Annotated in this window: 52 protein-coding genes, 1 pseudogene and 1 riboswitch (2 of these 54 running past the window's edge); of the genes and pseudogenes, 22 read left to right on the forward strand and 31 right to left on the reverse strand. The window is 70.5% G+C overall.

The annotated features are described in order from the left end of the window. The 4 genes from OG303_RS14635 to OG303_RS14650 form a co-directional block, all read left to right on the forward strand. A protein-coding gene (locus OG303_RS14635) for a CopD family protein (RefSeq protein WP_405868621.1) crosses the window boundary here: on the forward strand, positions 1–919 show its 3' portion. It extends 419 nt beyond the left edge of the window; 919 of the gene's 1,338 nt are visible here — the last part of the coding sequence; its start codon lies beyond the left edge, outside the window; it ends in the stop codon at positions 917–919. A gap of 58 nt (positions 920–977) precedes the next feature. Continuing rightward, positions 978–1,985, forward strand: coding sequence for a plastocyanin/azurin family copper-binding protein (locus tag OG303_RS14640; RefSeq protein WP_405868623.1), 1,008 nt, complete (start codon positions 978–980; stop codon positions 1,983–1,985). Positions 1,986–2,091: 106 nt separating this feature from the next. Continuing rightward, complete coding sequence (locus tag OG303_RS14645) at positions 2,092–2,607, forward strand: hypothetical protein (RefSeq protein WP_405868625.1); 516 nt, start codon at positions 2,092–2,094, stop codon at positions 2,605–2,607. Beyond that, the gene (locus OG303_RS14650) at positions 2,595–3,302 is read left to right on the forward strand and encodes a plastocyanin/azurin family copper-binding protein (RefSeq protein ID WP_405868627.1); all 708 of its coding nucleotides are present in this window, start codon (positions 2,595–2,597) and stop codon (positions 3,300–3,302) included. Before OG303_RS14645 ends, OG303_RS14650 begins: the two co-directional genes overlap by 13 nt. Positions 3,303–3,409: 107 nt before the next feature. Here the strand turns inward: OG303_RS14650 and OG303_RS14655 are convergent, their stop codons facing one another. Further along, positions 3,410–3,595, reverse strand: coding sequence for a hypothetical protein (locus OG303_RS14655; protein ID WP_405868629.1), 186 nt, complete (start codon positions 3,593–3,595; stop codon positions 3,410–3,412). A gap of 360 nt (positions 3,596–3,955) precedes the next feature. On the opposite strand from OG303_RS14655, the gene OG303_RS14660 reads away from it, so the two are divergent. Both OG303_RS14660 and katG read left to right on the forward strand, forming a co-directional pair. Then, complete coding sequence (locus OG303_RS14660) at positions 3,956–4,402, forward strand: Fur family transcriptional regulator (RefSeq protein WP_405868631.1); 447 nt, start codon at positions 3,956–3,958, stop codon at positions 4,400–4,402. Positions 4,403–4,426: 24 nt separating this feature from the next. Continuing rightward, the gene (gene katG, locus OG303_RS14665; protein ID WP_405868633.1) at positions 4,427–6,640 is read left to right on the forward strand and encodes a catalase/peroxidase HPI; all 2,214 of its coding nucleotides are present in this window, start codon (positions 4,427–4,429) and stop codon (positions 6,638–6,640) included. A 110-nt stretch (positions 6,641–6,750) separates the two neighbouring features. Here the strand turns inward: katG and OG303_RS14670 are convergent. The 3 genes and pseudogenes from OG303_RS14670 to OG303_RS14680 all read right to left on the reverse strand — a co-directional run. Continuing rightward, a pseudogene (locus tag OG303_RS14670) lies at positions 6,751–7,080 on the reverse strand (hypothetical protein); the annotation flags it as partial. A gap of 129 nt (positions 7,081–7,209) precedes the next feature. Beyond that, positions 7,210–8,538, reverse strand: coding sequence for a class I SAM-dependent RNA methyltransferase (locus OG303_RS14675; protein ID WP_405868635.1), 1,329 nt, complete (start codon positions 8,536–8,538; stop codon positions 7,210–7,212). A gap of 91 nt (positions 8,539–8,629) precedes the next feature. Beyond that, positions 8,630–10,699 (reverse strand): APC family permease, encoded by a 2,070-nt coding sequence (locus OG303_RS14680; protein WP_405868637.1) that lies wholly within the window; start codon positions 10,697–10,699, stop codon positions 8,630–8,632. Between the two features lie 403 nt (positions 10,700–11,102). Between OG303_RS14680 and OG303_RS14685 the strand changes: the two genes are divergently transcribed. Further along, on the forward strand, positions 11,103–11,774 hold the full coding sequence (locus OG303_RS14685) for a potassium channel family protein (protein ID WP_405868639.1): 672 nt from the start codon (positions 11,103–11,105) through the stop codon (positions 11,772–11,774). Next, on the forward strand, positions 11,774–12,451 hold the full coding sequence (locus tag OG303_RS14690; protein WP_405868641.1) for a potassium channel family protein: 678 nt from the start codon (positions 11,774–11,776) through the stop codon (positions 12,449–12,451). The genes OG303_RS14685 and OG303_RS14690 overlap by 1 nt, the downstream gene beginning before the upstream one ends. A gap of 192 nt (positions 12,452–12,643) precedes the next feature. Here OG303_RS14690 and OG303_RS14695 read toward each other — a convergent pair whose 3' ends face one another. The 9 genes from OG303_RS14695 to OG303_RS14735 form a co-directional block, all read right to left on the reverse strand. Further along, entirely contained in the window at positions 12,644–13,402 is a 759-nt protein-coding gene (locus OG303_RS14695) for a DUF3159 domain-containing protein (protein WP_405868642.1), read from the reverse strand. 3 nt (positions 13,403–13,405) lie between these two features. Beyond that, complete coding sequence (locus tag OG303_RS14700) at positions 13,406–13,804, reverse strand: OB-fold nucleic acid binding domain-containing protein (RefSeq protein ID WP_405868644.1); 399 nt, start codon at positions 13,802–13,804, stop codon at positions 13,406–13,408. A 69-nt stretch (positions 13,805–13,873) separates the two neighbouring features. Next, on the reverse strand, positions 13,874–14,560 hold the full coding sequence (locus OG303_RS14705) for a response regulator (protein WP_405868646.1): 687 nt from the start codon (positions 14,558–14,560) through the stop codon (positions 13,874–13,876). Beyond that, positions 14,557–17,103 (reverse strand): ATP-binding protein, encoded by a 2,547-nt coding sequence (locus OG303_RS14710; protein WP_405868648.1) that lies wholly within the window; start codon positions 17,101–17,103, stop codon positions 14,557–14,559. The genes OG303_RS14705 and OG303_RS14710 overlap by 4 nt, the downstream gene beginning before the upstream one ends. 123 nt (positions 17,104–17,226) lie before the next feature. After that, positions 17,227–17,919, reverse strand: coding sequence for an ABC transporter ATP-binding protein (locus tag OG303_RS14715; RefSeq protein WP_405868650.1), 693 nt, complete (start codon positions 17,917–17,919; stop codon positions 17,227–17,229). Between the two features lie 67 nt (positions 17,920–17,986). After that, positions 17,987–19,165: an alginate lyase family protein gene (locus tag OG303_RS14720; protein ID WP_405868652.1), complete on the reverse strand. Its 1,179-nt coding sequence runs from the start codon at positions 19,163–19,165 to the stop codon at positions 17,987–17,989. 156 nt (positions 19,166–19,321) lie between these two features. Then, a complete protein-coding gene (locus OG303_RS14725) occupies positions 19,322–20,077 on the reverse strand; it encodes a DUF3710 domain-containing protein (RefSeq protein ID WP_405868654.1) in 756 nt (251 codons plus the stop codon). Between the two features lies 1 nt (position 20,078). Beyond that, positions 20,079–20,639, reverse strand: a complete 561-nt coding sequence (gene dut / locus OG303_RS14730; protein ID WP_405868656.1) for a dUTP diphosphatase — start codon at positions 20,637–20,639, stop codon at positions 20,079–20,081. Beyond that, positions 20,636–21,220, reverse strand: coding sequence for a PaaI family thioesterase (locus tag OG303_RS14735; RefSeq protein WP_405868658.1), 585 nt, complete (start codon positions 21,218–21,220; stop codon positions 20,636–20,638). Before OG303_RS14735 ends, dut begins: the two co-directional genes overlap by 4 nt. A 58-nt stretch (positions 21,221–21,278) precedes the next feature. On the opposite strand from OG303_RS14735, the gene OG303_RS14740 reads away from it, so the two are divergent. Further along, entirely contained in the window at positions 21,279–21,743 is a 465-nt protein-coding gene (locus OG303_RS14740; protein WP_405868659.1) for a DUF3093 domain-containing protein, read from the forward strand. Between the two features lie 24 nt (positions 21,744–21,767). On the opposite strand, the gene OG303_RS14745 is transcribed toward OG303_RS14740, so the two are convergent. The 4 genes from OG303_RS14745 to OG303_RS14760 form a co-directional block, all read right to left on the reverse strand. Continuing rightward, the gene (locus OG303_RS14745) at positions 21,768–22,700 is read right to left on the reverse strand and encodes a hypothetical protein (RefSeq protein WP_405868661.1); all 933 of its coding nucleotides are present in this window, start codon (positions 22,698–22,700) and stop codon (positions 21,768–21,770) included. 13 nt (positions 22,701–22,713) lie between these two features. After that, positions 22,714–23,010: a DUF4193 domain-containing protein gene (locus OG303_RS14750; RefSeq protein ID WP_005481602.1), complete on the reverse strand. Its 297-nt coding sequence runs from the start codon at positions 23,008–23,010 to the stop codon at positions 22,714–22,716. A gap of 396 nt (positions 23,011–23,406) precedes the next feature. After that, positions 23,407–24,645 carry a sensor histidine kinase gene (locus tag OG303_RS14755; RefSeq protein ID WP_405868663.1) on the reverse strand — a complete coding sequence of 413 codons (1,239 nt, stop codon included), beginning with the start codon at positions 24,643–24,645 and terminating at the stop codon, positions 23,407–23,409. 6 nt (positions 24,646–24,651) lie between these two features. Beyond that, complete coding sequence (locus OG303_RS14760) at positions 24,652–25,305, reverse strand: response regulator transcription factor (protein WP_016432179.1); 654 nt, start codon at positions 25,303–25,305, stop codon at positions 24,652–24,654. Between the two features lie 425 nt (positions 25,306–25,730). Here OG303_RS14760 and OG303_RS14765 point away from each other — a divergent pair, with 425 nt between their 5' ends. Beyond that, a complete protein-coding gene (locus OG303_RS14765) occupies positions 25,731–25,895 on the forward strand; it encodes a hypothetical protein (protein ID WP_405868665.1) in 165 nt (54 codons plus the stop codon). Between the two features lie 123 nt (positions 25,896–26,018). Here the strand turns inward: OG303_RS14765 and OG303_RS14770 are convergent, their stop codons facing one another. Beyond that, the gene (locus tag OG303_RS14770; protein ID WP_405868667.1) at positions 26,019–26,834 is read right to left on the reverse strand and encodes an inositol monophosphatase family protein; all 816 of its coding nucleotides are present in this window, start codon (positions 26,832–26,834) and stop codon (positions 26,019–26,021) included. 8 nt (positions 26,835–26,842) lie between these two features. After that, a complete protein-coding gene (locus OG303_RS14775; protein WP_405868669.1) occupies positions 26,843–27,970 on the reverse strand; it encodes a ferrochelatase in 1,128 nt (375 codons plus the stop codon). 174 nt (positions 27,971–28,144) lie between these two features. Here OG303_RS14775 and OG303_RS14780 point away from each other — a divergent pair, with 174 nt between their 5' ends. The 3 genes from OG303_RS14780 to sepH all read left to right on the forward strand — a co-directional run bounded on the left by OG303_RS14780 (position 28,145) and on the right by sepH (position 32,116). Continuing rightward, a complete protein-coding gene (locus OG303_RS14780; RefSeq protein WP_405868671.1) occupies positions 28,145–29,383 on the forward strand; it encodes an MFS transporter in 1,239 nt (412 codons plus the stop codon). Continuing rightward, entirely contained in the window at positions 29,343–30,662 is a 1,320-nt protein-coding gene (locus OG303_RS14785; RefSeq protein ID WP_405868673.1) for a D-arabinono-1,4-lactone oxidase, read from the forward strand. The genes OG303_RS14780 and OG303_RS14785 overlap by 41 nt, the downstream gene beginning before the upstream one ends. 401 nt (positions 30,663–31,063) lie before the next feature. Then, positions 31,064–32,116: a septation protein SepH gene (gene sepH / locus OG303_RS14790; RefSeq protein WP_405868675.1), complete on the forward strand. Its 1,053-nt coding sequence runs from the start codon at positions 31,064–31,066 to the stop codon at positions 32,114–32,116. A 98-nt stretch (positions 32,117–32,214) separates the two neighbouring features. On the opposite strand, the gene OG303_RS14795 is transcribed toward sepH, so the two are convergent. After that, positions 32,215–33,066, reverse strand: coding sequence for a sulfurtransferase (locus OG303_RS14795; RefSeq protein ID WP_405868677.1), 852 nt, complete (start codon positions 33,064–33,066; stop codon positions 32,215–32,217). Between the two features lie 285 nt (positions 33,067–33,351). On the opposite strand from OG303_RS14795, the gene OG303_RS14800 reads away from it, so the two are divergent. Both OG303_RS14800 and OG303_RS14805 read left to right on the forward strand, forming a co-directional pair. Next, a complete protein-coding gene (locus tag OG303_RS14800) occupies positions 33,352–34,155 on the forward strand; it encodes a VOC family protein (protein WP_405868679.1) in 804 nt (267 codons plus the stop codon). 299 nt (positions 34,156–34,454) lie between these two features. After that, positions 34,455–35,351 carry a LysR family transcriptional regulator gene (locus OG303_RS14805; protein WP_405868681.1) on the forward strand — a complete coding sequence of 299 codons (897 nt, stop codon included), beginning with the start codon at positions 34,455–34,457 and terminating at the stop codon, positions 35,349–35,351. A 70-nt stretch (positions 35,352–35,421) separates the two neighbouring features. On the opposite strand, the gene OG303_RS14810 is transcribed toward OG303_RS14805, so the two are convergent. The 5 genes from OG303_RS14810 to OG303_RS14830 form a co-directional block, all read right to left on the reverse strand. After that, positions 35,422–36,198: an oxidoreductase gene (locus tag OG303_RS14810; RefSeq protein ID WP_405868683.1), complete on the reverse strand. Its 777-nt coding sequence runs from the start codon at positions 36,196–36,198 to the stop codon at positions 35,422–35,424. 280 nt (positions 36,199–36,478) lie between these two features. Then, positions 36,479–37,129, reverse strand: coding sequence for a thymidine kinase (locus OG303_RS14815; RefSeq protein ID WP_405868685.1), 651 nt, complete (start codon positions 37,127–37,129; stop codon positions 36,479–36,481). A 45-nt stretch (positions 37,130–37,174) separates the two neighbouring features. Continuing rightward, the gene (locus OG303_RS14820) at positions 37,175–38,368 is read right to left on the reverse strand and encodes an alkaline phosphatase family protein (protein WP_405868687.1); all 1,194 of its coding nucleotides are present in this window, start codon (positions 38,366–38,368) and stop codon (positions 37,175–37,177) included. Beyond that, complete coding sequence (locus OG303_RS14825) at positions 38,368–38,964, reverse strand: DUF5998 family protein (RefSeq protein WP_405868688.1); 597 nt, start codon at positions 38,962–38,964, stop codon at positions 38,368–38,370. Before OG303_RS14825 ends, OG303_RS14820 begins: the two co-directional genes overlap by 1 nt. 55 nt (positions 38,965–39,019) lie before the next feature. Beyond that, positions 39,020–41,845 (reverse strand): GNAT family N-acetyltransferase, encoded by a 2,826-nt coding sequence (locus tag OG303_RS14830; protein ID WP_405868690.1) that lies wholly within the window; start codon positions 41,843–41,845, stop codon positions 39,020–39,022. Positions 41,846–42,055: 210 nt separating this feature from the next. Between OG303_RS14830 and OG303_RS14835 the strand changes: the two genes are divergently transcribed. After that, positions 42,056–42,337: an HPr family phosphocarrier protein gene (locus tag OG303_RS14835; protein ID WP_405868692.1), complete on the forward strand. Its 282-nt coding sequence runs from the start codon at positions 42,056–42,058 to the stop codon at positions 42,335–42,337. A gap of 140 nt (positions 42,338–42,477) precedes the next feature. Here OG303_RS14835 and OG303_RS14840 read toward each other — a convergent pair whose 3' ends face one another. The 4 genes from OG303_RS14840 to OG303_RS14855 all read right to left on the reverse strand — a co-directional run bounded on the left by OG303_RS14840 (position 42,478) and on the right by OG303_RS14855 (position 47,284). Continuing rightward, positions 42,478–43,173 carry a GntR family transcriptional regulator gene (locus OG303_RS14840; protein WP_405868694.1) on the reverse strand — a complete coding sequence of 232 codons (696 nt, stop codon included), beginning with the start codon at positions 43,171–43,173 and terminating at the stop codon, positions 42,478–42,480. Between the two features lie 187 nt (positions 43,174–43,360). Next, the gene (locus tag OG303_RS14845; protein WP_405868696.1) at positions 43,361–44,125 is read right to left on the reverse strand and encodes a M23 family metallopeptidase; all 765 of its coding nucleotides are present in this window, start codon (positions 44,123–44,125) and stop codon (positions 43,361–43,363) included. Between the two features lie 13 nt (positions 44,126–44,138). After that, positions 44,139–44,301: riboswitch (cyclic di-AMP (ydaO/yuaA leader) on the reverse strand. A 203-nt stretch (positions 44,302–44,504) separates the two neighbouring features. Further along, positions 44,505–45,893, reverse strand: a complete 1,389-nt coding sequence (locus tag OG303_RS14850; RefSeq protein WP_405868698.1) for a M16 family metallopeptidase — start codon at positions 45,891–45,893, stop codon at positions 44,505–44,507. After that, positions 45,890–47,284 carry a M16 family metallopeptidase gene (locus OG303_RS14855; RefSeq protein ID WP_405868700.1) on the reverse strand — a complete coding sequence of 465 codons (1,395 nt, stop codon included), beginning with the start codon at positions 47,282–47,284 and terminating at the stop codon, positions 45,890–45,892. Before OG303_RS14855 ends, OG303_RS14850 begins: the two co-directional genes overlap by 4 nt. A 269-nt stretch (positions 47,285–47,553) precedes the next feature. Here OG303_RS14855 and OG303_RS14860 point away from each other — a divergent pair, with 269 nt between their 5' ends. Next, a complete protein-coding gene (locus OG303_RS14860) occupies positions 47,554–50,010 on the forward strand; it encodes a DNA topoisomerase (ATP-hydrolyzing) subunit A (RefSeq protein WP_405868702.1) in 2,457 nt (818 codons plus the stop codon). Here the strand turns inward: OG303_RS14860 and OG303_RS14865 are convergent. Further along, positions 50,007–51,095: a CobW family GTP-binding protein gene (locus OG303_RS14865; protein WP_405868704.1), complete on the reverse strand. Its 1,089-nt coding sequence runs from the start codon at positions 51,093–51,095 to the stop codon at positions 50,007–50,009. The two genes, OG303_RS14860 and OG303_RS14865, sit on opposite strands and share 4 nt — an antisense overlap. Positions 51,096–51,416: 321 nt before the next feature. Here OG303_RS14865 and OG303_RS14870 point away from each other — a divergent pair, with 321 nt between their 5' ends. Together OG303_RS14870 and OG303_RS14875 are read left to right on the forward strand one after the other, a co-directional pair. Next, on the forward strand, positions 51,417–51,938 hold the full coding sequence (locus OG303_RS14870; protein WP_405868706.1) for a DUF6082 family protein: 522 nt from the start codon (positions 51,417–51,419) through the stop codon (positions 51,936–51,938). A 199-nt stretch (positions 51,939–52,137) separates the two neighbouring features. Further along, positions 52,138–52,374 (forward strand): hypothetical protein, encoded by a 237-nt coding sequence (locus OG303_RS14875; protein WP_405868708.1) that lies wholly within the window; start codon positions 52,138–52,140, stop codon positions 52,372–52,374. 176 nt (positions 52,375–52,550) lie between these two features. Here OG303_RS14875 and OG303_RS14880 read toward each other — a convergent pair whose 3' ends face one another. Then, positions 52,551–53,717, reverse strand: coding sequence for a citrate synthase (locus tag OG303_RS14880; RefSeq protein ID WP_405868710.1), 1,167 nt, complete (start codon positions 53,715–53,717; stop codon positions 52,551–52,553). A gap of 119 nt (positions 53,718–53,836) precedes the next feature. Between OG303_RS14880 and OG303_RS14885 the strand changes: the two genes are divergently transcribed. The 3 genes from OG303_RS14885 to OG303_RS14895 form a co-directional block, all read left to right on the forward strand. Continuing rightward, complete coding sequence (locus OG303_RS14885; RefSeq protein ID WP_405868712.1) at positions 53,837–55,093, forward strand: citrate synthase; 1,257 nt, start codon at positions 53,837–53,839, stop codon at positions 55,091–55,093. Between the two features lie 54 nt (positions 55,094–55,147). After that, positions 55,148–56,089 carry a sucrase ferredoxin gene (locus OG303_RS14890; protein ID WP_405868714.1) on the forward strand — a complete coding sequence of 314 codons (942 nt, stop codon included), beginning with the start codon at positions 55,148–55,150 and terminating at the stop codon, positions 56,087–56,089. A 147-nt stretch (positions 56,090–56,236) separates the two neighbouring features. Then, on the forward strand, positions 56,237–56,997 hold the start of the coding sequence (locus OG303_RS14895) for an ATP-binding protein (protein WP_405868716.1). 904 nt of this gene lie beyond the right edge of the window; 761 of the gene's 1,665 nt are visible here — the first part of the coding sequence; its start codon is at positions 56,237–56,239; its stop codon lies off the right edge, out of view.

The following is a 56,997-nucleotide window of genomic DNA, read 5'->3' on the forward strand; positions in this document are numbered from 1 at the left end:
CCCGGAGCCTTCCGAGGCGGTGCACTCGGCCTGGGTCGCCGTGCGCTGGGCCGGCTACCTCTGTCTCGCCCTGTTCGTCGGCGGCCTGGCGTTCCTTGCGCTGCTCTGGCCACAGGGCGCGTGGGACCGTCGTACGCGCCGCATCCTCACGCTCTCCTGGATCACCGGCCTCGCGGCGAGCCTGCTCGCACCCGGGCTCCAGGGCGCGTACGGAGCGATGGGCACCCTCGGCGACGTACTCCGACCCGCCACCTACACCGACCTGTTGGCCACCGAGGTCGGCATCGTGGCCGCCTGCCGGGTGCTGATGTGGGTGCTCGCCGCCATCGTCCTGGCCGCCCTGCTGCAGGGCGGCGACCGGGCCGCGCGCTCGCCCGGCTGGCGCGTCGGCACCCTGGCGGTGGGCTTCGGGCTGCTGCGTACGACGAGCATGACCGGCCACAACTCCGAGGGCACACACCCCGGTTGGGGCGCCGTGGCCGACCTGGTCCATCTGCTCGGCGTCTCGCTGTGGCTCGGCGGTCTGACGCTGCTGCTGCTCGGGGTGCTGCCCCGGCGCCGTCCCGAGGAGCTGTCGTCCGTCCTGTCCGGCTACTCGACGCTGGCCGGAGTGTCGGTCGCGGCGATCGCCGCGGCGGGGGCAGTGCTGACCTGGCAGGTGGTCGGTTCGTTCGGCGCCCTGTTCCACACCGACTACGGGCGGCTCCTGCTGCTCAAACTCGCCGTACTGGCCGCCGTGTTGCTGATCGCCCAACGCAGCCGCGGCTGGGTGAGGACGCGGCTCGACATCGCCGTGCTGCTGCGCGGCGACCGCGCCACCGTACGGCCCTTCGTGCACTCGGTCGCGGCCGAGACGGGGCTCGTCCTCGTCGTTCTCGCCGCGACGAGTCTGCTGGTCACGTCCGCCCCCGGCCGCTGACCGGCGCCTGTCCCACCCCGCTCCCCTCCAAGGGATCTCACAAGGGAGACGCACCACCATGCACACAGAAGAAACCACCGCACCCCCGCGCCACGGGCGCTCCCGCGTGGGCAACCGGGTGCTGATCGCCACCGGCCTCGGCGCGGGCCTCGCGGCCGTCGCCGGCCTCGGCCTGCTCCAGGCATCCGCCGGGGCCTCGACCCCGCAGACCGCCGCACCGGCGGCCGAGGCCCAGTCGATGTCGGACATGGACCACTCGGCCACCAAGGCCGCTGCGGCCGACTACACGATCGAGATCAAGGACTACAAGTTCGCCCAGCCGAAGCTGACGGTGAAGGTCGGCCAGACCGTGAAGTGGGTCAACGAGGACTCCGCTCCGCACACGGTCACCACCACCAGCGGCCCGGCCAAGTTCGACTCCGGCACGCTGAACAAGGGCGACAGCTGGTCGTACACCTTCACCAAGGCCGGTACGTACGAGTACTACTGCGCGGTCCACCCGGACATGACGGCGTCGGTCACGGTGGTCGCGGACGACAGCGGCGGCAGCACCGGCGGTTCCACCGGGGGCTCCACGGGCGGGTCGACCGGTGGGTCCACCGGCGGCAGCACGGGCGGCTCCACCGGTGGCAGCACGGGCGGTTCGACGGGTGGCTCGACCAGCGGGGGCAGCAGCTCCGGCGGCACCAGCGGCGGGGACGGCGGCGACGAGCAGTGCGTCAGCGTCCAGCAGGTCCTGCTGCCGATCCTGCAGCACATCAACAAGGCGCACCTGGAGCAGTCCCCGGGCCAGCAGGTCCAGGACGCGCTCCAGCTCGACAGCTACATCAAGATGCACACCGTCTGGCTCGAGTCGATCCTCACCCCGGCGGTGAACGGCGGCGGCAGCGTGGCCGACGACACCCTCAGCGTGCTCCTGCAGCACATCAACTCCGCGCACCTGGAGGAGTCGCCGGGTCAGCAGATCGCGGACATCCTCAACCCCGACGCCTACGTGAAGATGCACACGGTCTGGGCCGAGCACCTGCTCGCCCCCACCGAGAACTACGTCACCAACTCCTGCTGACCTCCCTTCAGCAGGACGCGGCGGGCCGGCCGAGTCGCAGTCGGCCGGCCCGCCGCCGGCTCCATTCTTCCCGCCCGTCACTCCGCTCGCCCACCGAGGTGCCGAGATGACCACCGAAACCGTCCCCACCGCCGTCCTGCCCCCGCCCCGTCCGGGCCCCGCCTGGCTGCCCGACCCCGGCACGTACGGCGCCGCCCCGGACCGCTGCATCACCGAACTGACCGCCCGCTTCGGCCCGTTGACCACGTTGCGCCGCCGTCTCACCGCGCTCGCCGCCGACCTCACGGTCGCTCCCGAACCCGAAGACTGTGTCCTGAGCCTGGAGTTGGCGGGCCGGGTGCTGCGCGGCAGGGTCCTCACCTTCGTCAGTACGAGCATCACGCCGGAGGCCGACGGCTCCCGCCTGCGCGTCCTCGGCGAACTCGCCCTGGCCGACGCCCCCGCCCCGGCCGCGCTGACGCTCCGCGTCGTCGACCGCGCCGCCGACCGTCTCCTCGCCCTCGGCACCCTCGGCCTGCCGTACGGCCCGGTCCGCCGTACGACCGGCCTCACCCTGCCCCGCACCCGCCCCGCAGACCGCATCCGGCTGCTCGTAGCCGCGGAGTTCACATGCCCCGCCTGACCTTCCTGCGCACCCTGCTCGCCGCCCTCGTCGTGGCCGGCGCCGCCACCGTCCTGCCCGCCCCCGCGGCGCAGGCGGCCACCACCCACCAAGTCCTCATGTCCGGCTACGCGTTCAGCCCCCGCACCCTGACCATCACCGCCGGGGACACCGTCACCTGGACCAACCAGGACCAGGCACCCCACGACGTCAAGACCACCTCCGGCCCCGCGTCGGTCCACTCCCCGATGCTCGACAAGGGGGGCACCTGGAGCCACACGTTCACGACGCCGGGGACCTACGGCTACGTCTGCACCGTGCACCCGAACATGACCGCCCAGCTCGTCGTGCAACCGGCCGCGGCACCCGCCCCCACCGTCCACCGGCACCCGACGCCCGCCGCACCCACCACCCGGTCCGCCGCCACGATGCCGTCCATGCCCATGGAGCACTCCAGCAAGGCCGCCGCCCCCGCCGCCTCGAAGAAGAACGAGGGGTCCCCCTCGCCCACGGCCTCCACCTCCACGTCCGCCTCGGCTGCACCCGCGGCGGCACAGCCCGCCCTGGACACGCAGAACGCCGCGTCCGCCACCCGCCCCCTCAATCCCCTCCTTCTCCTGACCGGCGTCGTCGCGGGCGTCGCGGTCCTGTGCCTGCTGCTGGTCGGTTCCCGCTCGGCCACGGTTTCCCGGAACGACGAGCCGGGTACAAGCTGACTCACACCCGGCGCAGCACCACGAGCACGACCAGGAGCACGGTGGCGCCCGCGCTCATCCCGTGGGCGACGACCGCGGTGAGGGGGAAGTGGCGCTCGGCGGTCCTGTCACCGCGGGAGTGCCGCCCCGGGGCTGGGCAGCCGGCGCAGCAGCATCAAGAACCCGAACGCGGCGACGGCCGGCACCACGGCACAGGCCGCCCAGGCCGTGCCCCGCACCGCACCCGCACCCGCACCCGCCAGGTACGCCGTCCAGCAGGCCGGACCGGCGACGGCCGGCACCACTTGACCCACGACGCCACAGCGGCAGCCGCGTCGCACCCGGCGTGCGCTGCCGCAGGCCGCCGTGGCGGATCCGCACCGAGGCGAGACAGCCGCCCGGTCCCGCCGTCGGCAGCCACGCGCTCAGAACGAGGACACCCGCGCGGTCCGCCCCCTTCCGTCCCGTCACGGCACGTCCTGCCCGGCACACCGCACAGCGCTGCCGCGGGCCGGACATCCTTTCCCGGACTCACCCGTAGGCATGAACAGCGGTGCGAATCCGTGGCGTGGAGCCGCCGCTCCTGCGCTTCATCCGGCGTTCAGCCGGGCGCGCACAAACTTGGAGCGTTCGTTTTCTTGAACTGTTCGTGTTTATGCGGCTAGGTTGTCCCCATGACCGCGTCCCAGACCCCGAACACCGCCGCTGAGCTGCGCGGTGCCGGCCTGCGGGTGACGGCCGCCCGCGTCGCACTGCTCGAGACCGTCCGCGCCGGCGACCACCTCGGCGTCGAAGCGATCGCCTCGGGTGTGCGCGACCGCGTGGGCCACATATCCCTGCAGGCCGTGTACGAGGCCCTCCACGCGCTCACCACGGCAGGGCTCGTGCGCCGTCTCGAGCCGCCCGGCAGCCCGGCCCGGTTCGAGGGTCGCGTCGGGGACAACCACCACCACCTCGTCTGCCGGTCGTGCGGCGCCGTCGTCGACGTCGACTGCGCGGTCGGGCACGCCCCTTGCCTGACCGCCTCCGACGACCGCGGCTTCGCGGTGGACGAGGCCGAGGTCATCTACTGGGGCCTGTGCCCCGACTGTTCCAGCAAAGCCACCAGTTCAGCACCCTGATCCACCCAGTTCGGAAGGACTGTCATGTCTGAGAACCCCGATGCAATCGTCACCGACCCCAAGGCTGAGGGCACCGGTGGCTGCCCGGTAGCGCACACGCGCGCCGCGCACCCCACCCAGGGCGGTGGCAACCGCCAGTGGTGGCCGGAGCGTCTGAACCTGAAGATCCTCGCCAAGGACCCCGTCGTGGCGAACCCGCTCGGTGGGGACTTCGACTACGCCGCGGCCTTCGAGGCCCTCGACCTGGCGGCCGTGAAACAGGACATCGCCGAGGTACTGACCAGCTCCCAGGACTGGTGGCCGGCCGACTTCGGCAACTACGGCCCGCTGATGATCCGTATGGCCTGGCACAGCGCCGGCACCTACCGCATCAGCGACGGCCGCGGCGGTGGCGGCCGCGGTCAGCAGCGCTTCGCGCCGCTGAACAGCTGGCCGGACAACGGCAACCTCGACAAGGCCCGCCGTCTGCTGTGGCCCGTCAAGAAGAAGTACGGCCAGTCCATCTCCTGGGCCGACCTCATGATCCTCACCGGCAACGTCGCCCTTGAGCAGATGGGCTTCGAGACCTTCGGCTTCGGCGGCGGCCGCGCCGACGTCTGGGAGGCCGACGAGGACGTGTACTGGGGTCCCGAGAAGGTCTGGCTGGACGACCAGCGCTACACCGGCGACCGTGAGCTGGAGAACCCGCTCGGCGCGGTCCAGATGGGCCTCATCTACGTCAACCCCGAGGGCCCCAACGGCAACCCGGACCCGCTGGCCGCGGCCCGCGACATCCGCGAGACGTTCCACCGCATGGCGATGAACGACGAGGAGACCGTCGCGCTGATCGCCGGTGGCCACACCTTCGGCAAGACGCATGGCGCCGGCCCGGCGGAGAGCGTCGGCGACGACCCCGAGGCCGCCTCCATCGAGCAGCAGGGTCTGGGCTGGAAGTCCACCTACGGCACCGGCAAGGGCGGCGACGCGATCACCAGTGGTCTTGAGGTCACCTGGACCACCAAGCCCACCCAGTGGAGCAACGACTTCTTCGACATCCTCTTCGGCTACGAGTGGGAGCTGACCCAGTCCCCGGCCGGCGCCAACCAGTGGGTGGCCAAGGACGCCGAGGCGATCATCCCCGACGCGCACGACGCGTCGAAGAAGAAGCTCCCGACGATGCTCACCACCGACCTCTCGCTGCGCTTCGACCCGATCTACGGTCCGATCTCGAAGCGCTTCCACGAGAACCCGGCCGAGTTCGCGGACGCCTTCGCCCGCGCCTGGTTCAAGCTGACCCACCGTGACCTGGGCCCGAAGTCCCTGTACCTCGGCCCGGAGGTGCCGGCGGAGACCCTGCTGTGGCAGGACCCGCTGCCGCAGGCCGAGGGCGAGGTCATCGACGCCGGTGACATCGCGGCCCTCAAGGCCAAGCTCCTCGACTCGGGGCTGTCCGTCTCGCAGCTGGTGTCCACCGCGTGGGCGGCGGCGTCCTCCTTCCGCGGCAGCGACAAGCGCGGCGGTGCCAACGGCGCCCGTATCCGCCTGGAGCCGCAGCGCGGCTGGGAGGCCAACGACCCCGACCAGCTGGCGCAGGTGCTGCGCGTCCTGGAGGGCGTCCAGTCCGAGTTCAACTCCGGCGCCAAGAAGGTCTCCCTGGCCGACCTGATCGTCCTCGGCGGTGCCGCCGCCGTGGAGAAGGCCGCGAAGGACGCCGGCGTCGCCGTCGAGGTGCCCTTCACGCCGGGCCGCGTGGACGCGACGCAGGAGCAGACGGACGCCGAGTCGTTCGCCGCGCTCGAGCCGTCGGCCGACGGGTTCCGCAACTACCAGGGCAAGGGCAACCGCCTGCCGGCCGAGTACCTGCTGCTCGACAAGGCGAACCTGCTGACCCTGAGCGCCCCCGAGCTGACCGTCCTCGTCGGCGGCCTGCGCGTCCTGGGCGCGAACCACGCCGAGTCCTCGCACGGCGTCTTCACGGACACCCCGGGCACGCTGACGAACGACTTCTTCGTCAACCTGCTCGACCTGGGCACGACGTGGAAGGGCACCTCCGAGGACCAGACCACGTTCGAGGGCCGCGACGCCTCGGGCGAGGTCAAGTGGACCGGCACCCGTGCCGACCTCGTCTTCGGCTCGAACTCCGAGCTCCGCGCCCTCGCCGAGGTCTACGCGAGCGACGACGCGAAGGAGAAGTTCGTGAAGGACTTCGTCGACGCGTGGGTCAAGGTCTCGAACCTGGACCGGTTCGACCTCGTCTGAATCACTCGCTGAAAACGGCGGGGCCGGCCCACCAGGGCCGGCCCCGCCGTCGTGCTCCGAGCCGTCGGAACGGGCTGATCAGACACCCTTCGCGCCATGCTCCAGGATGATCACGCGACTGCGATCGGGCGGGGAGCAGAGCGACAGGACGACGTGTCGGACCTGTTCCAGACGTCCGACACTCGCTCGAACACGGCTGCCAGCCCCTGCCCGCCGCCGATGCACATCGTCTCCAGTGCGTAGCGGGCCTGTCTGCGGTGCATCTCCCAGGCCAGCGTCGCGAGGATGCGCGCCCCGGTCGCGCCGACGGGATGACCGAGTGAGATACCGGAGCCGTTGACGTTGATGCGCTGCTCATGGTCGGTCGCGGTCAGTCCCAGCGCACGGGTGCAGGCCAGGACCTGGGCCGCGAAAGCCTCGTTGAGCTCGATCAGGTCGAGCCGGATCCCAGCCCTCGCGGGCTACTGACCTGTAGCCCAAGGCGCCTGACGACACGTCAGAACGTGCGTCAACCATGCGTCAAGTTGTCGCCCACAGCGCACATGACGCACATGGCACGAACCTGCAGCTCAGGCGCCCTTTGCTGCAGGCTCAAGGATCGCGACACACTCAACGTGGTGCGTCATCGGAAACAGATCGAACGCCCGCAACGTCCGCACCCGGTACCCCCCGTCCCGGAAGTACCCCAGGTCCCGCGCCAGCGCCGCCGGGTCGCAGGCGACGTAGGCGATCTTCCTCGCTCCCAGGGACGACAGGTGCTCCACCGTCTTCTTGCCGGCCCCCGCCCGCGGCGGATCCAGGACGATCAGGTCGACCTCGGTGATCCCCGTACGCGGCAGAACCGCCTCCACCTTGCCCTGCTCGATCCGCACCCGGTCGAAGTCGGCGAGGTTGTGCCGGGCGTCCTCGACGGCCCGCTTGCCGGACTCGATGCCGAGGACCGCGCCCTTGTCGCCGACCCGGTCGGCGAGCGCGCCCGCGAACAGGCCGACGCCGCAGTAGAGGTCGAGGGCCATGTCGCCCTTGCGCGGGAGCAGGCCCTGCATGACCGCCTTCACCAAGGTGTCCGCCGCCATCGGGTGGACCTGCCAGAAGCCGCCGCTGCCCACCCGGTACGTACGGCCGTCGGCACGCTCCCGCACGAACGCACGGCCGTGGACACGGTGGATGCCGCCGTCCTTCTCCTCGACGCGCATCACGGAGACGGGCTTGTCCAGCTCGACCAGGGGGAGCCGGGCGCCCGGCCGGGGCTCCAGGATCACCATGCGGTCCTGCGACCCCGTCGCGGCGATCGCGTCGACGGACTCCATGCCGGACCAGTCGCGCTCCTCGATGCCCAGCTCGCTGATGCCCGGCGCCGCGATCATGCAGTGCTCGATCGGCTCGACCTCGTGCGAACGGTGGCGCCGCAGCCCGGCGTTGCCGTCCGCGTCCACCGCGTACTGGACCCTCGTACGCCACTGCGGCACCTCACCCGCGGGCAGCTTGTCGCCCTCGGCCGGCATGACCGTGCCGTCCCAGCCGGCCTCCTCGGGCGTGAGGCCCGCGAGCCGCTGCAGCTGCTCGGCGAGGACCTCGCCCTTGAGCCGGCGCTGCGCGCCCGGCTTGGCGTGCTGCCAGTCGCAACCGCCGCAGCGCCCGGGACCGGAGTAGGGGCAGGGCGCCTCGACGCGGTCCTTGGAGGCCGAGAGCACCGACACCGCGTCCGCGCGCAGGAACCGGGCCCCCTCCTCGCCCTCGGTCACCCGCGCCACGACCCGCTCGCCGGGCAGCGCGTGCCGGACGAACAGCACCTGGCCCTCGGACGTACGGGCGATGCAGTGCCCGCCGTGGGCGACGGGGCCGATCTCGACCTCGTACTCCTGACCCACCAGCGACTTCTTCGGTTCTGCCTGCATGGCGGGGTGACTCCACAACATCGAATACGAAACGGCCGGACAACAGCCCACCAGTCTACGTGGGTGCCGTCCGGCCGTTGACCAGCGAGCGTCAGCTCTGGTTGCCCGAGGTGCCCGTGCCCGTGGGCTCCTTCGGCCGGTGCCCCTGGGCGGGACCGCGCCGCACCGCACCCGGCGCGTTCCAGTCCTGCCGCTTGCGGGCCCGCTGCTTGGCGACCTCCGAGGACTGCAGCTGGTAGGGCACCGAGGTGACCATGACGCCCGGCGTGAACAGCAGCCGGCCCTTCAGCCTGAGCGCACTCTGGTTGTGCAGCAGGTGCTCGTACCAGCGGCCCACCACGTACTCGGGGATGATCACGGACACCGCGTCCCGCGGCGACTGGTTGCGCAGCCCCTTCACGTACTCGATGATCGGCCGCGTGATCTCGCGGTACGGCGAGTCCAGCACCTTCAGCGGTACGTCGATCCCGCGCCGCTCCCACTCCTCGCGCAGCGCCTTGGTCTCCGCCGGGTCGACGTTGACGGTGAGCGCCTCCAGGGTGTCCGAGCGCATCAGCTTGGCGTAGGCGAGGGCACGCAGCGTGGGGCGGTGGATCTTCGAGATCAGGACGACCGAGTGGACACGGGACGGCCGTACGCTGTCGTCGCTCGGGCCCTCGGGCGCCGCGATCTCCGCGGACACTCGGTCGTAGTGCTTACGGATGGCCGTCATCGTCGCGTAGAAGATCACCATGCCCAGCAGCGCGACCCAGGCGCCGTGGGTGAACTTGGTGACCAGGACCACCACCAGCACCAGGCCGGTGAAGAACGCGCCGAACGTGTTGATGGCGCGCGAGCGCATCATGTGGCGGCGCTTGGCGACGTCCTTCTCGGTGGCCAGGTGGCGGTTCCAGTGGCGGACCATGCCGGTCTGGCTGAGCGTGAACGACACGAACACGCCGACGATGTACAGCTGGATCAGCCGGGTCGAGTCGGCGCCGTAGATGACGACGAGCAGCATCGCCGCGCCGGCCAGCAGCACGATGCCGTTGGAGAAGGCGAGGCGGTCGCCGCGGGTGTGCAGCTGGCGGGGCAGGTAGCGGTCCTGGGCGAGGATCGAGCCGAGCACCGGGAAGCCGTTGTAGGCGGTGTTGGCCGCCAGGAACAGCACCAGGGCGGTGGCCGTGGCGAGCACGACGAACAGGAAGCTGCCCTTGCCGAAGACGGCCTCGGCGACCTGCGTGATCACCGGGTTCTGGACATAGTCGGCGCCGACCCCGACGCCGTTCTTGAGCAGGTCGGTGGCCGGGTTCTCGGCCATGCGGACCTTGGTCGTCAGGGCGAGGACGATGATGCCGCAGAACATGGTGACGGCGAGCAGGCCCATCGCGGCGAGCGTGGTCGCCGCGTTCTTCGACTTGGGCTTGCGGAAGGCCGGCACGCCGTTGGAGATGGCCTCGACACCGGTGAGCGCGGCACAGCCGGAGGAGAAGGCGCGCAGCATCAGGAAGACCAGCGCGAATCCGGCGAGTCCCTGGTGCTCGGCCTTGATCGTGTACTGCGCGGTCGGCGCCTGCATGGTGTCGTCGAGCACCAGCCCGCGGAACGCACCCCACGCGATCATGATGAACACGCCGCCGACGAAGACGTAGGTGGGGATCGCGAAGAGCTTGCCGGACTCCTTGACGCCGCGCAGGTTCATCAGCGTCAGCAGCACGATCACGCCGACGGCGCAGAGCACCTTGTGCTCGACCACGAAGGGGACCGCGGAGCCGAGGTTCTCGATGCCGGAGGCGATCGAGACGGCGACGGTGAGGACGTAGTCGACGAGCAGCGCACTGGCCACGGTCAGGCCCGCCCTGGGGCCCAGGTTGGTGGTCGCGACCTCGTAGTCGCCGCCGCCGCTGGGGTAGGCGTGCACGTTCTGCCGGTAGGAGGCGACCACGGTGAACATCAGCACCACGACCGCGAGCGCGATCCAGGGGCTGAAGTGGTACGCCGACACCCCCGCGATGGACAGGACCAGCAGCACCTCTCCGGGGGCGTAGGCCACGGAGGACAGCGGGTCGGAGGCGAAGACGGGGAGTGCGATGCGCTTCGGCAGGAGCGTTTCGCCCAGCCGGTCGCTGCGCAGTGCGCGCCCGATCAGAATCCGTTTGGGCACGTCGGTCAGTTTGGACACAACAGGTAATCGTAGGCGTTCGAACGTGCGCCCAACCACCTGCCACCCCACATCTGCTCTCCGGGTGAAAACAGGGGTGGCTCCCGCTGCGGTTTCCGCAGGTCGGCGGAGCGCCATGCCTATATGACAAACACCGCCCGTTTCCCCTGACTTCACCGCCCTGTCGCCGTCCCCTGGAGGTCCCATGCACACCACCGCAGAGTTGATCGGCGCCGCGGTGGCCCTCGTCGGCCTCGGAATCCTGACCCTTGCCAGCGTCCGCAGCATCAGCCGCCGCTGACGTCCCGCCCCTGGACAGCAACCGTGCACAGGGGTGCCGACGTCCTACCGCGCGTGTGTAGCTTGGGCGTCGGTCTGAGACCCTGATGCTGAGCAGTAGTTTTTGGACACCGGAAGGACGGTCGTGCACATCGTCATCATGGGCTGCGGAAGAGTGGGTTCCGCTCTTGCCCAGACCCTGGAGCAACAGGGGCACACGGTCGCAGTGATCGACCAGGACCCCACGGCCTTCCGCCGCCTCGGCCCGGGATTCGGCGGCCGCCGGGTCACCGGGATCGGCTTCGACCAGGACACCCTGCGCGAGGCCGGCATCGAGGAGGCCGGTGCCTTCGCCGCCGTATCCAGCGGCGACAACTCGAACATCATCTCCGCGCGCGTGGCCCGCGAGATGTTCGGTGTGGAGAACGTCGCGGCCCGCATCTACGACCCGCGTCGTGCCGAGGTCTACCAGCGCCTCGGCATCCCCACCGTCGCGACGGTCCGCTGGACGGCCGACCAGATGCTGCGCCGGCTGCTCCCCTCGGGCGCCGAGCCGCTGTGGCGCGATCCCACCGGCGGCGTCCAGCTCGCCGAGGTGCACGCCTCCGCCGCCTGGGTCGGCCACAAGATCAGCAGGCTGCAGGAGGAGACGGGCGTCCGCGTGGCGTTCCTGACCCGGCTCGGTGAGGCGATCCTGCCCACCTCGCAGACGGTGCTGCAGGAGGGCGACCTGGTGCACGTGATGATGCGCACCGACGAGATCGACAAGGTCGAGGCGTCGTTCGCCAAGGGCCCCGAAGAGGAGGGCGGTCACTGATGAGGGTCGCCATTGCCGGTGCCGGTGCCGTAGGCCGCTCGATCGCGGGCGAACTGCTGGAGAACGGTCACGAGATCCTGCTCATCGACAAGGCGCCGACCGCCATCTCGGTCGAGCGCGTCCCGCAGGCGGAGTGGCTGCTCGCCGACGCCTGCGAGATCACGTCGTTGGACGAGGCGGCCCTCCAGCGCTGCAACGTCGTGATCGCCGCGACGGGCGACGACAAGGTCAACCTGGTCGTCTCGCTCCTGGCGAAGACGGAGTACGGCGTCCCCCGCGTCGTGGCCCGCGTCAACAACCCCAAGAACGAGTGGCTCTTCAACGAGTCCTGGGGCGTGGACGTGGCCGTCTCGACCCCGCGTCTGATGTCGGCGCTGGTCGAGGAGGCCGTGAGCGTCGGCGACCTGGTCCGCCTGCTCCGCTTCAGCCACGGCGACGCCAACCTCGTCGAGCTGACGCTGCCGGAGGAGTCGGCCCTGGCCGGCACCCAGGTCGGCGACGTGGAGTGGCCCGAGGACACGTCCCTGGTCACCATCATCCGCGGCACCCGAGTCCTCACCCCGTCCCGCGAGGACTCCCTGGAACCGGGCGACGAACTCCTGTTCGTCGCCGCCCAGGCCCGCGAGGAGCAACTGGAGGACCTGCTGTCGGTGCGCCGGGAGGACGCGGCGGGCTGAATCCTTCGCGGAGTACGACGACGGAGCGCCCGGAGATCTCCGGGCGCCCCGATCACGTTCCAGCACCGTCCGGCACCTTCCAGCCCGTCCGGCACCTTTCAAGCCCGTCCGGCGTTTGAGGACGAGGCCGTTCAGGCCGAAGCAGGGGCCTGGGGGCGGCAGCCCCCAGAGGCCGGCACCGACGCCGGGGGACTACGCCTCCCGACGGTGCCTACCGCCCGCAGCCTCACCCTGCTCCGCGGCCACCGCCGCCTTCCGCTCCTTCTCGGCCTGCTCTTCCGCTTCCATCTCCGCGAACACGTCGATCGGCGCGGGCGCCTTCGCCAGGAACACCCAGGTCAGCCACACGGCGAGCAGGAACGGCGGAATCTTCAGAGCGACCAGGACCCAGCCCAGCTGAGCCGTGTTCGCCCACCAGTACAGCGGGAAGAGGATCGCGCACTTCGCGAGCAGAATCAGACCCCAGGCCCAACTGGCCTTCGCGTACGCCTTCTTGCGGCCCGGGTTGCGGGTGCGCCAGGAGAGGTTCTCCTTGAACACGGGCCCGAGGATCAGCCCGAGCAGTGGGACCCCGCACAGGGTCGTGACGATGTACGCCAACGCCAGGCCCAGCGTGTAGAGCATGCCGGGCAGATAGAAGTCCTTGGCGTTGCCCGTCATCATCGCGAAGACGACACCGAAGGCGACGCCGAAGACACCGCTGAACGCGTGCTTGACGGTGTCCCGCATGACCAGGCGGACCACGACGAGCAGCAGGGACACGACGAGGGCGGCGATGGCCGACCAGTGCAGGTCCTTGTTGATCGTGAAGATGGTGACGAAGAGGAGGCCTGGCAGCACCGTCTCGACCATGCCCCGGACTCCGCCGAATGCCTCGAACAGGGCGGCCTCGGTCACCGCCCGCGCATCGTCGGCTTCAGTGTCTTCGGTCGGCTTGTCGAGCGACGTCACCGGCTACTCCCGTCCGAGGGGTCTCAGTTCGTATTTCGGATTGAACAGCACCCGGCGGCCCCGGCTCAGCGAGACCCGGCCCGATGCGATCAGTCTGCGGCCCGGCTCTATCCCGACGATGGAGCGCCTGCCGAGCCACACCACGTCCAGGGCGGCGGAACCGTCGAACAGCTCGGCCTCCAGGGCCGGGACGCCCGCACGCGGGCGCAGGGTGACCGTGCGCAAGGTACCAGTAACCGTGACGATCTGTCGGTCGTGGCAGTCACCGATCCGGGTGCAGCCCGTGGTCGCCGTGTCCTCCCGCAGCTCCTCCGACTCCAGGTCCTCCTGCGACGAGGAGAGCCGGTCGAGCATGCGCCGGAACCGGCCCACCGGCTTTTCGGAACGAGGAACAGCACTCATGTCTGAAAGCGTACCGGGGTGCTCTGACACGTACGCACTCGCGGGCTCGGCACTTGCGTACCCGCGGGCCTAGCGCTCGAACCGATAGCCCATGCCCGGCTCCGTGATGAAGTGCTTGGGGTGCGACGGGTCCGCCTCCAGCTTCCTGCGCAGCTGGGCCATGTACACCCTCAGATAGTTAGTCTCGGTCCCGTATGACGGACCCCACACCTCCTGGAGCAGCTGCTTCTGGCTCACCAGCCGGCCCGTGTTGCGTACCAGCACCTCCAGCAGATGCCATTCCGTGGGCGTCAGCCGTACGTCCTTCCCGGCCCGGTTGACCTTCTTCGCGGCCAGGTCGACGGTGAACTCCTCGGTCTCCACGGAGGTGACGTCGTCCTCGCCGGCGCCGACCGGCTCGGCGCGGCGGACGGCGGCCCGCAGCCGGGCGAGCAGTTCGTCCATGCCGAAGGGCTTGGTGACGTAGTCGTCGGCGCCCGCGTCCAGTGCCTCGACCTTCTCGTCGGAGGTGTGCCGGGCGGACAGCACCAGGATCGGCACACGGGTCCAGCCGCGCAGGCCCCTGATCACCTCGACACCGTCCATGTCGGGCAGGCCCAGGTCGAGGACGACCACGTCGGGGTGGCGCGCGGCCGCGAGCTGGAGGGCGGTGGCGCCGTCGTGCGCCGCGTCGACCTCGTACTTGCGCGCCTTGAGGTTGATCACGAGGGCGCGCACGATCTGCGGCTCGTCGTCGATCACGAGCACCCGGGTCATGTGACCTGCCTTTCGGGTTCCGCTGGGTGGAGAAGGTCCTGCGCGCGCGTGTCCGCCGCGCGCAGGGTGAGGACCATGGTGAGGCCGCCACCAGGAGTGTCCTCGGCGTTCAGGGTGCCGCCCATGGCCTCGACGAAGCCGCGCGCCACAGCGAGCCCTAGCCCCACACCGGCGCCGCGCGGGGCGTCGCCGTAGCGCTGGAAGGGCTCGAAGATGCGTTCCTTGGCATCGTCGGGGACACCGGGGCCGCGGTCGACGACCCGTACCTCGACGCGGTCGGCGATGGCGCTCGCGGCGACCAGGACGGCCTTGTCCTGCGGGCTGTACTTGACGGCGTTCTCGACCAGGTTGGCCACCGACCGCTCCAGCAGCCCCGGGTCGACGGCGACCATGGGCAGGGTCTCCGGGACGTCAAGACCGACGCTTTCCTCGGGCACGCCGACCAGCGCCATCGGTACGACCTCGTCGAGGTCGACCTCGCGGATCAGCGGGGTGACCGTGCCGGTCTGCAGACGGGACATGTCGAGGAGGTTGCCCACCAGGTGGTCGAGCCGGTCGGCGCCCTCCTCGATGCCTTCGAGGAGCTCCGCCTGGTCCTCCTCGGACCACGCCACGTCGTCCGAGCGCAGCGACGACACCGCCGCCTTGATTCCGGCCAGCGGCGTCCGCAGATCGTGGCTGACGGCGGCCAGCAGCGCCGTACGGATGCGGTTGCCCTCGGCCATGGCCCGGGCCCGCTCGGCCTCCTCCTGCAGGCGCCGGCGGTCCAGTACGACGGCGGCCTGGGCGGCGAACGCGGCCAGCACCCGGCGGTCCTCGGCGGGCAGCACCCGGCCGGTCAGCGCCAGCGCCATGTGGTCCCCGACCGGCACGTCCACGTCCGCCTCGTCCGGCCGCTGCAGCGACGGCCCGAGGCCGGCACGGCCTGCGCAGGTCCACGGGTCGTGGTCGCTCGCCCGCTCCAGCAGGGCCGCCGACTCCATGCCGAAGGTCTCGCGGACCCGCTCCAGCAGCTCTTCCAGGCCGGTCTCGCCGCGCAGCACGTTGCCCGCGAGGAAGGACAGGATCTCCGACTCGGCGCGCAGCCGGGCCGCCTGGTGGGTGCGGCGGGCGGCGAGGTCGACGACCGAGGCCACGGAGACCCCCACGGCGACGAAGATCACGATGGCGACGATGTTCTTCGGGTCGGCGATGGTCCATCGGTGCAGGGGCGGTGTGTAGAAGTAGTTCAGCAGCAGCGAGCCCACCGCGGCCGAGGCCAGCGCGGGCAGCAGACCGCCGAGCAGCGCCGCGGCGACCGTCACCGCCAGGAACAGCAGCATGTCGTTGGCGAGTCCGAGCTGCACGGTGTTCAGGAGCGCCGCCACGACCACGGGGCCGATCACGCCGACCAGCCAGCCCCAGATGATCCGGGACCGGCCGAGCCGAGCGCCCCGGGCCACCGGCAGCCCGCGCCCCTTGCCGGCCTCGCCGTGCGTGATCAGGTGGACGTCGAGGTCGGGCCCCGAGTCCCGGGCGACCGTGGCGCCGACGCCCGGCCCGAAGACGTACTGCCAGCTCTTGCGCCGGGACACGCCGAGCACGATCTGCGTGGCGTTCACCCCGCGCGCGAAGGCAAGCAGCGCCGCCGGTATGTCGTCGCCGACGACGTGGTGGAAGGTGCCGCCCAGGTCCTCCACGAGCGTGCGCTGTACGGCCAGTTCCTTCGGCGACGCGGCCGTGAGCCCGTCGCTGCTGGCTATGTAGACGGCCAGGACCTCGCCGCCGGCGCCCTTCTCGGCGAGGCGCGCGGCCCGCCGGATCAGGGTTCGTCCCTCGGGTCCGCCGGTCAGGCCGATCACGATCCGCTCCCGCGAACCCCAGATCTTCGACACCTGGTGGTCGCTGCGGTACTGCTTCAGGTACTCGTCGACCCGGTCGGCCACCCACAGCAGGGCCAGCTCCCGCAGCGCGGTCAGATTGCCCGGCCGGAAGTAGTTGGACAAGGCCGCGTCGACCTTGTCCGGCTGGTAGATGTTGCCGTGCGCCATCCGCCGGCGCAGCGCCTGGGGTGACATGTCGACCAGCTCTATCTGGTCTGCGCGCCGCACCATCTCGTCCGGTACGGTCTCCCGCTGCCGTACGCCGGTGATCGACTCGACGACGTCGCCCAGGGACTCCAGGTGCTGGATGTTGACGGTCGAGACGACGTCGATGCCCGCCGCGAGCAGCTCTTCCACGTCCTGCCAGCGCTTGGCTTTGCGGGAGCCGGGGACGTTGGTGTGCGCGAGTTCGTCGACAAGGGCCACCTGGGGGGCTCGGGCGAGCACCGCGTCGACGTCCATCTCGGTGAAGCCGGCCCCGCGGTACTCCAGCTGCTTGCGCGTCACCTGCTCCAGGCCGTGCAGCATCACCTCGGTGCGCGGCCGCCCGTGGTGCTCGACGAAGGCCACCACGCAGTCCGTGCCACGCTCCACGCGCCGATGTGCCTCCGACAGCATCGCGTACGTCTTGCCGACGCCCGGTGCCGCACCGAGGTAGATCCGAAGCTTGCCGCGTCCCATGGCCCCATTGTCTTCCGGTCACTGCTGCCTGCGCAGCGTCGACCCTACGACCAGCAATCGCGACAAATAGAGCCAGGACCGGCCGCGGAGCTGTCTTTGACGGAACTCTGACGCCGGGCGGGCTCAGTGCTCGACGATCTCCCCGTCGCCGAGCTCCAGGACCCGGTCGGCGAGGTCCAGCAGGGTCGCGTCGTGGGTGGCGACCAGAGCGGTGACCCGTTCGCTGTGGACGACGGCCCGCAGCAGCTCCATGACGGCGTGACCGGTCTCCGCGTCCAGCTGGCCGGTCGGCTCGTCGGCGACCAGCAGCGAGGGGCTGTTCGCGAGAGCGCGGGCGATGGCGACCCGCTGCTGCTGGCCGCCGGACAGCTCGCCGGGCCGCTGTGCCGCGTGGTCGGCGAGGCCGACCAGGGCGAGCAGCAGCTCGACGCGCTCCTCGCGCTCGCGGACGTCGGCCCGGCGCAGCCGCATCGGCACGCCGACGTTCTCGGCGGCCGTGAGGATCGGGATGAGCCCGAAGGACTGGAACACGAAGCCGACGCGGTCGCGGCGCAGGGCGAGCAGCCCGTCCTCGCCCAGCTCCGACAGGTCGAGGCCGTCAAGGGTGACCCGCCCCTCGTCCGGTACGTCGAGTCCGCCGACGACGTTGAGGAGCGTCGTCTTGCCCGACCCCGAGCGCCCCTTGAGGGCGACGAGTTCGCCGCGCGGCACCTCGAAGGAGACGCCGCGCAGGGCGTGCACGGCCGCCGCTCCGTGGCCGTAGGACTTGTGGACGTTCTCGACCCGCACCATGGTCTCGGTGACCACCTGGCTCATGTGCCCTCCCCCGTGAAGCCGTCGCCGGGCGTCAGTATCGTCAACCGGCGCCCGGTCCTTCAACGGTTCAGCTCGGGTTGTCCCCGTGGGTGAGGGTCTCCCAGGCGACGAAGAGGTTGTTGCTGCCGGCCGGGCGCTGCTGCTCGGTCAGCGTCCGGGTGTTGCTCATCACGATGCCGAGGCGGTTGTGCAGGGCGTTGTAGCCGACCTCCGTGACCGGTCCGAGCCCGAGCTTCAGCGAGCCGCCGCACAGCCAGCTCGGGACGGCCGCGCCCAGCTGGTACTTGGCCTGGAACCCGAGCGCCTGCCGCAGCCGTTCGCCGACGTCGGTGCCGTAGAGGTCCTGGCCCTGGATCCGGCTGGTCTCGGCGATATGGGAGATCGCGGAGATGCCGTAGCCCGTGTGGGTGAAGTCGCGGCAGGTCTCCTGGGTGAGCCCGGTGACGAAGGTGGACTGCCCCTGCCAGTAGCCCACGATCTTCGCCTTGGTGTCGAGGTTCTGGCTGGGCACGGTCTTCGGCAGATCGCCGTCGGAGGACAGGTACACATAGGCGGCCGCCCGGGTGCGGAACTTCGCCATGGCCTTGTCGTACGACGCCTTGTCCTCGAGGAAGACGGAGATGCCCACGGCGGCCTCCATCATCGACAGCTCCCAATTGCCGTTGGAGTTCGAGCCGTTGATGATCTCGGGGAGGTAGACGTTGCGGAGCATGGTCGCGAAGCGGCCGGAGTTCGCCCAACTCCCCGTGTACGTGTACTTGATGATCTCGGCGGCCTTCGGCCAGGAGGAGCCCGCCCAGCCGGTCTGCAGGGGCGCGTTGCTGTTGGTGTGGTCCTTGATCACGGCGGACCAGGCGTCCATCAGCTGGATGGCCTTCTTCGCGTACCGGTCGTCACGGGTGATGTACCAGGCGAGCGCGTCGGTGTACGCGGCTATCGCGTCCTCGCGCTCGTCCGTGCAGCCGTAGTTGGGGTTGGAGTAGGAGCCGCACTCGACGGTCGCCCGCGGCTTGGGCGTGCGGTTCGGATCGGCGTACTTGCTCGCCATCATCTGGTCGAAGGCGCCCTTCCAGGGCTGGGCACCGGCGTTGACCTTGCCGCGGGTGAAGTCCAACTGCGCCTTGGAGACGGTGACTCCGGGGTGGGCGAAGGCGGTGGGGGCGGCGTCGGCATGGCGGGCAGCAGGCCAGGTAAGCATGCCCACGACAAGCGCGGAGGCGGTCACAAGAAGTGCGGTGCGGCGCATGGTGGGGGCCATCCGTTCTCGTATGTGAACAACGGGCGCCTTTATGAACACGGGCGTTGGGTCGAGACCGTAGGTACAGACCAATTGCCCGTCAAGGGTGCGCGCACGAAAAAGGGCCGCACCCCACCAGGGGTACGGCCCTCTTCCCGCGTCTGCCTAGCGGACCTCGGTGATCTCCGGGCCGCGCTGCAGCTGTCCCATGCCGCCGGAGAAGCGCGAGCCCTCCTCCTGCTGGACACCCTCGGGGACCATCTGGGCGTCGTTCGGCAGCTTGAGGACGATCGGGTCGCGGGGCGCCATCGGGCCCTCGCCGCGGACCACGACCGTGTCCCGGAAGATCTGCTCGAGCAGGCCGGCCGCCTGCGGCTGCACCGCGCCCTGACCCGAGATCACACCGCGCAGGAACCAGCGCGGACCGTCCACACCGACGAACCGCACGACCTGGAAACCGCCCGTGCCGTCCGGCAGTTGGACCGGAACCTGGGCACGCAGCTCCCAGCCGAGCGGGCCCTCGACCTCGTCGATGATCCCACCCTGCTGGGTGATGCCCGAGCCGATCTCCTCGCGCACCTCGCCCCAGATGCCCTCGCGCTTGGGAGCGGCGAAGGCCTGCAGCTGGATGGCGCTGTCGCGCAGCACGACGGTCGCCGCGACGATCGCGTCGCCCGCGACCTCGACCCGCAGCTCCATGCCGTCGACTCCGGGCACGAAGAGTCCGCCCAGGTCCACGCGGCCCTCGGCGGGGTCGCGCACCTCGGTGTCGTCCCACGGCCCGTCGGGGCGCGGCTCGGGCTCGAGCCTCACGCGCTCGCGCTCTTCGTCGTCCGCCTCAGTGTCGACACTGTCGACGACCTGCTCGGCCTCGCCGGCCGCGCCCTCGGCGGCATCCTTCTTCTTGCGACGTCCGAACACGTCACTGTCCTTCCCGGTCGGATACGACCGATGCGTATCGATTCCCACCCGCCCGGCCGCCCACGGCGGCCTGACCGCTTGTGCTGTTCGTTCCGGTCACCGCGGCATGACCCCCGGTGGATCCGAAGCCCCCTTCGGCCCGCGCCGCATCGGGAAGCTCCGCGACCTCCTGGAAGCGGACCCTCTCGACCTGCTGGACGACCAGTTGGGCGATCCGGTCGAAGCGCTCGAACCGCACGGACTCGCGCGGGTCGAGATTCACCACGATCACCTTGATCTCCCCACGGTACCCGGCATCAACCGTCCCCGGGGCATTCACGAGGGCGACACCGCAGCGGGCGGCGAGGCCGGATCGCGGGTGCACGAAGGCCGCGTACCCCTCCGGGAGGGCGATTGACACCCCGGTGGGCAGAACGACCCGCTCGCCGGGCTTCAGTTCGCACGCCTCGACGGTGCACAGATCGGCTCCCGCGTCACCGGGATGTGCGTACGACGGAAGCGGTACGTCCGGGTCGACGCGACGGATGAGCACGTCGAGTTCCTGACGGGGGGCACTGCTCACGGGTTCACCTCGAAGGCGCGGGCGCGCCTGGTCTGGTCCGGGTCGTCCATGGCGGCCCGGATCTCCTCCGGGCGGCCGTTGTCGATGAAGTGGTCGACCTTCACCTCGATGAAGAGGGCGTCGGCGCGGACTGCGACGGGCCCCTCCGGGCCGCCGATGCGTCCGGTGGCGCTCGAGTAGATCTTGCGACCCGCCACCGCCGTCACCTCGGCCTCCAGGTGCAGCACCGTCCCGACCGGCACGGGGCGTACGAAGTCGGTCTCCAGGCGTCCGGTCACAGCGATCGTCCTGAGCAGCCAGTTCAGGGAGCCGAGAGTCTCGTCGAGCGCGCTCGCGAGCACCCCGCCGTGCGCGAGGCCCGGCGCCCCCTGGTGGGCGGTCTTGACGGTGAACTCGGCGGTGATCGTGACGCCCTCGCCGGCCCGGGCCGCCAGGTGCAGCCCGTGGGGCTGCCCGCCACCGCACCCGAAACACTGTTCGTAGTGGGCACCGAGCAGCTCACCTGGCGCGGGAGCATCGGGGTGCCGCACCGGTTTCACCGCGTCGGCAGGAGGCTTAAGAGCTGGGGAAGTACCACTCACAGGCGCAGACCTTACCCGCGCGTCGGCCATATCCGGACACCGTGTCAAGCTTGGCTCCATGCAGCTCTCCGCCACCCCTTACGAAGAACGTCTCACCGCCCCTCGCACGTGGTGGGCGATCTCCTTCCTGGTGGGCGTCTCGTTCGCCCTGATCCTGCTGCCCTTCGGGACGCTGCCGATGCTCGGCGGCCTGGTCGGCGGCACGGCGGCGACGGCGGTCGTGGCGAGTTCGTACGGCTCGGTCCGCATCCGTGTGGTGGGCGGCTCGCTGATCGCGGGCGAGGCGAAGATCCCGGTCACGGCCCTGGGCGAGGCAGTCGTCATGGACCCGGAGGAAGCGCGCGCCTGGCGCACCTACAAGGCCGACACCCGCGCCTTCCTCCTGCTGCGCGCCTACATCCCCACGGCCCTGCGCGTGGAGGTCACCGACCCGCAGGACCCGACGCCGTATCTGTACCTGTCGACGCGGGAGCCGGAGCGTCTGGCGCAGGCCCTGAAGACGGCCAGGGAAGCCGTCGCGTAACGCTGCGGCCCCTCACCAGGGGTCTCAGGGCCCGAGCTCCTTGCGGATCTCGCCCATCGTCAGCGGATCCTCCGGAGCCTCCAGGGGCGGGAGTTCGGGAAGCGCGTCCCAGGGCACCTGAATCTTTCTCAGGTCTTTACGAATCCGCGCCGCCAGTTTCTTCGTGTCCCGGCGGTTCATGACCGCCCCTACCGCGGCTCCGACCATGAAGGGCATGAGGTTCGGCAGGTCGCGGACCGTCCGCTTCATGATCTGCTGGCGCAGTTCGCGCTTCATGTGGCCGTTCAGGGCCGAACTCACGGTCGACGGCTTGGTCACGTCGATCCCGCGCTCTCCCGACCACGAATTCAGATACGCGGTGCTGCGCTGCTTGAGGTTGCCGGCCGGGCGTACGCCGTAGACCTCATGGAGTTCGGCGATCAGCTTCAGCTCGATCGCGGCGACTCCGGTGATCTCGGCGGCGAGTTCCGTCGGCATCGCGGGCGGCACGGGCAGCATGGCCGCCGCTCCGATCCCCGCTCCGACCGTCGACGTGGCGGCGGCCGCGCCCGCCACGAGTTTGTCCGCGAGCTGCTCGGGCCCCAGGCCCGGGAACTGCCTGCGGAGTGCCGCGAGGTCCCGTACGGGGATCCGCGGGGCGTTCTCGATGATGCGGTCGGCGAGGTACGCCAGGCCCGCCCTGGCGGCGCTGCCGCCCTTGCGGACGCCTTCCCTGGCCTTGTCACGGATCACCGCGACCCGTCGCCTGGCGACGGGCGCGGGGGTCTGCGACAGCGCCGGGAGGTCGTCACGTCCGACCGCCGGTTCGAGCGAGGCCGATCCCGTAGACCCCGTGTTACCTGGGGTCGTACCGGATGAGCCCCGCTCGTCGTCACGCGCGCCGTGAGGGCCGGCGGGCGGCCCTTCGTCCGCCCCCGGAAGGGAGCGGCGCTTCCAAGGAGGGGTCGAGCCAGTCACGGCCGACCCGTCCTCAGTCGCAGTCGCGGCAGATCGGCTGGCCGTTCTTCTCCCGGGCCAGCTGGCTGCGGTGGTGCACCAGGAAGCAGCTCATGCAGGTGAACTCGTCCTGCTGCTTGGGCAGCACCCGGACAGCCAACTCCTCATTGGAGAGGTCTGCTCCGGGCAGCTCCAGGCCTTCGGCGGCCTCGAACTCGTCGACGTCCACTGCGGAGGTCGACTTGTCGTTCCGCCTGGCCTTCAGCTCTTCAAGGCTGTCCGAGTCGACGTCGTCGTCGGTCTTGCGTGGGGTGTCGTAATCCGTTGCCATGTCGCGCTCTCCCCCTCTGGGTGTCTGCGGTGTCTCCAGCGCACGTAACGCGTGAGAGGCCGGACTTGTGCCCGACCCGAGGCGGAGATTTTGCCTCACATCAAGGTCTGTTACTCAATCGACACCCAACCGGACTCCTCAAGAGTGATCGGCTTGGATGGCGAACGGGACCGTACACGGTCCCCATGCCGCACTTCAAAGGCGTCTCACCCTGTACTTCCCGTGATCAGGACACCCGAAAACCCGGATTATCCCGGCTTTCCGACTGCTCTGATGATCACGGAGAGTAGATGGCTGGAAAATCGCCCTTGTGATCGATCACACACAGGGAAGCCCATTCGGCGGCCAGAAAATTCCGCGCAAAGCGAACATCCCCCGTGTGTCGGCGACATGGTCTCAGATCGGCAGCGCAACCCGCATCACGAGCCCACCTCCTTCACGCGGCTGTGCCGAGATGTGCCCGCCGTGTGCCCGGGCCACGGACCGGGCGATGGACAGACCGAGACCGACGCCCTTGTCGCTGCCCGTGCGCTCCGTACGCAGCCGCCGGAAGGGCTCGAAGAGATTGTCGATCTCGTACGCCGGTACGACGGGTCCGGTGTTGGTCACGACCAGGACCGCCTGGCCGTGCTGGGCCTCGGTGGTGACCTCGACCCAGCCGTCGTCCGGCACGTTGTACCGCACGGCGTTCTGTACGAGGTTCAGGGCGATCCGCTCGAGCAGCACGCCGTTGCCCTGGACGACCACCGGCTTCTGCTCGCCGCGGATCACCACGCCCTTGGCGTCCGCCTCCGAGAGCACCTGGTCGACGGCCTGCTCGGCGACCTCGGCGAGGTCCACCGGCTTGCGCTCGACGATCTGGTTGTCGCTGCGGGCGAGCAGCAGCAGCCCCTCGACGAGCTGCTCGCTGCGCTCGTTGGTGGCCAGCAGCGTCTTGCCGAGCTGCTGGAGCTCCACCGGCGCGTTCGGATCGGACAGGTGTACCTCGAGGAGCGTGCGGTTGATCGCCAGCGGTGTCCTCAGCTCGTGCGAGGCGTTCCCGACGAAGCGCTGCTGGGCGGTGAAGGCGCGCTGGAGGCGCTCCAGCATGTCGTCGAAGGTGTCGGCCAGTTCCTTGATCTCGTCGTCCGGGCCGTCCAGTTCGATCCGGCGGGACAGGTCCGAGCCCGCCACCGCGCGCGCGGTGCGCAGGATCCGGCCCAGCGGCGACAGGACGCGGCCGGCCATGGCGTAGCCGAAGGCGAAAGCGATCACGGCGAGGCCGAGCAGGGCCAGCAGCGAACGGCTGAGCAGGTCGTCCAGGGCGTGCTGGCGCTGGACGGCGTCGCACTGCTTGAGGATCGTGTTGAAGTCGTTCGGCGACGCCGAGTTCAGGGCGGGGCAGGTGGGGCTGGTGATGTCGAGGTTGGCGCCGGACACCTGGAAGGACTGGCCGCTGCCCTCATGGAGGGCCTGGGCCGCCAGCAGGTAGATGATCGACAGCAGCAGGATGCCGGCGATCAGGAACATGCCGCCGTACAACAGCGTGAGCCGTATACGGATGGTCGGGCGCAGCCAGGGGAAGGGCGGCTCGGGCTTCCTGGGGTCCCAGGTGGGCTTGGGAGGTGCCGTGGGGAGAGCGGGTGTTGCGGCCATCGCGCATCAGATCCGGTAGCCGGAGCCGGGCACGGTGACGATGACGGGTGGCTCGCCCAGCTTGCGGCGCAGGGTCATGACCGTCACGCGCACGACGTTGGTGAACGGGTCGGTGTTCTCGTCCCAGGCCTTCTCCAGGAGCTGCTCCGCGGAGACGACCGCGCCCTCGGAGCGCATCAGCACCTCCAGGACGGCGAACTCCTTGGGCGCGAGCTGCACCTCCTTGCCGTCGCGGAAGACCTCGCGGCGGTTGGGGTCGAGCTTGATGCCCGAGCGCTCCAGCACGGGCGGCAGCGGCACGCTGGTGCGCCGGCCGAGGGCACGCACGCGTGCGATGAGCTCGCTGAACGCGAAGGGCTTGGGGAGATAGTCGTCGGCGCCGATCTCCAGGCCCTCGACACGGTCGCTGACGTCGCCGGAGGCCGTGAGCATCAGCACGCGCGTGGGCATGCCGAGTTCGACGATCTTGCGGCACACGTCGTCGCCGTGCACGAGTGGGAGGTCACGGTCGAGGACGACCACGTCGTAGTCGTTGACGCCGATGCGCTCCAGGGCGGCCGCACCGTCGTACACGACGTCGACGGCCATGGCCTCCCGGCGCAGTCCGGTGGCCACCGCATCGGCGAGCAGCTGCTCGTCCTCGACGACGAGTACGCGCACGTCGCTTGTCCTTCCTGTGTCCACCCGCGTAGCGCCTGAAGGGCACACTCGGGCAGGGGTCTTCATCGGTGTGTGCCTCCATCCTGCCCTTTTCGGCCATAAGTCGGCTGTAAGACGGGTGGGCTACGGATGAGGGCCGGATGAAGGACGGGTGTGAGACCCGGGAATGCCAGATTTTCTCGCCGGGTTGAGGTTTCCGTGGAAGGGAGCGGGGGGAGGACGGTTCATACCCCGCGATCACGCTCTGCTAGTGCCGCAGCACCATGCGGCACGGCGCAATCCGCTTTCCGCAGAGTGGGCGTGGGTGTCCGGCACTGTCGCCGCCCGGCGCGGCAGCGTTGGGCACCTGCAGGAGTCGTGATCGCCCCTTCCGAACGGCACACCCCCGTGCCACCGACCCACGACCCAGGACGAGGGGGCGCAGCATGGACGCATTCACCGCAGGACTTCTGCAGCGCATAAGGACGACCGAGTCCGACCTGACGCGGGCTCGCGACGAGGGCGACGACTTCCTCGTCGAGGTGGAGCAGGCAGAGCTCGACGACCTGCGCCGCCTTGCCGCCGAGCACGGTGTGGAGGTCAGCGCCTAGCGTCTGATCAGCGCGTATGTAAAACAGCGGGCCCCCGGCGAATCCAGCGCCGGGGGCCCGCTGCGTTGTCGTACGACGGCGTTCACGCGCTGTTGGCCGTGAATCCGCCTGCCGGTCGGATTCTCAGTCGTGCCAGGCGCCGAAGTCCTCCAGGAGGCGCTGGAGCGGCTCGAAGACGCCCGGGGTACCGGCGACAGCCAGCTCGTATGCGGGGCGCTCTCCGGGGCGGCCACCGGTCAGCGCGCCCGCTTCCCGGGCGATGAGGTCGCCCGCAGCGAGGTCCCACGGGTGCAGCCCCCGCTCGTAGTAGCCGTCGAGGCGGCCGGAGGCGAGGTCGCACAGGTCGACCGCGGCCGAGCCGCCGCGTCGGATGTCGCGCAGGAGGGGGATCAGCTTCCGGGAGACCTCGGCCTGGTGGGTGCGGACCTCGGTGACGTAGTTGAAGCCCGTCGAGACCAGGGCCTGGTCGAGGGGTGGCGCGGGGCGGCAGGACAGTTCGCGCTCGCCCTCCCAGGCGCCCGTGGCACGGGCTCCGCCGCCGCGGACCGCGTGGTACGTCTCGCCGCGCATCGGGGCCGCGACGACTCCGACGACGGTCTCGCCGTCCTGCTCGGCCGCGATGGAGACGGCCCAAGTGGGCAGTCCGTACAGGTAGTTGACCGTGCCGTCGAGCGGGTCGATCACCCAGCGGATCCCGCTCGTGCCCTCGGTGGCGGCGCCCTCCTCGCCGAGGAAGCCGTCGTCCGGGCGGCGCTCGGAGATCAGGTCCGTGATCAGTTTCTCCGCCGCGATGTCCATCTCGGTGACCACGTCGATGGGGCTCGACTTGGTCGCGGCGACCGCGAGGTCGGCCGGGCGGCCGTCCCGCAGCAGCTCCCCGGCGCGGCGGGCGGCCTCCTGGGCCAGCGCGAGCAGTTCCTGGTGCAGGGGGTCGGTCACGGGGCTCCTCAGACGTAGGGGCTGTCGACGCCCGCGGCGGCCGGGCGGGGGGCGCGGGCCGGGCAGCAGCCGACCGGGCAGAGGTTGTGGCTCGCGCCGAGCTCGCCGAGGGCGCAGGGCGTGACCTCCTCGCCGCGCTCCACGGACGCGCGCTCCAGGACGAGGTCGCGGATCGCGGCGGCGAAGCGCGGGTCGGCGCCGACCGTGGCCGAGCGGCGCATCGGCAGGCCCAGCTCCGCCGCCTTGGCCTTGGCCTCCGTGTCGAGGTCGTAGAGGACCTCCATGTGGTCGGAGACGAAGCCGATGGGAGCGATCACGACCGCCGGGGCACCGGCCGCCTGCCGCTCCTCGAGGTGGTCGCAGATGTCGGGCTCGAGCCACGGGATGTGCGGGGCGCCGGAGCGCGACTGGTAGACGAGCTGCCAGGGGTGGTCGACGCCGGTGCGCTCGCGGACCGCGTCGGCGATCAGCTGCGCGACCTCCAGGTGCTGCTCGACGTACGCGCCGCCGTCGCCGTGGTCCTCGACCGGGCCGGAGGTGTCCGCGGACGCGGTCGGGATGGAGTGGGTCGAGAACGCGAGGTGCGCGCCGTCCCGTACGTCCTCGGGGAGGTCGGCCAGGGACTGCAGTACGCCGGCGACCATGGGCTCCACGAAGCCCTCGTGGTTGAAGTAGTGCCGCAGCTTGTCGACCTTCGGCAGCGCCAGGCCCTCGGCCTCAAGGGCGGCGAGCGAGGCGGCGAGGTTCTCGCGGTACTGGCGGCAGCCCGAGTACGAGGCGTAGGCGCTGGTGGCCAGGACCAGGATGCGGCGGCGGCCGTCGGCGACCATCTCGCGCAGGGTGTCCGTCAGGTAGGGCGCCCAGTTGCGGTTGCCCCAGTAGACCGGCAGATCAAGACCGTGTCCCGCGAAGTCCTTGCGGAGGGCGTCCAGCAGGGCGCGGTTCTGGTCGTTGATCGGGCTGACCCCGCCGAACAGGAAGTAGTGCTGCCCGACTTCCTTCAGGCGTTCCGTGGGGATGCCGCGCCCACGCGTCACGTTCTCCAGGAACGGGACCACGTCGTCCGGGCCCTCCGGGCCGCCGAACGAGAGCAGGAGCAGGGCGTCGTAGGGAGTGGCATCGAGCGCGTCTGACATGGGTCGATCCTGCCACCCGGCACTGACGGCCGGGAAACGGCGGGGTGACGAGCGGGGGCGGGCCCCTTTTTGGACACGTTCACCGGCAGCTGACCGGGTGCATTAGGGTTACCTCACTCGTAAGCTGTATCAGCCGCGTTCGCACCTTACTGAGCCGTACCCATCGGAGACCCCGTGCCCAGCCCCTACCGCGCCCTGTTCGCAGCCCCCGGCTCCAAGGGCTTCTCCACCGCGGGCCTCCTCGGCCGGATGCCGCTGTCGATGATGGGCATCGGCGTGGTCACGATGATCTCCCAACTCACCGGGCGCTACGGGCTCGCGGGCGCCCTGTCGGCCACCATCGCGCTCGCGGCCGCGGCGTTCGGGCCGCAGATCTCCCGACTGGTGGACCAGCACGGGCAGCGCAGGGTGCTGCGCCCGGCGACGCTGGTCGCGCTCGTCGCGGCGGCCGGGCTGCTGCTCGCCGCGCACTTCGGATGGCCGGACTGGGTGTTGTTCGTGTGTGCCGCCGGCATCGGTTCCGTGCCGAGTCTCGGCGCGATGATCCGCGCCCGCTGGGCCGCCCTGTACCGGGGCACTCCGCAGCTGCACACCGCGTACTCCTTCGAGTCCGTGATCGACGAGGTGTGCTTCATCTTCGGGCCGATCATCTCCATCGGCCTGTCGACGGCCTGGTTCCCGGAGGCGGGGCCGCTGCTCGCCGCGGGCTTCCTGGCGATCGGCGTCTTCTGGCTGACCGCCCAGCGCGCCACCGAGCCCGAGCCGCACCCGCGCGAGAAACAGGGCGGCGGTACGGCGATGCGCTCCCCCGGACTGCAGGTCCTGGTGGCCACGTTCGTGGCGACCGGGGCGATCTTCGGGGCGGTCGACGTGGTCACCGTGGCCTTCGCCGACGAGCGGGGGCACAAGGCCGCCGCGAGCGTCGTGCTCGCCCTGTACGCGGCGGGTTCCTGCGCGGCGGGGGTCGTGTTCGGGCTTCTGCACTTCAAGGGGGCGCCCGGACGTCGCTGGCTGCTGGGCATATGCGCGATGGCCGTGAGTATGATCCCCCTCCTACTGGTCGGAAACTTGCCGTTTCTGGCCGTGGCGCTGTTCGTTGCGGGCCTGTCCATCGCTCCCACGATGATCACGACGATGTCCCTCATCGAAGAGCACGTACCACGCGCGCAGCTGACCGAGGGCATGACCTGGGTGAGCACCGGGCTCGCGGTCGGGGTCGCGCTCGGCTCCTCCGTGGCCGGCTGGGTCATCGACGCGGCCGGCGCGCGTGCCGGGTACGGGGTTCCGGCGGTGTCCGGGGCCGTCGCGGTCGCGGTCGGTTTCCTGGGGTACCGCCGGCTCAGCAGGCCGGCTCCGCGTCGGGGAGGCACCGTTGAGCAGCACAGCGAGCGGGAAGAACGGCACGTGGCGTAACTGGGGCGGCAACGTCGCGGCCCGTCCCGCGCGGGAGGTCGAGCCGGCCTCCGTGGAGGAACTGTCGGCGGCCGTGCGCAAGGCCGCGGAGGACGGCCTGACCGTGAAGGCCGTCGGCGCCGGGCACTCCTTCACGTCCATCGCCGCCACCGACGGTGTGTTGATCCGCCCTCAACTATTGACCGGCATCCGCAAGATTGATCGCGATGCCATGACTGTCACGGTCGAGGCGGGCACCCCGCTCAAGAGGCTCAACATGGCTCTGGCCCGCGAGGGTCTGTCGCTGACCAACATGGGCGACATCATGGAGCAGACGGTCTCCGGCGCCACCAGCACCGGCACGCACGGCACGGGCCGCGAATCGGCGTCGATATCCGCCCAGATCAAGGGACTTGAGCTGGTCACGGCCGACGGCTCGGTGCTCAGCTGCTCCGAGAAGGAGAATCCGGAGGTCTTCGCGGCCGCCCGGATCGGCCTCGGCGCCCTGGGCATCGTCACCGCGATCACCTTCGCCGTGGAGCCGATCTTCCTGCTCTCGGCGCGCGAGGAGCCGATGCCCTTCGACAAGGTGCTCGCCGAGTTCGACGAACTCTGGGCCGAGAACGAACACTTCGAGTTCTACTGGTTCCCGCACACGGGCAGCACCAACACCAAGCGCAACAACCGCAGCGCGGGCCCGGAGAAGCCGGTGAGCCAGGTCGCGGGCTGGTTCGAGGACGAGTTCCTCTCCAACGGCGTCTTCCAGGTGGCCCAGTGGGTCGGCCGCGCGGCGCCCGCAACGGTCCCGACGATCGCCCAGATCTCCAGCAAGGCCCTGTCTCCGCGCACTTACACCGACATTCCGTACAAGGTCTTCACTTCACCGCGCCGGGTGCGTTTCGTGGAGATGGAATACGCCGTTCCGCGCGAGGCCCTGGCCGAGACGCTGCGCGAGCTGAAGATGATGGTCGACCGCTCCGGCCTGCGGATCAGCTTCCCCGTGGAGGTGCGTACCGCCCCGGCCGACGACATCACGCTGTCCACGGCTTCGGGCCGCGACAGCGCATACGTCGCCGTCCACATGTTCCGGGGGACGCCGTATCAGGCGTACTTCACCGCCGCCGAGCGCATCTTCACCGCCCACGAGGGCCGGCCTCACTGGGGCAAGGTGCACACCCGGGACGCCGAGTACTTCTCCGGGGTCTACCCGCGCTTCGACGAGTTCACCGCGCTGCGGGACCGGCTCGATCCGGACCGGCGCTTCCAGAACGACTACCTGCGGCGGGTGTTGGGGTCGTAGCCATTGGTTCCGTTTCTGACGATTCCGTGAACTACGCCACGTTCAAGATCCCGGAAACCGCTCAACGGGCGGCCGGGACACGCCCCTTGCCAGAAGTTGAGCGGCGTGCCACCCACGCACGTGGCCCGAATGGAGTACTGTTGCGAGCCCTGGGTCCGGTCTCCCGCCAGGGCGTCCGTGACCTTCAAGGACCGCCGGGAGGGGGCTAGTTGCACAGGGTGACGGAGTATGTCACTTAGCGTTGCGAATAGGTAACCGTGCCATAACGGCGTTGCAGGGCCAGTGCCCGACACGCCGGGCAACTCGGCAAGGTTGTGGCAGGCTGCACCCGGGCAGGCCACACTCGACTAGCGGAAGCAGCGACGCACGTGACGTCGGCAGGCACCACCCGGGAGGTCCCCATGCCCGAACTGCGTGTCGTGGCCGTCTCGAATGACGGCACACGGCTGGTGCTGAAGGCTGCCGACTCTACGGAGTACACGCTTCCGATCGACGAACGGCTGCGTGCGGCGGTCCGCGGCGACCGTCCCCGCCTCGGCCAGATCGAGATCGAGGTGGAGAGCCATCTCCGCCCCCGTGACATTCAGGCGCGTATACGTGCCGGTGCCTCCGCGGAAGAGGTCGCCCAACTCGCCGGTATCCCCGTCGACCGGGTACGCCGTTTCGAGGGCCCCGTGCTCGCGGAGCGCGCGTTCATGGCCGAGCGGGCCCGCAAGACGCCCGTCCGCCGCCCCGGTGAGAACGCCGGACCCCAGCTCGGCGAGACCGTCCAGGAGCGGCTGCTGCTGCGCGGCGCCGAGAAGGACACCGTGCAGTGGGACTCGTGGCGCCGCGACGACGGCACCTGGGAAGTCCTGCTGGTCTACCGGGTGGCGGGCGAACCACACTCGGCGAGCTGGACGTACGACCCGCCCCGGCGGCTCGTCCAGGCCGTCGACGAGGAGGCGCGCTCGCTGATCGGCGAGTCCGAGGACCTCGCGACCTCGCCGGAGCCCAGCTTTCCGTTCGTACCGCGTATCGCACGGCTGCCGCGCGACCGCCCGCTGGACCGCGCCCTCGACCGGGAGCGGCCGAGCCTGCCGGCGCAGGCGTCCGAGCCCGTCGAGGAGAGCACGAGCGAACGGGACTCGCTGACCAGCCTGTTGGAGGCGGTGCCGAGCTTCCGCGGCGACCTGGTGGTCCCGGAGCGCCCGGTGGACACCCCGCCTCCGCCGCCACCGCCGGAGGAGCCCCCCGCCGAACCCGAGGCGGAGGAACCCCCTGCGCCCGCGGCCTCGGCAGGTTCCGCCTACGCGGACGTCCTCATGCCCCGCGCGGTCACCAGTCACCGTGACCGCCTCGTCGGCGCCACGGACCGCCAGGCCGAGGCCGACGGCGTCCGCCCGGGCCGTCGTGCGGCGGTGCCGAGCTGGGACGAGATCGTGTTCGGGACGCGGCGCAAGAAGCAGGAGTAGGCAGTCGTACGACAGTGACACGAGAGTTGAGGGGCAGCATCGAAAGGCGCTGCCCCTGCTCTTTGCCCCTCGCCTTCTCGTTGCCCCTCGTCGCCGGACTAGCGGGGATCGGGTCCCACGGCCACCGGCCGCGAAGGATCCGACGACCACTCCGACCACGAGCCCACGTACAGGGCCGCGTTGACCCCCGCGACGGCCAGTGCCAGCACCTCGTGCGCCCCGGAGACACCCGAGCCGCAGTACACGCCGACCTCCGAACCGTCGGACGCGCCAAGGGACTTGAAGCGCTCGGCCAGTTCCTCCGCCGGTCGGAACCGCCCGTCGGCCGCCACGTTCTCGTTCGTGGGCGCCGACACCGCACCCGGGATGTGGCCGCCGACCCGGTCGATCGGCTCCACCTCGCCGCGGTACCGCTCCCCCGCTCGTGCGTCGAACAGCACCCCGGCCCGCGCCAGCGCCGCCGCGCCGTCCGCGTCCAGCAGTCCCGCACCACCCGACACCGGTTCGAAGTCGCCCTCGGCCGGCGTGGGCACGGACGTCTCCAACGGGCCCTCCCAGGTCGGCAACCCGCCGTCGAGGACCCGCACGTCCGGGTGACCCGTCCAGCGCAGCAGCCACCACGCACGCGCGGCGGCCCAGCCCTGCCCGCCGTCGTACACGACCACCGGCGTCCCGGCCGAGACGCCGGCCCGGCGCATCGCGGCGCCGAACACCTCGAGGTCGGGCAACGGGTGGCGGCCGCGTTCACCCGGGGTGGAGGCGAGCTCCGAGTCCAGGTCGACGTAGACGGCACCGGGAATGTGCCCGGCCGCGTACGCGACCCGGCCGTCGAAGGGCGGCTCGCCGGCCGCCTTGGCCACACTGAGCTGCCAGCGGACATCGAGCAGTACGGGCGGGGTCCGCCCGGCCAGGTCGCCGGCGAGTTCGGAAGCGGAGATGATGGCGTTCATGGCCACCATCCTTGCGCACGGGGTGGCCGCATCGTCCGGGTCCGACTACTCTGCTCCGCCGGACAGGCCCGATCACGAGGCGTACGGGTTCGGGCACATGCTGTACAGCTGATCGCCATCCGTCGGCAATCGCACAGAAGCGGACGAGAAACCGCACACCGGGCATCCTCCGGGCGAGCGGCGCGCCCGAAGCGCGCGGCAGCACCGGTGGTGCGAGCATCGGCACGGGGATTCCGGAGAGCGGAAGCGACACGGCCACCGCGAGGGGTCGAGGAGAGAGTGACGATGACCGAGGCACGGGGGTCGGCCGGCCCGAACGGCGAGACGCACGCTCGGCACGCGCCCGGCACGCCCTGCTGGGTGAGCCTGATGGTGCACGGTTTGACCGCGACCCAGGACTTCTACGGTTCGCTGTTCGGCTGGGAGTTCCAGCCGGGCCCCCAGCAGCTCGGTCCGTACTCCCGGGCCCTGCTCGACGGTTACGAGGTGGCCGGCATCGGCCAGCTGCCGCCGGACCGTCATCTGCCCATCGCCTGGACGCCCTACCTCGCCTCGGACGACGTGGACGTGACCGCCGAAACGGTACGGCTGTGCGGTGGCACCATCGGGGTCGGCCCCCTGGACGCCGCCGAGGCCGGCCGCCTCGCGATCGGCTCGGACCCCTCCGGCGCCGTCTTCGGCATCTGGCAGGCCGCGGAACACCACGGCACGGCCATCACGGGCGTGCCCGGCACCCCCGCCTGGAACGAGCTGCTGACCTTCGAATCGGCGAGCGTGGCCAAGTTCTACGAGACGGTCTTCGGCTACGAGGAGGAGCCGGTCGTCTCCGCCGACTTCGACTACGTGGCCCTGCACATCGAGGGCCGCCCGGTCGCCGGCATCCACGGCGTGGGCAACTCCCTTCCCCGCGACCGGGGTCCGCACTGGATCACGTACTTCGAAGTCGCCGACACGGACGACGCGGTCGGCCGCCTGGTCGACCTGGGCGGCCACGTCCTCAAGCCGCCCATGGACAGCGCCCACGGCCGCGTGGCCACGGTCGCCGACCCCGAGGGCGCCCGCTTCTCCCTGATCGAAAGCCCGCGCTGAGACGCGGGCGGGCCGGGTCCTGACCTCGTAACCCTCGGCCTCCGACTGATTGCAGGCGCCGGGGGCAGGGGATCTACCCCGCCACCAAAGCGCTGGACGGTGGAGCGGAGCTACGGCCGGCTGATGCTTCGCCGCCGCCCGGCCCACGACCGCGAGACCCGCTCGGCCCACTCCGATGCCGTGATCCAACTCGTCGTCCCGGGACGAAATAACGGGAGGGCACAACCGCTTACCAGTACAACGAAACAACGGGGTGGCCCTCCCTCCTGGAGGCCGGCCCAGGGAGGGGACGGGAGCCGATGAGCCTTCGTCAGTTCGAGTACGCCCTGGCTGTTGCCGAGGAGGGCTCGGTGACGGCGGCGGCGGAGCTGCTGCGCGTCGCTCAACCGTCGGTGTCCCAGCAGATCCGCGGCCTGGAGCGGGAGCTCGGCGTGGAACTGTTCGCCCGCACGCCGACCGGACTGGTGCCCACCGTGGTCGGCCGCGCGTTTCTGCGGGAGGCGGAGGTCGCGGTGAACGCGGCACGGCGGGCGAGGGCGACGGCGCGGGCCGGTGCCGATGAGCTGGTGGGCGAGTTGGTGGTCGCGGTGCAACTGGGCCTGGGCACGCGGCAGCTGCCGGGCGCGCTGGGCGCCCTGCGTCGCCGCTTCCCACGACTGGAGGTCACCGTCTTCGAGGAGCCGAACTCCGCCGAGCTGGAGCGGCTGTGCCGCCGTGGCGTGCTGGATCTCGCCCTGATGGCGGCGTGCGAACGGAGCCCCGCCGACGCCCACCACCTCGGCGACGAGGAGTTCGTCGTGGTGCTGGGCGCCGGGCACCCGCGGCTCGCCGCGGACCGGGTCGAGCTGCGCGAACTGAAGGGGGAGCCTTGGGTGAGGTTCGACCGTGACAGCGTGCTCGACGCCGTACTGCTGGACGTGCTGCGGGACAACGACCCGACCCCGACGACCGCCGCCCGCGTGTCCCAGACGGCGACGGCCGTGCGCTGGGCCGCCCACGGGCTGGGGGTGACGCTCGTCCCGGCCTCCGCGGTGCCCCATGGTCACGAGCACCTCGTTCGCCCGGTGTTCCCGGTCGTGTCCCAGCCCGTCATCGCCGTGCTCCGGCCCGGTGCGGGACCGGCAGAGACGGCCCTGCTCGAATTCCTGCGTCAGGAGAGCTGGCCCGAACCCGCATTCTTCTCACCGGCGTCCTGACGGCCGGGAAGGAATCGGGGCGCCGTTGAATTCCTTTCGCCGAAACCGGCGTTCCGGAATTCCGTCGGCGTCACCGCCTGGGGAATTCGCCGCCGTCCACGACGAGATTGCTCCCGGTCAGCCAACTCGCCCTTTCGGACGCGAGGAACAGCACCGCGTGGGCAATGTCGTCGGGCTGACCCTCGCGCCCCAGCGGCGGGGTGTCGTCGGCGTTGGTCTGGCCCGGCGTCAGGTCCAGGCGCGCCCACTGCTCCCGCGTTTCTTCTCCGCCGGGGGTGGCGACTCGGCCGGGAGTCACGGTGTTGACGCGGATTCCGAACGGGGCCTGCTCCAGGGCCAGTCCCCGGCTGTAGTTCTCCAGCGCCGCTTTCGCCGCCGTGTAGTGCAGGAACGGTCCCAGCGGGGTGAGGACCGCGGCCGAGGAGACGTGCACGACGACCCCCGAACGCCGTTCCCGCATCCCCGGTACCAGCAGCGAGTCCAGCCGCACCGACGCCAGGTAGTTCAGGTCCAGCGCGTCCTGCCACTCCTCGTCGGGAATGGCCGAAGCGTCCTTGTACGGTCGCGCCCCACCCACGTTGTGGACCAGGACGTCCACCCCGCCGAGCACCTGCTGCGCGGCCGCGGCGAGCGCCTGCGCTCCAGCCCGCGTCCGCACGTCGGCCGCCACGAAGGCGGCCCCCTCCGGCACCGTGCTCGTCGCCGACCTGGCGGTCGTGAGCACCTCGGCGCCCGCGTCCAGGAGTTGGCGCACGACGGCCGCTCCGATTCCGCGAGAACCACCCGTGACCAGGGCCCGCTTTCCCTTGAGTTCTCGCGTTCCCGATCCGTTCTCGATCGTGGTCATGCCACCGGTCCTTTCGATCGCGTAATGGTCCGCTCGACGGAAGAAGGATCGGCGTGCGCAGAGCGCGAATCTTCGGAGAAATCGCGGTGAGCACCTCGTCGAGCTGTTTCACGGTACGTAGGAGAAAGAACCGGAGGCAAAGACGAAATGTCAGTACGCGCTATAGGGAGTTCCTATGTCCCCGGGCTGAAACAGCGGGAGAAGACGGCCTCTTGACCCATGCTCGGTCCTAGGACGGCGGCGAGCATCAGGCCGACCACGTGGCCGGCGGGTTCGCGGCTCAGGCCGGATCGATCGGCAGAACGTCCGGCGAGAGCACGCCGGCACGCGCAGCGGCGCTCGTCATGTGGCGGCGGTGATGACGTCGGCACAGCACCTCGTAGCCGATTTCCGCGACGGGGCCGTTCACATCGCCGACGACGACCTGCTCGCCTTCCACTACCATCTCGCCGCCCACCGTGCGGGCATTGTGTGTGGCACGCGCCCCGCACCAGCACATCGCCTCCACCTGGAGGGCCTCTATCCGGTCCGCCAGCTCGATCAGCCGCTGCGAGCCCGGGAAGAGCCTGGTCCGAAAGTCGGTCGTGATACCGAAGGCGAAGACGTCGAGGTCCAGGTCGTCCACGACCCGTGCCAGCTGGTCGATCTGCTCCGACGCCAGGAACTGCGCCTCATCCACGATCAGATAGTCGACCCTGTCGCCCTGCGACATCCGACCCACGACATAGGCGTACAGATCCATCCCCGGCGCGGCCTCGACAGCGTCCGTCACCAGACCGAGCCGCGAAGACAGCTTGCCCTCCCCCGCCCGGTCGTCACGCGTAAAGATCACGCCCTGCAGACCCCGCGCCGACCGATTGTAGATTCGCTGCAGAGCCAGCGTCGACTTCCCACAGTCCATCGTTCCGGAGAAGAACACCAGCTCGGACATGGCGAGTTGAGCACCTTTCGGCGGAGAGGATTCGGAGGTCGGGCTTCAGGAGCGTACTTCGAGCAGGGGGATCAGCTGCTCGGCAGGGGTCATCGAACCGTGGTTGCCGACCATCGCCGACTCCTTCGGCTCCCGCTCGGAGGCGATGATCAGGACGTCGTCCCGCGCGGCCGCCACCACGTCTCCGATACGGGCGTAGACGCGCTCGTCGATCCGCGGGCCGAACCAGCCCGCCGCGATCGCCTCGTCCCGCGAGGCCACCCAGAACTGCTCGCCGAGCACCTCGCGCCAGCAGGTCAGCACGTCGTTCTCGGCGCCCGGCACCGCGTACACGTGCCGGGCCCGGCCTTCGCCGCCCAGCAGGGCGACGCCGGCGCGCAGCTCCCAGTCCTCGTCGAAGTCGATGCGGTGCTGCTCGTCGAAGGGGACGTCGATCATGCCGTGGTCGGCGGTGACGTAGAGCGCTGTGCGCGGCGGGAGTTGCTCGGCGAGGCGCTGCACGAGCCGGTCGACGTGCATGAGTTGGCCGCGCCAGGTGTCCGACTCGACGCCGTAGCGATGGCCGGCGCCGTCGAGCTCGGCGTAGTACGTGTAGACCAAGGAGCGGTCGCCGGCGGCCAGTTGCTCGGCCGCGAGGTCCATGCGGTCCTCGCCGGACAGCCGCCCGTGGAACCGTCCGCCGCTGAGCGCGACCTTGGTCAGCGGGGTGTTCTCGAAGTGGGGCGACGTCACCTGGGCCGTGTGCACGCCCGCGTCGTGGGCGAGCTGGAAGACCGTGGGGTACGGCTGCCACGCGCGCGGGGAGGTCCACGGCTGCCAGCGCAGCTGGTTCATCAGCTCGCCGGTCTCCGGGTTGCGCGCGGTGTAGCCGGGCAGGCCGTGCGCGCCCGGCGGCAGGCCGGTGCCGACGGAGGCGAGGGAGGTCGCGGTGGTCGCCGGGTAGCCGGTGGTCAGGGGGCGCCCGGTGCCGCCGCGCGAGCTGCCGAGGAGCGAGGTCATGAAGGGCGCCTCGTCCGGGTGCGACTTCAGCTGCTCCCAGCCCAGGCCGTCGATCAGGAACACGCAGTTCCGGTCGGTGGGGGCCAGCTCGGTGATCGCTGCGGTCATGCCCGGTACGGCCATGCCGGCGGCCAGCGTGGGCAGCAGGTCCGCGAGGGAACCGCTGCCGTACTCGGGGAGCGGCGCGGAGTCGACGGCGAGGGGTTCCGGGTGGGAGTCCCAGGAAATGGGCTGAACCATCAGCGGGTGACGTCCGCGGTCGCCTCGGAGAGCGACTGCGCGAAGGCGAGCGCCTGGCGCACGGTCTCCGGGCCGTCCCCGGCCTCGCTGACGCGCAGGCTGAGGTCGTCCGCCGTGGAGCTGCCCGTGTACCCGTGGTCGGCCTCGCAGTTGGGGTCGCCGCAGGCCGCGGGTTCGAGGTCGATGCGGGCGACGGCGCCCCAGCCGATGGTCAGGACGACCTCGCGGGGCAGGGTGCCCACCGTGTACTGCTCCGGGTTGGCGACCACCCGGCTGACCACGACCGACGAGATCCGGCCGAGCTTCACGGACTCCGTCGACGTCGTGGCGTACGGCGTCGGGGAGGTGCTGTCCGCGGCCTGCTCGTCGGTGTGGCTGACGATGAAGCGGTTGCCGGTGAGGACGAGCACGGTCACATGCCGCCGCACCTCGTTCTGGTCGAACGTCGTCTCCTGGTGGACCAGGTACGACCGGATGGGCTCGCCGCCCACGGCGGCCTCCACCGCCTCGGCCACGAGGGCCGGGTAGTAGCCGCTGCGCTCGATCGCCGCTCGCAGCCCCTGGGTCGTCGTACTGGTCTTGGCCATGACGTCCATCCTACGGGGGTGCACTGACTGCGAGGCACCGGTCATGGCTGTCCGCCCACACGTCTCAGTAGACGGGAAGCGTGCGCGGGCCGAGGTCGTCGCGGGCCGGTGGCGGGGCCAGCCGGACGGAGGCGCCGAGGACGGTCAGGCCGTGGGGTGCGACGACAACCGGCTCCAGGGTCACCGCCACGACCTCCGGGTGATCGTCGACCAGCCGGGACACCCGCAGCAGCAGCTCTTCCAGCGCAGGGGTGTCGACCGGGGTCGAGCCGCGCCAGCCGAACAGGAGCGGTGCCGTCCGGACCGACCGGATCAGCGAACCCGCCTCCCGGTCGGTGACCGGGACCAGCCGGTGCGCCATGTCGCCGAGCAACTGGGAGGCGGCTCCCGCGAGCCCGAACGACAGGACGGCCCCGGCCGCCGGGTCGATGACGGCCCGGACGACCGTGTCCACGCCGCGTGGTGCCATCGCCTGCACCACCGGCCGCAACTCTTCCGGCTTCCCGAACAGCTCGGTCAACTCGGCATACGCGCGCCGCAGTTGCTCCTCGTCCGCGAGATCCAGCCGTACGCCGCCCAGGTCGGCGCGGTGCCGCAGGTGCGGGGCGGTGGCCTTGAGAGCGACCGGGTAGCCCAGGGTGTCGGCGGCCTGTGCGGCGTCGTCCGGGGTGAAGACGGGGACCGCCCTGCGTACGGCGATCCCGTACCGTCCGAGCAGCTCGCACGTCTCCTCGGTGCCGAGTGTGAGGCCCTGCCCGCGCGCGAGCATCGCGTCGATGAGCCCGGCGGCTCCCTTCTCGTCGATGTCCTCGTACTCGGGCACCTTGCCGGGCTCGGCGATCTCGCGCCGCCACTGGGCGTAGTGCACGGCCTCGGCAAGGGCGCGGACGGCGCGCTCGGCGGCGGGGTAGGCGGGGATGAGGCGCGAGCAGGCTTCGGGGGTGGGTTCCTGCGCCCGTACAGGAGGGGGCAGTTGCTGTGACGGGCGGAGCCGGCGGGTGCCGGTGGCCGCGGTGTCCGGCTGCGGTGCGGTACTCGCCGCGGCCGACAGTGCCTCCGCGAGCCCTCCGAGCTCCACGTGCACGACGAGCACCGGCTTGCCCGGAACCTGCTCGGCCGCCGACCGCAGCGCCTCCGCCAGCTTCGCGTCCCCCGGCGTCGCCTCCCCGATCGCCGGTATCGCGGTCACCACCACCGCGTCGCACGAGTCGTCCCCCAACGCCCGCAGCAGTGCGGCGTGGAAGTCCTCGGCCGAAGCCGCCGTCGTCAGGTCCAACGGCCTCAGCGGCCTGAGCCCCTCGGACAGACACGCGTCGTACGTCAGGAGCCCCAGCGACTCGGAGTTCCCCAGAATCGCCACCCGCGGCCCGGTCGGCAGCGGCTGCCGTGCGAGCAGCAACCCGGCGTCGACCAGCTCGGTGATGGTGTCCACCCGGATCACCCCGGCCTGCCTGAGCAGCGCGGACACCGTCGCGTGCGGCAACCGCGTCGCCCGTACGGCGTGCCCCTGCGGGGCGGATCCGGCGCCCTGGACCACGACCAGCGGCTTCGCGGCCGCTGTCCGGCGCGCGAGGCGGGTGAACTTGCGCGGGTTGCCGATGGACTCCAGGTACATGAGGACGACGTCGGTGTCCGGGTCGTCGTACCAGTACTGGATGACGTCGTTGCCGGAGACGTCCGCGCGGTTGCCGGACGACACGAAGGTCGAGACGCCCGTGACCCCTGTGACTCCGCCGCCGCGGCGTTGCAGCCGGGACAGCAGCGCGATGCCGATGGCGCCGGACTGGGCGAACAGGCCGATCCGGCCGGGGCGGGGCATCACGGGGGCGAGGGAGGCGTTCAGCCGTACGTCGGGGGACGTGTTGATGACCCCGAAGGCGTTCGGCCCGATGATCCGCATGCCGTACGTGCGCGCGTGCCGTACGAGTTCGCGTTGGCGCTCGCGCCCCTCGGGGCCGCTCTCGGCGTACCCGGCGGAGACGACGACGAGTCCCTGCACGCCGTGTTCACCGCACTCGGTGACGGCCTCGGGGACCTGCTCGGCCGGCACGGCGACGACCGCGAGGTCGACGGGCCCGTCGATGTCCCGCACCGAGCGGTACGCGGGGATGCCGTCGAGCTCCTTGAGGTCTTCGGGGAACGCCTTGTTCACGGCGTACAGCGACCCGGTGAAGCCGGCGTCGCGGATGTTGTCGAGGATGCTGCGGCCCACGCCCTTGGGGGTGCGGCCGGTGCCGACGACGGCGACGGAGCCGGGCACGAGCAGCCGCCGTACGGACCGCCCCTCGGCGCGCTGCTCCCGCGCGCGCTGCACGGCGAGCGAGCGGTCGGTGGGTTCGAGGTCGAACTCCAGGCGTACGACGCCGTCCTCGAAGCTGCGCTTCTGGGTGTACCCCGCGTCCATGAACACCTTGATCATCTTGGTGTTGGCGGGCAGCACCTCGGCGGCGAAGCGGCGGATGTCGCGCTCCCGGGCGACCGCGCCGATGTGTTCGAGGAGGGCGGAGGCGACGCCGCGCCCCTGGTGGGCGTCCTGGACGAGGAAGGCGACCTCGGCCTCGTCGGCGGGCGCGGACGCGGGCATGCCATCGGTACCGATGCGGTCGTAGCGTACGGTGGCGATGAACTCGCCGCCGACTGTGGCCGCGAGTCCCACCCGGTCCACAAAGTCGTGGTGCGTGAAGCGGTGGACGTCCTTGGCGGACAGGCGAGGGTAGGGCGCGAAGAAGCGGTAGTACTTCGACTCGTCCGACACCTGCTCGTAGAAGCTGACCAGGCGCTCGGCGTCATCAACGGTGATGGGGCGGATGCGCGCGGTGCCGCCGTCGCGCAGCACCACGTCGGCCTCCCAGTGTGCGGGGTACTCATGCCGGTCCGGCGAGGTCTGCATGGGGCCCAGAGTACGGCTCGCGTCCGACACGGGCGCGAGGCAGTCTGTGGAGAACACGGCAGTCCGCTCGAGAACAGAACAAGGACGGAAGTCGGGCCGAGGCCGCGGTCCGACGACCCACTCCGGACGGGACGAAGAGCCCGCTCCGGACGTGCTTCACGTGTGGGAAACTGGTCTAGACAACCCTGAGACTCTGAAGGGCAGCATCACATGGCTGAGCGCCGCGTCAACGTCGGCTGGGCCGAGGGCCTTCACGCCCGCCCCGCTTCCATCTTCGTCCGGGCCACCACGGCCGCAGGTATCCCGGTGACGATCGCCAAGGTCGACGGCAACCCCGTCAACGCGGCCTCCATGCTGGCCGTCCTCGGTCTGGGCGCCCAGGGCGGCGAGGAGATCGTCCTCGCCTCCGACGCCGAGGGCGCGGACGTCGCCCTCGACCGGCTGGCGAAGCTGGTTTCCGAGGGTCTCGAGGAACTTCCCGAGACTGTCTGATTCAAAGCACCACAGAAGGGCTCGTCCGAATTACCGGACGAGCCCTTCGCATTTCCCGCGCCAGGGCAGCACAAATTCTGATTCCGGGCAGCAGAAATAGTCCCCAGCGAATTCTTCTCCCTTTGTATACGGCGCGCACGTTAATGCCGCAGACCCGTCACGTTTACGGCATGTTGCGAGTTCCTCACACGGTCGGTGCGATCACCGCCGGAGGCGAACCGCAGCCGGTGCACCGCGCTGGAGCGCTCGGTGTGCAGCGTCGTGACGGCACGCGCGCGCTCGCTGTCGCCGCGGGCCACTGCGTCGACGATCGCGCCGTGCTCCGCCCAGGACTCCACGGGGTTGGCGGGCGCCTCCACGGCGTACATCCAGGCGATCTTGTGGCGCAGCTGGGTCAGCATCGAGGTCAAGGCGGGGCTGCCGGAGGCCTGGGCGAGCGTCTCGTGGAACCAACCCCCCAGGGAGCGCAGATCCTCGCTGTTGCCCCTCCTGGCCCGCTCCTGGCCCAGTCTGACCAGGCCGCGCAGCACCTTGAGGTGGGCCTCGGTGCGCCGCTGGGCGGCCCGGGAGGCGCCGAGCGGCTCCAGGAGCATGCGCATCTCCAGCAGGTCGGAGGCCTCCTGCTCGGTCGGCTCCGCGACGCACGCGCCCGCGTGCCGCCGGGTCACCACGAAGCCCTCCGCCTCCAGGGTGCGCAGCGCCTCGCGGACGGGCACGCGCGAGACGCCGTAGCGGCGCGCGAGGAGTTCCTCGGTGAGCCGGCTGCCGCGCTCGTAGACACCGGCGACGATGTCGTCCCGGATCGCCGTGCACACCGAGTGCGCCGGAATACGCATGACCGACCTCCGACTTAATCCCCGTGAAACGTCGATGATTGACGTGTGTTCCGTGACTCTATTGCACGGAGCCGGAATTTCCGATGGCGGGCCGGAATCCATGGATATTTTTTGGACAGCGGGGCACCAGAAAAGCCGAAAACCCCGGCTCGGGAGCCGGGGTCTCAGGGGATCTTGCGGTTCGTCGTCAGACGTTCACGCCGTGCGAGCGCAGGTAGGCGACGGGGTCGATGTCCGAGCCGTACTCGGGCGTCGTACGGGCCTCGAAGTGCAGGTGCGGTCCGGTGACGTTGCCGGTCGCGCCGGAGAGGGCTATCTGCTGGCCCGGGGTGACCGTCTGGCCCACCGAGACACCGATGGACGACAGGTGGCCGTACTGGGTGTACGTGCCGTCGTGCATCTTGATCACGACCTGGTTGCCGTAGGAACCGCCCCAGCCCGTCTCGACGACGGTGCCGGAGCCGACCGCGTGGACGGTCGTGCCGGTCGCGGCGTGGAAGTCGATGCCGGTGTGGCTGCCGGAGGACCAGAGGGAGCCACCGGTCTTGTAGCCGGTCGAGACATACGAGTTGGAGATCGGCGCGACGAAGGTGTTGAGGCGCTTGCGCTCGGCCTCGCGGGCGGCCCGCTCCTTGGCCTCGCGCTCCGCCTTGGCCTTCGCGGCGGCCTTCTTGCGCTCCGCCTCCTCGGCCGCCTTCTTGCGGGCGGCCTCCTCGGCGGCCTGCTTCTGGGCATCGGCCTGGGCGTCGATCTTGTCGGCGATCGCGTCGCCGATGGTGATGACGGGGGTGAGGCCGGTCTGCTCGACGGAGCTCTCGGCGGCGAGCGCCGGGGCGGCGAGGGTGCCGATGACACCGGTGGTGGCGAGGGCCGCGACGCCGGCGGCGCGCGTGCTGGTGCGGTGCATCCGGCTGGGACGACGGTGCTTCCCGGTGGCGCGGGTGAACGCCATGTAGTGGCTGGTCCTTTCCTTCCTTCTCGCCTACCGGGTTAGCTGACGGGTTCGGAGCAGGAAGGTCTCCTACGGACCCCCTCGCTGCGCGCGCGGGCGTCCGATTCACCCCAGGGACTACGTGGGTCCCCGGCTCCCCTGGCTCGCGCCGTACGGGGACTCGGCGATGGCTGTCCGGTTGCCGCGGATGCGGCTCGGTGCCTGACGGACAGCCCGGACGACGCTAAGCGGGGCGACTTTCAATCCCCAAACGGATCACGCGTTTTGTAGCGCATGCCACAGGTCAGACAGGCAACCTCTCCCCCAATTCGGACATTAGGGGGCCCTGGTGACTCATCAGTCACCAGGGCCCCTGCGCGCGTGTGCGCCGACCGATCCTCTACTCGGCCGTCACGACGGTGACTTCGCCGATCCCGAGGGCCTCGACGGGCTCCTTGATCGCGGCCGCGTCACCGACGAGGACCGTCACCAGGCGGTCCACCGGGAAGGCGCTCACGGCCGCCGCGGTGGCCTCCACGGTGCCGGTCGCGGCGAGCTGCTGGTACAGCGTCGCCTGGAAGTCGTCCGGCAGGTGCTGCTCGACCTGGTCGGCCAGCGTGCTCGCCACGGCCGCCGCGGTCTCGTACTTGAGCGGCGCGACCCCGACGAGGTTCTGCACGGCGACGTCGCGCTCGGCGTCGGTCAGGCCCCCTTCGGCGAGCGTGCGCAGCACGGTCCACAGGTCCTGCAGGGCCGGTCCCGTGTTGGGGGTGTCGACGGAGCCGCTGATCGCGAGCATCGCGGCACCGGAGCCGTCCGGGGCGGACCTGAGTACCTGGCCGAACGCGCGCACACCGTAGGTGTAGCCCTTTTCCTCACGCAGGACGCGGTCCAGACGGGAGGTGAGCGTGCCGCCCAGGCAGTACGTGCCGAGCACCTGCGCGGGCCACACGCGGTCGTGCCGGTCGGGGCCGACGCGGCCGATGAGCAACTGCGTCTGGACGGCGCCGGGACGGTCCACGACGATCACGCGCCCGGTGTCGTCTGCCGTCACCGGAGGCACAGGACGGGGCTCGGCCTTGGAGCCCGTCCACGCGCCCAGGGTGTCCCCGAGCAGCTCGTCCAGGTCGATGCCGGTGAGGTCGCCGACGACGACCGCGGTGGCCGTGGCGGGCCTGACGTGCCGGTCGTAGTACGCGCGTACGGCCGCGGCGTCGATCTTCTCGACCGTCTCCTCGGTGCCCTGACGCGGGCGCGACATACGCGAGTTCGCCGGGAACAGCTCCTTGGAGAGCTCCTTGGCGGCGCGGCGGGACGGGTTGGCCAGCTCGTGCGGGATCTCGTCCAGGCGGTTGCGGACGAGCCGCTCGACCTCGCTGTCGGCGAACGCCGGCGCCCTGAGCGCGTCGGCGAGCAGGCCGAGCGCCTTGGCGAGGCGGGAGGCCGGGACTTCGAGGCTGAGGCGGACGCCCGGGTGGTCGGCGTGCGCGTCGAGGGTGGCGCCGGCCCGCTCCAGCTCGGCCGCGAACTCCTCGGCGGAGTGCTTGTCGGTGCCCTCCGAGAAGGCGCGCGCCATGATCGTGGCGACGCCTTCGACGGCGGCCGGCTCGGCCTCCAGGGGCGCGTCCAGGAGCACCTCGACGGCGACGACCTGCTGGCCGGGGCGGTGGCAGCGCAGGACGGTCAGGCCGTTGCCGAGCGCACCGCGCTCCGGGGCCGGGAAGGCCCAGGGCCTGGCCTCGCCCGCCTGGGGCTGCGGGTGGAACTGCATCGTGGCGAGCTCGGTCACTTGGCCGCCTCCTCGTTCTCGTCGCGGGCTTCGATCGTGGCCTCCGCCTCGGGGTCTTCCGGGGGATCCGCGTCCTCCGCGGGCTCTCCCGAGACGGGCTCGTAGACGAGCACCGCGCGGTTGTCGGGGCGCAGGCGGGCCTTGGCGACCTCCTTGACCTCCTCGGGGGTCACCTCCAGGACGCGCTGGACGGCCGTCAGGGCGAGCTGCGGGTCGCCGAACAGGACGGCGTACCGGCACAGTTCGTCGGCGCGGCCCGCGACGGTGCCGAGCCGGTCCAGCCACTCGCGCTCCAACTGGGCCTGGGCGCGCTCCATTTCCTCGGCGGTGGGACCCTTCTCGGCGAACCGGGCGAGCTCCTCGTCGATGGCGGTCTCGATGACCGGCACCTCGACGTCACCGGAGGTCTTCACGTCCAGCCAGCCCAGGGAGGGCGCTCCGGCCAGCCGCAGCAGGCCGAACCCGGCCGCGACGGCCGTACGGTCGCGCCGTACGAGCCGGTTGTAGAGACGGGAGGACTCGCCGCCGCCGAGGACGGTGAGCGCCAGGTCGGCGGCGTCCGCCTCGCGCGTGCCGTCGTGCGGCAGCCGGTAGGCGGCCATCAGGGCGCGCGCCGGGACCTCCTCCTCGACGACCTCGCGCAGCTGCCCGCCGATGACCTCGGGCAGCGAGCCGTCGCGGGGGGCGGGCTTGCCGTCGTGCGAGGCGATGGACCCGAAGTACCTCTCGACCCAGGCGAGCGTCTGCTCCGGGTCGATGTCACCCACGACCGACAGAACCGCGTTGTTGGGCGCGTAGTACGTGCGGAAGAACGCGCGCGCGTCCTCCAGCGTCGCCGCGTCCAGGTCGGCCATCGAACCGATCGGGGTGTGGTGGTAGGGGTGGCCCTCCGGGTAGGCGAGGGCGGTCAGCTTCTCGAACGCCGTGCCGTACGGCACGTTGTCGTAGCGCTGCCGGCGCTCGTTCTTGACGACGTCCCGCTGGTTCTCCATGGACTCGTCGTCGAGAGCGGCGAGCAGGGAGCCCATACGGTCGGCCTCCAGCCAGAGGGCGAGCTCCAGTTGGTGGGTGGGCATGGTCTCGAAGTAGTTGGTGCGCTCGAAGCTGGTGGTGCCGTTGAGCGAGCCGCCCGCGCCCTGCACCAGCTCGAAGTGCCCGTTGCCCTTGACCTGACCCGAGCCCTGGAACATGAGGTGCTCGAAAAGGTGAGCCAGGCCCGTGCGTCCCTTGACTTCGTGGCGCGATCCGACGTCGTACCAGAGGCACACCGCCGCGACGGGGGTCAGGTGGTCCTCGGAGAGCACCACGCGCAGGCCGTTGGCCAGGCGGTGCTCGGTCGCTGTCAGGCCCCCGGTGCCTGCCTGGTCTGTGGCCGTGTGACCCATGGGCATGTACGTCCCTTCGATCGCGGGTGCGGTGGTTCGAACCGCGGTTTTCCTGCCGGTCCTGCCACTGTATGCAAGCGTGCGGACCGTCGGCGAAGTTCCCGGACGACGTACGCCCACAGCGGATCGCGTAACCTGCGGGCAGCCGCGGCAGGGTGACCCCCCGCGAGCCGAGCCGGACCGCCGACACCGGGTCCTGGCCCGCGTTGTCAGTGCCGCGGTCCACAATGGTCCGCGTCAGATACCGTTCACGCTTCAGCAAGGAGCCGGCAGCGATGGCCCGCCGCAGCACGAAGACCCCGCCGCCCGATGACTCGTACGAGGAGAAGATCCTCGACATCGACGTCGTCGACGAGATGCAGGGCTCCTTCCTCGAGTACGCGTACTCGGTCATCTACTCCCGAGCCCTGCCCGACGCCCGTGACGGCCTCAAGCCGGTGCACCGCCGCATCGTCTACCAGATGAACGAGATGGGGCTGCGCCCCGACCGCGGCTATGTGAAGTGCGCGCGCGTGGTCGGCGAGGTCATGGGCAAGCTGCACCCGCACGGCGACGCGTCGATCTACGACGCCCTGGTGCGCATGGCCCAGCCCTTCTCCATGCGCGTGCCGCTCGTCGACGGCCACGGCAACTTCGGCTCGCTGGGCAACGACGACCCGCCGGCCGCCATGCGGTACACCGAGTGCCGCCAGGCCCAGGCCACCAGCCTGATGACGGAGTCGATCGACGAGGACACGGTCGACTTCACGCCCAACTACGACGGCCAGGAGCAGGAGCCGGTCGCCCTGCCCGCCGCCTTCCCGAACCTGCTGGTGAACGGCTCGTCGGGCATCGCGGTCGGCATGGCGACGAACATGCCGCCGCACAACCTCGCCGAGGTCATCTCCGCCGCCCGGCACCTGATCCGCTACCCGGGCGCGGACCTCGACACCCTGATGAAGCACGTCCCTGGCCCCGACCTGCCCACCGGCGGCCGCATCGTCGGCCTGGCCGGCATCCGGGACGCGTACGAGACGGGCCGCGGCACCTTCAAGATCCGCGCCACGGTCGAGGTCGAGACCGTCACCGCACGCCGCAAGGGCCTGGTCATCACCGAACTGCCCTTCGCGGTCGGCCCCGAGAAGGTCATCGCCAAGATCAAGGACCTGGTCGGCTCCAAGAAGATCCAGGGCATCGCCGACGTCAAGGACCTCACCGACCGCGCCCACGGCCTGCGCCTGGTCATCGAGATCAAGAACGGCTTCGTGCCGGAGGCCGTCCTGGAGCAGCTCTACAAGCTGACGCCGATGGAGGAGTCCTTCGGCATCAACAACGTCGCGCTGGTGGACGGCCAGCCGCTCACGCTCGGCCTCAAGGAGCTCCTGGAGGTCTACCTCGACCACCGCTTCGAGGTCGTGCGGCGCCGCAGCGAGTTCCGCCGCACCAAGCGGCGCGACCGCCTGCACCTGGTGGAGGGCCTGCTCACCGCGCTCGTCGACATCGACGAGGTCATCCGCCTGATCCGCTCCAGCGAGAACAGCGCGCAGGCGAAGGAGCGCCTGATCGAGCGCTTCTCCCTGTCGGAGATCCAGACCCAGTACATCCTGGACACGCCACTGCGCCGTCTGACCAAGTTCGACCGGATCGAGCTCGAGTCGGAGAAGGACAGGCTCAAGGCGGAGATCGCCGAGCTGACCCGGATCCTCGAGTCGGACGCGGAGCTGCGCAAGCTGGTCTCCTCCGAACTGGCCGCCGTGGCAAAGCAGTTCGGCACCGAGCGGCGTACGGTCCTGCTGGAGGCCTCGGGCGCCCCCTCGGCCGCCGTGCCGCTGCAGGTCGCGGACGACCCGTGCCGTGTGCTGCTGTCCTCCACGGGCCTGCTGGCCCGCACGTCGAACGGCGAGCCCTTCCCGGAGGACGCCGACGCCCGGCGCTCCAAGCACGACGTGATCGTCTCGGCGGTCCCGGCGACGGCACGCGGCGAGATCGGCGCGGTGACGTCCTCGGGGCGTCTGCTGCGGATCAACGTCGTCGACCTCCCGCAGCTGCCGGACACGTTGGCGGCGCCGAACCTGTCCGGCGGGGCTCTCCTGTCGGAGTTCATCTCCCTGGAGGACAACGAGACGGTGGTCTGTCTGACCACGCTCGACGAGTCCTCCCCCGGCCTCGCCCTCGGCACCGAACAGGGCGTCGTCAAGCGTGTGGTCCCCGACTACCCGTCCAACAAGGAGGAGTTGGAGGTCATCACGCTCAAGGACGGTGACCGGATCGCCGGCGCGATCGAACTTCGTACCGGCGACGAGGACCTCATCTTCATCACCGACGACGCACAACTGCTGCGCTACCAGGCCTCGCAGGTCCGTCCCCAGGGCCGTCCGGCGGGCGGCATGGCGGGCATCAAGCTCACCGACGGCGCGAAGGTCATCTCCTTCACGGCCGTGGACCCGGCGGTGGACGCGGTCGTGTTCACGGTCGCGGGCTCGCGCGGCACGCTCGACGACTCGGTCCAGACGACGGCCAAGCTGACCCCGTTCGACCAGTACCCGCGCAAGGGCCGCGCCACCGGCGGCGTCCGCTGCCAGCGGTTCCTGAAGGGCGAGGACTGCCTGTCCCTGGCCTGGACGGGCGCAGTTCCGGCCAAGGCGGCGCAGAAGAACGGCACCCCGGTCGACCTCCCGGACATCGACCCGCGCCGCGACGGCTCGGGCGTGTCCCTGGCGAAGACGGTGGCGGTGGTGGCCGGCCCGGTCTAGACCGGCGGCTCCACGAGATCCTCGTCGGGGTCCTCCTCCGGATCCTGTACGAAGCGCAGGACGCCCCACATTCCGGCCTCGTCGGCGGTGTGTGGGGCATCGTTCCCGCACCCCTCGAGTTCCTTGCGGAGGGCGGACGCGTCGATGCCGGAACCGATGAGGACGAGCTGGGTCAGGCGTGCGTCGCCGGGAGCCCAGGGCTCCGGGTAGAAGCGGAGGAACCGCCCCACGGTGTGTACGGCGTAACGGTTGCGGACGTCGTACGCCCCGAAGTCGACGTACCCCTTGATCCGGTACAGCCCCTCGGGCCTGCTGTCGAGGAACTCCATCAACCGGCGTGGATCCATGGGCAGTTCGCCGGTGAAGGACAGGCTGTCGTAGGCGGCGTGCAGGTGGGCGGAGTGGTCGTCGTGCTCGCCATGACCGTCATGGTCGGCCAGATCGTCGAAGGACAACTGCCCGATGCGCTCCTCGCTCGGCCGGCAGTCGAAGAGGAACTCGGCGTCGACGCGCCCGTACGTCGCGGGCACGACGGCGGCGCGGTCGACGAGGGACCGGACGAGTCCGAGGACGCGATCCGCATCCGGCGCCCGGTCGAGCTTGTTGACGACGACGAGGTCGGCGAGGGCGAGATGCCGGTCGACCTCGGGATGCTTCACGCGTGTGTCGTCGAACTCGGCGGCGTCGACGACCTCGACGAGGCCGCCGTACACGATCCCCGGTTGCTCACTGGCCAGCACCATCCGCACCAGTTCCTGCGGTTCGGCGAGGCCGCTCGCCTCGATGACGATGACGTCGATGCCCGCGGTGGACCGGGCAAGCCGCTCCAGGTACTGGTCCAGCTCGCCGACGTCGACGGCACAGCACAGACACCCGTTCCCGAGGGACACGGTCGAATCACCGAGCGCACCGGCGACGGCCATGGCGTCGATCTCGATGGCACCGAAGTCGTTCACGATGGCACCGATCCGGCTGCCACCGCTGCGGTGGAGGAGGTGATTGAGGAGGGTGGTCTTGCCGGAGCCCAGGAATCCGGCAAGGACGACGACCGGGATCTGCCGGAAGCTGTGGCTCGGCTGACTCAACGTGCGACCTCTCTGACACCGACGCGTACACCGGATCGCGGGCCCGGCGCACGTACGAGGATTGAATGCCGGACCAGGATACGAGCCGGAATAATCACTGCGAAGTGAACGATTGTTAGCAGCACTTGCGGGGCAGACGTTGGGGAAGGCGCCGGAGCGTGCGACCCTCGCTTCCCTCCGTGCGCCTCCTCTCCGCCTCCCTGCCGATCAGAGCCGCTCGGCATCCTGGGAGACGGCAAGCGCCGCCCACCGCTCGCCGGTCCCCCTCAGTCGACCCGCACCCCGACGACCGGCGCACGGCCGCCTGATTCGGGGGTTGACATGGCCACACAGAATGCTGGGACACGACTGCTGGGGGTAGCCGCACGAACAGGGCTCGGCTTCGCTGCCGGAATCCTGACCGCCCTCGCCGCGCAGCAGCTCCTGCGCAACGGCTACGGAGATCGTCACGCCGAGTCCACCCAGCAGCGGCTGCAGCTCTACCTGCTGAACAAGGCCCTGGACGACCCCGACCTCGCCGCGGTGCTCAGCACCGTCGAGGTGGAATCACCCACCCAGCGCCGACAGTTCCTTTTCGCGAATGCGCTCTACTCGAATGCGCTTCTCGCCTACCGCAGCGGCGTGGTCACGTGGGAGGAGCTGTACGGCTATCTCAGGATCACCTGCCGAAACTCGATATTCCGGGATTACTGGGAAGCAACCCGCCCCCATCGCGCCAGTCTTGTCGACACCTCGGACGAGGCCCGCGTAGGGAGAATGATGGACAGCCTCATCCAGGATCTCGATGACGCCGACACCGACGAGTGGTGGGTGGTCGGCGAACCGCCGACCGAGAGCTCATGAGACCTTCACAGCCGCCCACCGCCTGATGATCTGCTCAGATGGTCAAGTTGCCTCACCCGTCAACACCTTGATCAAGACCAGGTCTCGATCGTGGGGAATCGGCGACTGGTTCTGCGAATCATCAGCAGGCTCACTAGGCTCAGAGCAATACTTGGGCCCGTTCTTGCTCGCTACACATCACAAGGATCGGGGCCTTTCTTTGAACATCGTGCGCCGCCTCGGTGCGACACCGCGCGAACGCGGCAGCCTGAATGGCGAAACTTGTCCTGATATTTTCGAACTCAGCGACGGAAACTTCGCTGTTATCGGGACGGAAGCGACGGCTGAACTCGACGGCAAGCTACCGCCCGATGCGGGTCGCGCCGACTACGAGCGCATCGTGATCATCACTCGGGAAACCCTGCTGCGCGCCAAGGCGGACATTCCCGACGCTTGAGCCAAGAGCGGCTCCGGGCAGCGAATCCATCCTCAGCTTCGCCGCGTTCCGCCCCCCGCACGCCATCGATGAGCGGTGCAGGGCCAGCCCCGACCGAGCAGAACAGCAACCCGCTCCCCCTGCTCACCACTCACGCAAGGCCCGGCACGGGATCGGTGCCGGGCCTTTGGTGCGCTTCAGGCCACCTCCGGCACCGCCACCGGCGCCCCCGGCCCCACATACCGCGCCGCGGGCCTGATGATCTTCGAGTCCTCCGCCTGCTCCAGGATGTTCGCACCCCAGCCCACCACCCGCGCCGCCGCGAACGTCGGGGTGAACATCTCCCGCGGCAGGCCACACAGTTCCATGACGACGCCCGCGTAGAACTCGACGTTCGTATGCAGCTCCCGGCCCGGCTTCAACTCGGCCAGGATCGCCTCGACTTGGCGCTCGACCTCTACGGCGAACTCCACGCGCGGGCCGCCGAAGCTCTGCGCCACCTCGCGGAGCATGCGCGACCGGGGGTCCTCGGTGCGGTAGACGGGGTGGCCGAAGCCCATGATGCGGTCGCCGGCGAGGACGCGTTCGCGGATCCAGGGGTCGATGCGGTCGGGGGTGCCGATCGCGTCCAGGGTGTCCAGCGCGCGGCTGGGCGCACCACCGTGCAGCGGACCGGAGAGCGCCCCCACGGCCCCGACGAGGCACGCGGCCACGTCCGCTCCCGTCGACGTGATGACGCGCGCTGTGAAGGTTGATGCATTGAAGCCGTGATCAATGGTTGAAATCAAGTACTGCTCGACCGCCCGCGCCCGCCTCGGGTCCGGCACCGAACCCGTCAGCATGTAGAGGTAGTTGGCCGCGTAGGAAAGGTCGTCCCGGGGCTCCACCGGTTCGAGGCCCCGACCCAGCCGATGCAGCGACGTGAGCAGCGTCGGTACGACCGCGGCCGCCACGAGGGCGTCCCGGCGACGGTCGGCCGCGTCGATGTCGTACACCGGCCGGAAGCCCTTCGCCGCGCCGAGCAGCGACAGTGCGGTGCGCATGCCGGCCAGCGGGCCGGACCGCCCGCTCGCCGCCGCAATGGCGGGCAGGGTCACGCGTACCTCGTCGGGCACCCGCCGCAGGGCCGCCGTCTCGGCGGTGAAGGCCGCGCACTGCGCCGCGTCCGGCAGTTCGCCGTGGACCAGGAGGTACCAGACGTCCTCGAAGCCGCGGCTCTGCGCCAGTTCGACGGCCGAGTACTGGCGGTAGTGATAGAAGCCCTCGAGCCCCCGGACGTCCCCGATCTCGGTGTCGGTGACCACGACACCGGCGAGTCCTCGCGGCACGTCGATGGTGGCGGCTGCTGACTTGTTGATGGACATGATTCCTCCCTGGACTTGATTCGACTGTCCATGATTGACTATTTCTCTGTCAATATTGATTGAATCAATACAAGTCAATGTTCCTAGTCCATATATCGTCATGCCGATACGGTGATCCCATGCGCGATCAAGAGCCCTCCACCGGTCACTCCGAGCGGCGGCTGACCACAAAGGAAGCCGCCGAACTGCTGGGCGTGAAGCCCGAGACCGTGTACGCGTACGTGAGCCGCGGCCAGCTCAGCAGCCGACGCGTGCCCGGCGGCCGGGGCAGCACCTTGGACGCCAAGGAGGTGGAGGCCCTCTCCCGGCGCAACAGGCGGGAGAGCAGCGGGAGTTCGGCATCAGGCGGCGAGCTCGCCGTGCGGACCCGCATCACGCTCATCGAGACCGACCGGTACTACTTCCGGGGCGTCGACGCCACCGAACTGGCCAAGCGCTACTCCTACGAAGAGGTCGCCGAGTGGCTGTGGACCGGCCGGATGCGCCGCGGAATCGCGTTCACCGCACCTCGGGCCTCGGTCGCCGTGGCCCGCCGCGCCGTCGACGCGCTGCCCGAACACACCGGCCCGACCGACCGGTTGAGGGTCGCGGCGATCGCCGCCGCGGCCGCGGACCCGGTGCGTTTCGACCTCTCCGAAGACGCCGTGCTCGGCACCGCGCGCACCCTCATCCCCACCCTCGTCGCCGCCCTGCCACCGGCCCGGCGCGCCCACCGCGACGAGGGTCCGCTGGCCCACCGCCTGTGGGCGCGGCTGAGCGGACGGGAAGCCGACGAGGCCTCGCTGCGCGCGCTGGACACGGCGCTCGCGCTCCTCGTCGACCACGATCTCGCCGCCTCGACCCTCGCGGTGCGCGTGGCCGCGTCGGCCCGCGCCCACGCCTACGCGGCCGTCTCCGCCGGGCTCGGCGTGCTCGAGGGCCCCCTGCACGGAGCGGCCAGCGGGCTCGCCCACCGGCTGCTGCTCGACGTGCTCGAGGAGGGCGACGCGGCCCCCGTGATCGCGGAAGAGCTGCGGGCGGGCCGCCGCATTCCGGGGCTCGGCCACCGCCTCTACCCCGGCGAGGACCCACGCGCGCGTGTTCTGTTCGGGCTTCTGGAGGAGATCCCCCGCGCCGCTCCCGCCCTCGCCGCGGCCCGCGACATCGTGGCCACCACCGCCCGGCACACGCCACTGCACGCCAACGTCGACCTGGCCCTGGCCGTGCTCACCGCGTCCTCCGGCATGCCCTCCACGGCCGGCGAGACCATCTTCGCCGTGGCTCGTACGGCGGGCTGGATCGCCCACGCGCTCGAGGAGTACGGGGAACGCCCGCTGCGCATGCGCCCGAGCGGCCACTACGTCGGCCCGAGGCCGCCCCAGCCTCTGCCGGAGTAGGACACGAGCGCGGCTGGAAGTCACCGCAAACCAAGTCAGGTTAGGCTCACCTCTGTGAGTACGTGCTCAACCGTCTCCCGGGAGCTCGACGAGCCGATCTCGGGAACCGCGGCCACCGCGAGGACCTGGCTACTGCTGGAGCAGTCGGGCCCCTGGGGCGCCAATGCGCTCACTTCGAGCCACCTCGATCCGGCACTCGGCCGCGCGCTGGAGACCGCCGCGAAGGGCACGGGCGTACGCATCGCGCTGATCCGGCGCCCGGGAAGGCACGCCGACTGCGGCACGCCTGCCGCGCGGCAGGTGTACGCGGCCCACACGGCGCCCGGCAACACATGGGTGCACTCCGCCAGGACCTGCGATCCTCGGGCTCTGCTCGACCTGGACTTCGCCGCGCTCGGCAGGGGCGAGCACCACACCTTCGACTCGGCACTCGGGGCCCGGCCCCACGCCGGTGATCCGCTCGCCCTCGTCTGCACCAACGGCAAGCGCGACCGCTGCTGCGCGCTGCTCGGCCGCCCGCTCGCGGCCGAGCTCGCCTCCTCCGGGGTGGAGGGCGTCTGGGAGGTCACTCATCTGGGTGGCCATCGCTTCTCCCCCACACTGCTCGTGCTGCCGTACGGATACGCCTACGGCCGCGCCGAGGCCCACGCCGTCAAGGAGATCCTCAACGGCGTCCAGGAGGGGCGGATCGTCGTGGAGGGATGCCGCGGCAGCTCCGCCTGGGAACGGCCCGGTCAGGCGGCCGAGCTGGCCGTGCGCGCGGCGGTGCGCGAGTACGCGGCGGACGTCCTGAGCGTCGTACGGACGGACGGGGCCGCACCGCACTGGCAGGTGACCGTCGCCCACGAGGACGGACGCCAGTGGCGCGTCGATGTGGCCCAGGGCGCGTCCCTGCCGCCCCGCCCGGAGAGCTGCAGTACGTCGGTTCTGGGGTCACCCGCGCGTATGGAGGTCCTTGCGGTGCACGAGTCGAGGACGACCGCACTCGCGAGGTGACCCGGCCGATCAACGCGAGCTGACCCGGCCGATCAACACGTCGATCCACTCGCCTCAACACTTCGACCTGCTCGCCTCAGCATTGATCAAGAGATCCATGCCACACCCCCTACGGCAGTTCCGGCACGTCCACGTACGGTCGTGGGTATGAGCCCCACTCCCCCCGCACGCCGCCTGCGCCTCGGTTTCCCGAAGCGGGTGTTCTCGCAGGTACTGCTGATGCAGGTGGTGATCGCCGCAGGAGTTGCGGTGCTCGCGACCGGGCTGTTCCTGGCACCGCTGAGCAAGCAGCTGGACCAGGAGGCGATGCGCCGTGCCCTGGCCATCGCCGAGACCACCGCCCAGGACCCGCAGATCGCCGAGGGGCTGCTGACCACGCCGCCGACCAGGAACGGTCCGGTGCAGAAGGAGGCCGAGCGGATCCAGCGGGCCACGCACGCCGAGTACATCGTGGTGCTGGACCGGAACTGGGTGCGCTGGTCGCACCCCACAGCAGCGCAGATCGGCCATCGCGTCTCCACGGACCCCCGAGACGCCCTGGCGGGCAAGGAGGTCATGGAGATCGACAAAGGCACCCTGGGCCGCTCGGCCCGCGGCAAGGTGCCCCTGCGGGACGCCGACGGCAAGATCATCGGTGCGGTCTCGGTCGGGATCAAGTACGACAGCGTGCGGGCCGAGCTCATCGGCGCGATCCCCGAGCTGCTCGCCTACGCCGGGGGCGCGCTGGCCGTCGGTGCGCTGGCCGCCTGGCTGATCTCGCGGCGGGTTCAGCGGCAGACCCGTGACCTGGCGTTCTCGGACATCTCGGGGCTGCTCGCGGAGCGCGAGGCGATGCTGCACGGCATCCGGGAGGGCGTCGTCGCCCTGGACCGCGCCGGCCGTATACGCCTCCTGAACGACGAGGCCCG

The organism is Streptomyces sp. NBC_00005, from assembly GCF_045160215.1.
In the GTDB taxonomy this organism is placed as follows: domain Bacteria; phylum Actinomycetota; class Actinomycetes; order Streptomycetales; family Streptomycetaceae; genus Streptomyces.

What these genes read in the sequence shown, in the direction of transcription:
- OG303_RS14710 (WP_405868648.1), bottom strand. Translation starts at nt 17,103, where the DNA reads ATGGGACGCGGCAAGCTTCGGATCTACCTCGGTGCGGCACCGGGCGTC.
- OG303_RS14805 (WP_405868681.1), top strand. Translation starts at nt 34,455, where the DNA reads ATGAGCCTTCGTCAGTTCGAGTACGCCCTGGCTGTTGCCGAGGAGGGC.
- OG303_RS14870 (WP_405868706.1), top strand. Translation starts at nt 51,417, where the DNA reads ATGGCCACACAGAATGCTGGGACACGACTGCTGGGGGTAGCCGCACGA.
- OG303_RS14750 (WP_005481602.1), bottom strand. Translation starts at nt 23,010, where the DNA reads ATGGCAACGGATTACGACACCCCACGCAAGACCGACGACGACGTCGAC.
- OG303_RS14880 (WP_405868710.1), bottom strand. Translation starts at nt 53,717, where the DNA reads ATGTCCATCAACAAGTCAGCAGCCGCCACCATCGACGTGCCGCGAGGA.
- OG303_RS14690 (WP_405868641.1), top strand. Translation starts at nt 11,774, where the DNA reads ATGAGGGTCGCCATTGCCGGTGCCGGTGCCGTAGGCCGCTCGATCGCG.
- OG303_RS14820 (WP_405868687.1), bottom strand. Translation starts at nt 38,368, where the DNA reads ATGGTTCAGCCCATTTCCTGGGACTCCCACCCGGAACCCCTCGCCGTC.
- OG303_RS14720 (WP_405868652.1), bottom strand. Translation starts at nt 19,165, where the DNA reads ATGCGCCGCACCGCACTTCTTGTGACCGCCTCCGCGCTTGTCGTGGGC.
- OG303_RS14740 (WP_405868659.1), top strand. Translation starts at nt 21,279, where the DNA reads ATGCAGCTCTCCGCCACCCCTTACGAAGAACGTCTCACCGCCCCTCGC.
- OG303_RS14640 (WP_405868623.1), top strand. Translation starts at nt 978, where the DNA reads ATGCACACAGAAGAAACCACCGCACCCCCGCGCCACGGGCGCTCCCGC.
- OG303_RS14810 (WP_405868683.1), bottom strand. Translation starts at nt 36,198, where the DNA reads ATGACCACGATCGAGAACGGATCGGGAACGCGAGAACTCAAGGGAAAG.
- OG303_RS14845 (WP_405868696.1), bottom strand. Translation starts at nt 44,125, where the DNA reads ATGGCGTTCACCCGCGCCACCGGGAAGCACCGTCGTCCCAGCCGGATG.
- sepH (WP_405868675.1), top strand. Translation starts at nt 31,064, where the DNA reads ATGCCCGAACTGCGTGTCGTGGCCGTCTCGAATGACGGCACACGGCTG.
- OG303_RS14800 (WP_405868679.1), top strand. Translation starts at nt 33,352, where the DNA reads ATGACCGAGGCACGGGGGTCGGCCGGCCCGAACGGCGAGACGCACGCT.
- OG303_RS14795 (WP_405868677.1), bottom strand. Translation starts at nt 33,066, where the DNA reads ATGAACGCCATCATCTCCGCTTCCGAACTCGCCGGCGACCTGGCCGGG.
- OG303_RS14645 (WP_405868625.1), top strand. Translation starts at nt 2,092, where the DNA reads ATGACCACCGAAACCGTCCCCACCGCCGTCCTGCCCCCGCCCCGTCCG.
- OG303_RS14660 (WP_405868631.1), top strand. Translation starts at nt 3,956, where the DNA reads ATGACCGCGTCCCAGACCCCGAACACCGCCGCTGAGCTGCGCGGTGCC.
- OG303_RS14885 (WP_405868712.1), top strand. Translation starts at nt 53,837, where the DNA reads ATGCGCGATCAAGAGCCCTCCACCGGTCACTCCGAGCGGCGGCTGACC.
- OG303_RS14700 (WP_405868644.1), bottom strand. Translation starts at nt 13,804, where the DNA reads ATGAGTGCTGTTCCTCGTTCCGAAAAGCCGGTGGGCCGGTTCCGGCGC.
- OG303_RS14705 (WP_405868646.1), bottom strand. Translation starts at nt 14,560, where the DNA reads ATGACCCGGGTGCTCGTGATCGACGACGAGCCGCAGATCGTGCGCGCC.
- OG303_RS14855 (WP_405868700.1), bottom strand. Translation starts at nt 47,284, where the DNA reads ATGCCCATGGGTCACACGGCCACAGACCAGGCAGGCACCGGGGGCCTG.
- OG303_RS14650 (WP_405868627.1), top strand. Translation starts at nt 2,595, where the DNA reads ATGCCCCGCCTGACCTTCCTGCGCACCCTGCTCGCCGCCCTCGTCGTG.
- OG303_RS14835 (WP_405868692.1), top strand. Translation starts at nt 42,056, where the DNA reads ATGGCTGAGCGCCGCGTCAACGTCGGCTGGGCCGAGGGCCTTCACGCC.
- OG303_RS14675 (WP_405868635.1), bottom strand. Translation starts at nt 8,538, where the DNA reads ATGCAGGCAGAACCGAAGAAGTCGCTGGTGGGTCAGGAGTACGAGGTC.
- OG303_RS14755 (WP_405868663.1), bottom strand. Translation starts at nt 24,645, where the DNA reads ATGGCCGCAACACCCGCTCTCCCCACGGCACCTCCCAAGCCCACCTGG.
- OG303_RS14775 (WP_405868669.1), bottom strand. Translation starts at nt 27,970, where the DNA reads ATGTCAGACGCGCTCGATGCCACTCCCTACGACGCCCTGCTCCTGCTC.
- OG303_RS14765 (WP_405868665.1), top strand. Translation starts at nt 25,731, where the DNA reads ATGGACGCATTCACCGCAGGACTTCTGCAGCGCATAAGGACGACCGAG.
- OG303_RS14840 (WP_405868694.1), bottom strand. Translation starts at nt 43,173, where the DNA reads ATGCGTATTCCGGCGCACTCGGTGTGCACGGCGATCCGGGACGACATC.
- OG303_RS14825 (WP_405868688.1), bottom strand. Translation starts at nt 38,964, where the DNA reads ATGGACGTCATGGCCAAGACCAGTACGACGACCCAGGGGCTGCGAGCG.
- OG303_RS14715 (WP_405868650.1), bottom strand. Translation starts at nt 17,919, where the DNA reads ATGAGCCAGGTGGTCACCGAGACCATGGTGCGGGTCGAGAACGTCCAC.
- OG303_RS14830 (WP_405868690.1), bottom strand. Translation starts at nt 41,845, where the DNA reads ATGCAGACCTCGCCGGACCGGCATGAGTACCCCGCACACTGGGAGGCC.
- OG303_RS14815 (WP_405868685.1), bottom strand. Translation starts at nt 37,129, where the DNA reads ATGTCCGAGCTGGTGTTCTTCTCCGGAACGATGGACTGTGGGAAGTCG.
- OG303_RS14860 (WP_405868702.1), top strand. Translation starts at nt 47,554, where the DNA reads ATGGCCCGCCGCAGCACGAAGACCCCGCCGCCCGATGACTCGTACGAG.
- katG (WP_405868633.1), top strand. Translation starts at nt 4,427, where the DNA reads ATGTCTGAGAACCCCGATGCAATCGTCACCGACCCCAAGGCTGAGGGC.